43 protein-coding genes, 1 tRNA gene and 1 other annotated feature (1 of these 45 cut by a window edge) are annotated in these 43,106 nt (G+C 38.2%); of the genes, 10 read left to right on the top strand and 34 right to left on the bottom strand.

From position 1 onward, the window contains the following. The first annotated feature begins 551 nt into the window (after positions 1 to 551). Positions 552 to 1,247, top strand: coding sequence for an MgtC/SapB family protein (locus SFC47_RS09770; protein WP_411254081.1), 696 nt, complete (start codon positions 552 to 554; stop codon positions 1,245 to 1,247). A gap of 79 nt (positions 1,248 to 1,326) precedes the next feature. Next, positions 1,327 to 1,399 (top strand) — tRNA-Ala (locus SFC47_RS09765). 165 nt (positions 1,400 to 1,564) lie between these two features. On the opposite strand, the gene SFC47_RS09760 is transcribed toward SFC47_RS09765, so the two are convergent. Both SFC47_RS09760 and SFC47_RS09755 read right to left on the bottom strand, forming a co-directional pair. Continuing rightward, positions 1,565 to 2,887, bottom strand: a complete 1,323-nt coding sequence (locus SFC47_RS09760; RefSeq protein WP_411254080.1) for a DEAD/DEAH box helicase — start codon at positions 2,885 to 2,887, stop codon at positions 1,565 to 1,567. A 136-nt stretch (positions 2,888 to 3,023) separates the two neighbouring features. Further along, entirely contained in the window at positions 3,024 to 3,263 is a 240-nt protein-coding gene (locus SFC47_RS09755; RefSeq protein WP_411254079.1) for a sulfurtransferase TusA family protein, read from the bottom strand. 137 nt (positions 3,264 to 3,400) lie between these two features. Here SFC47_RS09755 and SFC47_RS09750 point away from each other — a divergent pair, with 137 nt between their 5' ends. Next, positions 3,401 to 4,297: a selenium metabolism-associated LysR family transcriptional regulator gene (locus tag SFC47_RS09750; protein WP_411254078.1), complete on the top strand. Its 897-nt coding sequence runs from the start codon at positions 3,401 to 3,403 to the stop codon at positions 4,295 to 4,297. Positions 4,298 to 4,337: 40 nt separating this feature from the next. On the opposite strand, the gene SFC47_RS09745 is transcribed toward SFC47_RS09750, so the two are convergent. The 3 genes from SFC47_RS09745 to SFC47_RS09735 are packed head-to-tail and all read right to left on the bottom strand — an operon-like array spanning position 4,338 to position 6,073. Beyond that, a complete protein-coding gene (locus SFC47_RS09745) occupies positions 4,338 to 5,474 on the bottom strand; it encodes a zinc-dependent alcohol dehydrogenase (RefSeq protein WP_411254077.1) in 1,137 nt (378 codons plus the stop codon). Between the two features lie 15 nt (positions 5,475 to 5,489). Further along, entirely contained in the window at positions 5,490 to 5,849 is a 360-nt protein-coding gene (locus tag SFC47_RS09740; RefSeq protein WP_411254076.1) for a spore coat protein, read from the bottom strand. Positions 5,850 to 5,863: 14 nt separating this feature from the next. Further along, positions 5,864 to 6,073: a spore coat protein gene (locus tag SFC47_RS09735; RefSeq protein WP_411254075.1), complete on the bottom strand. Its 210-nt coding sequence runs from the start codon at positions 6,071 to 6,073 to the stop codon at positions 5,864 to 5,866. A gap of 127 nt (positions 6,074 to 6,200) precedes the next feature. Between SFC47_RS09735 and SFC47_RS09730 the strand changes: the two genes are divergently transcribed. Further along, positions 6,201 to 6,407, top strand: coding sequence for a hypothetical protein (locus tag SFC47_RS09730; protein WP_411254074.1), 207 nt, complete (start codon positions 6,201 to 6,203; stop codon positions 6,405 to 6,407). Then, positions 6,404 to 6,703 carry a spore coat protein gene (locus SFC47_RS09725; RefSeq protein ID WP_411254073.1) on the top strand — a complete coding sequence of 100 codons (300 nt, stop codon included), beginning with the start codon at positions 6,404 to 6,406 and terminating at the stop codon, positions 6,701 to 6,703. Before SFC47_RS09730 ends, SFC47_RS09725 begins: the two co-directional genes overlap by 4 nt. A 33-nt stretch (positions 6,704 to 6,736) precedes the next feature. Here SFC47_RS09725 and SFC47_RS09720 read toward each other — a convergent pair whose 3' ends face one another. The 17 genes from SFC47_RS09720 to SFC47_RS09640 all read right to left on the bottom strand — a co-directional run bounded on the left by SFC47_RS09720 (position 6,737) and on the right by SFC47_RS09640 (position 25,701). Beyond that, a complete protein-coding gene (locus tag SFC47_RS09720) occupies positions 6,737 to 8,239 on the bottom strand; it encodes an acyl-CoA synthetase (RefSeq protein ID WP_411254072.1) in 1,503 nt (500 codons plus the stop codon). A 356-nt stretch (positions 8,240 to 8,595) separates the two neighbouring features. Continuing rightward, positions 8,596 to 9,336, bottom strand: coding sequence for a 3-oxoacyl-ACP reductase FabG (gene fabG / locus SFC47_RS09715; protein ID WP_411254071.1), 741 nt, complete (start codon positions 9,334 to 9,336; stop codon positions 8,596 to 8,598). Positions 9,337 to 9,339: 3 nt separating this feature from the next. Continuing rightward, a complete protein-coding gene (phaZ, locus tag SFC47_RS09710) occupies positions 9,340 to 10,236 on the bottom strand; it encodes an intracellular short-chain-length polyhydroxyalkanoate depolymerase (protein WP_411254070.1) in 897 nt (298 codons plus the stop codon). Further along, on the bottom strand, positions 10,237 to 11,250 hold the full coding sequence (locus SFC47_RS09705) for a 3-oxoacyl-ACP synthase (protein ID WP_411254069.1): 1,014 nt from the start codon (positions 11,248 to 11,250) through the stop codon (positions 10,237 to 10,239). It lies immediately after the preceding gene. Positions 11,251 to 11,267: 17 nt separating this feature from the next. Continuing rightward, positions 11,268 to 11,447 (bottom strand): hypothetical protein, encoded by a 180-nt coding sequence (locus SFC47_RS09700; RefSeq protein ID WP_411254068.1) that lies wholly within the window; start codon positions 11,445 to 11,447, stop codon positions 11,268 to 11,270. Positions 11,448 to 11,459: 12 nt separating this feature from the next. After that, the gene (locus SFC47_RS09695) at positions 11,460 to 12,458 is read right to left on the bottom strand and encodes a branched-chain amino acid ABC transporter permease (RefSeq protein WP_411254067.1); all 999 of its coding nucleotides are present in this window, start codon (positions 12,456 to 12,458) and stop codon (positions 11,460 to 11,462) included. A gap of 4 nt (positions 12,459 to 12,462) precedes the next feature. Further along, positions 12,463 to 13,323: a branched-chain amino acid ABC transporter permease gene (locus SFC47_RS09690; protein ID WP_411254066.1), complete on the bottom strand. Its 861-nt coding sequence runs from the start codon at positions 13,321 to 13,323 to the stop codon at positions 12,463 to 12,465. A gap of 19 nt (positions 13,324 to 13,342) precedes the next feature. After that, positions 13,343 to 14,050 carry an ABC transporter ATP-binding protein gene (locus tag SFC47_RS09685; RefSeq protein WP_411254065.1) on the bottom strand — a complete coding sequence of 236 codons (708 nt, stop codon included), beginning with the start codon at positions 14,048 to 14,050 and terminating at the stop codon, positions 13,343 to 13,345. Then, positions 14,047 to 14,802, bottom strand: a complete 756-nt coding sequence (locus SFC47_RS09680; RefSeq protein WP_411254105.1) for an ABC transporter ATP-binding protein — start codon at positions 14,800 to 14,802, stop codon at positions 14,047 to 14,049. Before SFC47_RS09680 ends, SFC47_RS09685 begins: the two co-directional genes overlap by 4 nt. A 265-nt stretch (positions 14,803 to 15,067) precedes the next feature. Continuing rightward, the gene (locus SFC47_RS09675) at positions 15,068 to 16,243 is read right to left on the bottom strand and encodes a substrate-binding domain-containing protein (protein ID WP_411254104.1); all 1,176 of its coding nucleotides are present in this window, start codon (positions 16,241 to 16,243) and stop codon (positions 15,068 to 15,070) included. A 214-nt stretch (positions 16,244 to 16,457) separates the two neighbouring features. After that, positions 16,458 to 17,117, bottom strand: a complete 660-nt coding sequence (locus SFC47_RS09670) for a 3'-5' exonuclease (RefSeq protein WP_411254064.1) — start codon at positions 17,115 to 17,117, stop codon at positions 16,458 to 16,460. A gap of 13 nt (positions 17,118 to 17,130) precedes the next feature. Further along, complete coding sequence (locus tag SFC47_RS09665) at positions 17,131 to 19,056, bottom strand: DUF294 nucleotidyltransferase-like domain-containing protein (protein ID WP_411254063.1); 1,926 nt, start codon at positions 19,054 to 19,056, stop codon at positions 17,131 to 17,133. Then, positions 19,031 to 20,701, bottom strand: a complete 1,671-nt coding sequence (locus SFC47_RS09660; protein WP_411254062.1) for a sodium:solute symporter family protein — start codon at positions 20,699 to 20,701, stop codon at positions 19,031 to 19,033. Before SFC47_RS09660 ends, SFC47_RS09665 begins: the two co-directional genes overlap by 26 nt. A gap of 84 nt (positions 20,702 to 20,785) precedes the next feature. Next, on the bottom strand, positions 20,786 to 21,088 hold the full coding sequence (locus SFC47_RS09655) for a DUF4212 domain-containing protein (protein WP_411254061.1): 303 nt from the start codon (positions 21,086 to 21,088) through the stop codon (positions 20,786 to 20,788). A 142-nt stretch (positions 21,089 to 21,230) separates the two neighbouring features. After that, positions 21,231 to 21,413, bottom strand: coding sequence for a hypothetical protein (locus SFC47_RS09650; protein WP_411254060.1), 183 nt, complete (start codon positions 21,411 to 21,413; stop codon positions 21,231 to 21,233). A 246-nt stretch (positions 21,414 to 21,659) separates the two neighbouring features. Continuing rightward, on the bottom strand, positions 21,660 to 24,902 hold the full coding sequence (locus tag SFC47_RS09645; protein ID WP_411254059.1) for a winged helix-turn-helix domain-containing protein: 3,243 nt from the start codon (positions 24,900 to 24,902) through the stop codon (positions 21,660 to 21,662). 49 nt (positions 24,903 to 24,951) lie between these two features. Beyond that, positions 24,952 to 25,701, bottom strand: coding sequence for an SDR family NAD(P)-dependent oxidoreductase (locus SFC47_RS09640; protein WP_411254058.1), 750 nt, complete (start codon positions 25,699 to 25,701; stop codon positions 24,952 to 24,954). Positions 25,702 to 25,858: 157 nt separating this feature from the next. On the opposite strand from SFC47_RS09640, the gene SFC47_RS09635 reads away from it, so the two are divergent. Beyond that, positions 25,859 to 26,002 carry a hypothetical protein gene (locus SFC47_RS09635; RefSeq protein ID WP_411254057.1) on the top strand — a complete coding sequence of 48 codons (144 nt, stop codon included), beginning with the start codon at positions 25,859 to 25,861 and terminating at the stop codon, positions 26,000 to 26,002. A gap of 54 nt (positions 26,003 to 26,056) precedes the next feature. Here the strand turns inward: SFC47_RS09635 and thrB are convergent, their stop codons facing one another. The 3 genes from thrB to SFC47_RS09620 are packed head-to-tail and all read right to left on the bottom strand — an operon-like array spanning position 26,057 to position 29,330. Further along, the gene (gene thrB / locus SFC47_RS09630) at positions 26,057 to 26,980 is read right to left on the bottom strand and encodes a homoserine kinase (RefSeq protein ID WP_411254056.1); all 924 of its coding nucleotides are present in this window, start codon (positions 26,978 to 26,980) and stop codon (positions 26,057 to 26,059) included. Further along, positions 26,977 to 28,038 carry a threonine synthase gene (thrC, locus tag SFC47_RS09625; RefSeq protein WP_411254055.1) on the bottom strand — a complete coding sequence of 354 codons (1,062 nt, stop codon included), beginning with the start codon at positions 28,036 to 28,038 and terminating at the stop codon, positions 26,977 to 26,979. Before thrC ends, thrB begins: the two co-directional genes overlap by 4 nt. Further along, entirely contained in the window at positions 28,035 to 29,330 is a 1,296-nt protein-coding gene (locus SFC47_RS09620; RefSeq protein WP_411254054.1) for a homoserine dehydrogenase, read from the bottom strand. Before SFC47_RS09620 ends, thrC begins: the two co-directional genes overlap by 4 nt. 255 nt (positions 29,331 to 29,585) lie before the next feature. Further along, positions 29,586 to 29,793: a binding site (T-box leader), on the top strand. A gap of 79 nt (positions 29,794 to 29,872) precedes the next feature. Here SFC47_RS09620 and serA point away from each other — a divergent pair. Next, on the top strand, positions 29,873 to 31,507 hold the full coding sequence (serA, locus tag SFC47_RS09615; RefSeq protein ID WP_411254053.1) for a phosphoglycerate dehydrogenase: 1,635 nt from the start codon (positions 29,873 to 29,875) through the stop codon (positions 31,505 to 31,507). 717 nt (positions 31,508 to 32,224) lie between these two features. On the opposite strand, the gene SFC47_RS09610 is transcribed toward serA, so the two are convergent. Then, positions 32,225 to 33,364 carry an HAD family hydrolase gene (locus SFC47_RS09610; RefSeq protein WP_411254052.1) on the bottom strand — a complete coding sequence of 380 codons (1,140 nt, stop codon included), beginning with the start codon at positions 33,362 to 33,364 and terminating at the stop codon, positions 32,225 to 32,227. A gap of 199 nt (positions 33,365 to 33,563) precedes the next feature. Beyond that, positions 33,564 to 34,157, bottom strand: a complete 594-nt coding sequence (locus SFC47_RS09605) for a cell wall hydrolase (RefSeq protein ID WP_411254051.1) — start codon at positions 34,155 to 34,157, stop codon at positions 33,564 to 33,566. Between the two features lie 360 nt (positions 34,158 to 34,517). On the opposite strand from SFC47_RS09605, the gene SFC47_RS09600 reads away from it, so the two are divergent. Then, positions 34,518 to 34,964 carry a Dps family protein gene (locus SFC47_RS09600; protein WP_411254050.1) on the top strand — a complete coding sequence of 149 codons (447 nt, stop codon included), beginning with the start codon at positions 34,518 to 34,520 and terminating at the stop codon, positions 34,962 to 34,964. A 43-nt stretch (positions 34,965 to 35,007) separates the two neighbouring features. On the opposite strand, the gene SFC47_RS09595 is transcribed toward SFC47_RS09600, so the two are convergent. Beyond that, positions 35,008 to 35,418 (bottom strand): disulfide oxidoreductase, encoded by a 411-nt coding sequence (locus tag SFC47_RS09595; RefSeq protein WP_411254049.1) that lies wholly within the window; start codon positions 35,416 to 35,418, stop codon positions 35,008 to 35,010. Further along, on the bottom strand, positions 35,411 to 36,136 hold the full coding sequence (locus SFC47_RS09590) for a DsbA family protein (RefSeq protein WP_411254048.1): 726 nt from the start codon (positions 36,134 to 36,136) through the stop codon (positions 35,411 to 35,413). Before SFC47_RS09590 ends, SFC47_RS09595 begins: the two co-directional genes overlap by 8 nt. 162 nt (positions 36,137 to 36,298) lie before the next feature. Between SFC47_RS09590 and SFC47_RS09585 the strand changes: the two genes are divergently transcribed. Together SFC47_RS09585 and SFC47_RS09580 are read left to right on the top strand one after the other, a co-directional pair. Continuing rightward, positions 36,299 to 37,351 (top strand): lactonase family protein, encoded by a 1,053-nt coding sequence (locus tag SFC47_RS09585; RefSeq protein ID WP_411254103.1) that lies wholly within the window; start codon positions 36,299 to 36,301, stop codon positions 37,349 to 37,351. A 41-nt stretch (positions 37,352 to 37,392) separates the two neighbouring features. Then, entirely contained in the window at positions 37,393 to 38,097 is a 705-nt protein-coding gene (locus SFC47_RS09580; RefSeq protein ID WP_411254047.1) for a DUF421 domain-containing protein, read from the top strand. 32 nt (positions 38,098 to 38,129) lie between these two features. Here SFC47_RS09580 and SFC47_RS09575 read toward each other — a convergent pair whose 3' ends face one another. The 5 genes from SFC47_RS09575 to SFC47_RS09555 form a co-directional block, all read right to left on the bottom strand. After that, entirely contained in the window at positions 38,130 to 39,173 is a 1,044-nt protein-coding gene (locus SFC47_RS09575; protein WP_411254046.1) for an acyltransferase family protein, read from the bottom strand. A 26-nt stretch (positions 39,174 to 39,199) separates the two neighbouring features. After that, complete coding sequence (locus tag SFC47_RS09570) at positions 39,200 to 39,970, bottom strand: glycosyltransferase family 2 protein (RefSeq protein ID WP_411254045.1); 771 nt, start codon at positions 39,968 to 39,970, stop codon at positions 39,200 to 39,202. Between the two features lie 60 nt (positions 39,971 to 40,030). After that, a complete protein-coding gene (locus SFC47_RS09565) occupies positions 40,031 to 41,428 on the bottom strand; it encodes a sugar transferase (RefSeq protein WP_411254044.1) in 1,398 nt (465 codons plus the stop codon). A gap of 114 nt (positions 41,429 to 41,542) precedes the next feature. Then, positions 41,543 to 42,595 carry a glycosyltransferase family 4 protein gene (locus tag SFC47_RS09560; RefSeq protein ID WP_411254043.1) on the bottom strand — a complete coding sequence of 351 codons (1,053 nt, stop codon included), beginning with the start codon at positions 42,593 to 42,595 and terminating at the stop codon, positions 41,543 to 41,545. 8 nt (positions 42,596 to 42,603) lie between these two features. Next, a protein-coding gene (locus tag SFC47_RS09555; protein ID WP_411254042.1) for an O-antigen ligase family protein crosses the window boundary here: on the bottom strand, positions 42,604 to 43,106 show its 3' portion. The gene runs 778 nt beyond the window's last position; 503 of the gene's 1,281 nt are visible here — the last part of the coding sequence; its start codon lies beyond the right edge, outside the window — the gene reads right to left on this strand; the stop codon is at positions 42,604 to 42,606.

Below are 43,106 nucleotides of genomic sequence, written 5' to 3'. Positions count from 1 at the left end.
TTTAAAAGCTAAAAAAATTGTTTGTTGACGTTCTTGTTTGTTTAGTTTTCAAAGAACAATTCCAATCGCTATTGAGTTCGTCTTACAAAGTAAGCTCGAAAGCGACCTCTTTAATTTAACATATCCATCGAGATGATGTCAACAACTTTTTTAAATTCTTTTTTCGTTGTGTGACTCACTCGTGAGGACGAGATTTAATATAACATGTTCGAAAAATGATTGCAATATAATTTATAAAGTTTTTTTGCACATTTATTTCAGCAGGTGGTTAAACACCCATTTCTCTTGCCATTGAAAGAGAATAAAGAATATTTAACTGACAAAGGATAAATCAAAAAAAAGCAGCAGATTCATAAATTTAACCATTTATGTATATGTAATTAGTAAGGCCTTAAATAATTGAATCGATAAAACAGCCGAAGCTCGAACATCCTTTTACAGATTGACTGTACTCAGTTAATATTTCTTTTTTTAATAAGGCAGGGATATCGTATAATAGAAAGAACAATCCCCGAATGACCACTAACACAAATAATAATGGACGTGAGTAAATGGAGAATATAGATTACGATATACTATTAAAGCTTGGAATATCAGCAATCTTGGGACTAATCATTGGGTTAGAACGTGAATTAAAGAGAAAACCTGTAGGCCTTAAGACGAGTCTTGTCATTTCTGTAGTAAGTTGTCTCCTTACTATTGTTTCGATAGAATCAGCTTATATGTTTCCTAATTCTGATGAAGTAAGAATAACTATGGACCCGCTGCGACTAGCTGCCCAGATTGTTTCTGGTATTGGTTTTCTAGGAGCTGGCGTAATCCTGCGACGGGGAAATGATAGTATATCTGGTTTAACAACGGCCGCGATGATTTGGGGAGCAGCTGGAATTGGTATTGCAGTTGGGGCTGGATTCTTTATTGAAGCATTTGTTGGTGTAGCCTTACTCATTATAAGTGTAGAATTAGTACCATATGTCATGAAATTCATCGGTCCAAAGCAATTGCGCGAAAAAGAAATTAGTCTTCAATTATTTATAAGAGACAAGATTCAAATTGAAGATGCCATTTCTTTTATTATGGGTAGAAAATATATTATCCGCAGGATTCGGATAAAAGATTTAGACAACGGTGATCATCTCGTGCAGATATTAATTGCGGTAGATTACCGGGAAAAAACTACCGAAGTGTATAATTCTGTTTCAAAATTAAATGGCGTCCGTAAGGTTGAAATAGAAAGTATGGGGTAATTTGGATTAACTAATTAAAAAGTGAAAAATACTCTTGCAAGATTGGTATGAGAAAGTTATAATTTTCTTGTACCACTACGGGGGCTTAGCTCAGCTGGGAGAGCGCTTGCATGGCATGCAAGAGGTCGTCGGTTCGATCCCGATAGTCTCCATATCTAAAAACCTTTGCGGTAATGCAAAGGTTTTTTTGTGTTAACATCCCCCATCCTCCTATTTTCTCTTTTTTAATTCAGTTTTTAACTAAATCCAATCTTTGAATTGGTCAATAGATAACAAAACAGGATTAAATATTCAGTCCTGTTTTGTTATCTATTTAACTAATTTGAGTTACCGCCTTTCCTATTCTTTCCCCCACCTGTTCGACTGGAATTACCTTGTTTGCTTCTTATTGATTTGGGCTTACTTCCACTTCTTAACGAAAATTTAGGTTTACTCTTTCTCTTTTGGTCACTCGTAGTTCTATGATTTTCGTCCCTTTTTCCCCGTTGCTTAGATGGTTCCTTTTTCTCTTTTTGATCTATTTCTGAGTTACCAATATTTTGTTTTTGAATAATGATATTTAACTCTTTCTCGATCATATCTAGCGTTTTTCGATCATCAGATGAGTAGAAAGTGATGGCCAAGCCCTTTGTTCCTGCTCTTCCTGTCCTTCCAATCCGATGAATAAAGCTTTCAGCCTCTTGTGGAATGTCATAATTAAAAACATGTGTCACGCCTTCAACATCAAGTCCTCTTGCTGCGACATCAGTCGCGATTAACAATTGTATCTCTCCGTCCCTAAACCGTTTCATGACTTGCTCTCTTTTGGATTGCGATAGGTCACCATGCAGCTCATCACATAAGAATTTATGAGACTTGAGAACCTCATATAGCTTCGAGACTCTGCGTTTAGTTCTACAAAATATAACAGCTAGATATGGCCTATGTGTTTCAACCAATTGAATTAATGTCGCTTGCTTTGCCCGGTCAGTTGTATGAATGGCAATTAGTTTAACATTAGCTGCAGGTCCCTGCGTTTTCTCAACTTGGATGTATTCAGGTTTACGCATATGCTTATTTGCTAGTGATCTTATTTCCTCGGGCATCGTTGCAGAAAATAGCATAGTCTGGCGAGTCTTAGGAGTTTCCCTGATTATATCCTCAACTTCATTCAGAAAACCTATATGTAACATTTGATCTGCCTCATCAAGAACTAGAAATGAAACTTCTGATAAGTGAACTGTTCCTCTTCGAATATGGTCTAACAGCCTGCCTGGTGTCCCAACTACGACTTGAACATTTTTCTTTAACTTCTTTAGTTGTTTATCAACATCCTGGCCCCCATAAACCGCTAGGACATCGACACCATCTATATTATTGGTCAACTTTACAAATTCTTCGGTAATTTGTAATGCCAATTCTCTGGTTGGGGTGACAATAAGTACTTGTACGTGTGAAGCAAGAGGATCTATTTTTTCTAAAATAGGGAGAATGAAGGCAAAGGTCTTTCCTGTTCCTGTTTGCGCCTGAGCAATTACATCTTTTCCATTCATTACAAACGGTATTGCCTTTTCTTGAATTGGTGTTGGTTTTGCTACACCGAATTCCTTTAATTTATTTACGGTCGATTCAGAAATACCTAATGATTTAAAATCAGGCAAAAATATCCCTACTTTCTTTATGACTAACAATAATTTTTGTCTCATTAATATTGAGTGTTTAACATCAAAAAGGCAAATATTCTTTTTGTAAAGAAAAAAGGTCTTATCAAATTGATAAGACCCTTTCATATGTATACTAACGTTTCTCAATATAGTAATAACTCATTTCCCCAAATTCCTTACAATCTAACAAAGAATGCTTTTGTACTCTGACCCATGTTTGCAAGTCTTTTTTTACTGCTGGTTCATTTGAAATGACCTCGATAATTTGTCCATTTATTAACGATTCCATTTTCAAGAACAATGATTTTAATAACTCACTTCCACCTTTTTGACTTGCATCATAGATTACATCCGGAACATATTGGAGTGACATTTATTTAGCTCCTATCACATTTGTATTCAAACCGCTCATAACATCTATTATAAAAAAATGTTATGATAAGATAAATTCAAGTTATCTATCTTACCGATAAATATAAATCGATTATCTGAATAAAGGGGCAGAGGTTTATGGATTTACACCAATTATTTGTGTTTACAAAGGTTGTTGAACATAAGAGCTTTTCTAAAGCAGCTGAAGATATCTTTTTAAGTCAATCAACTGTAAGTTCACATATACAAGCACTCGAAAGAACTTTAAATGTAAGACTCTTTGATCGTGTTGGCCGCGAGAATATTCTTACTCCAGCAGGAGAGCGATTGTATCAATGGGCATTGAAGCTCTTATTATTAAAGGACCAAGCTATGCTTGATTTAAAGGAAGGGGCAACAGAACTTAAGGGCATGATTCGCATTGGCGCAAGTTCAGTACCTGGACAATTTATGATACCAAAGATGGTGAAAAAATTTAGAAGTCAATATCCTAAAGCAACATTTCATATAAACCAATCTTCATCCAAAATTGTTGCTGAAAAGGTTCTTAATGGCTCTGTTGATTTTGGCTTATTAGGTGAAAAATACGAAAATGATAAACTGCGTTATATCCCTTTAATGAAAGAAAATTTAGTGCTAATAACTTCGCAGCATTCTAATATTGTTGGACCAGTAAATATTGAAAATCTTCTAAGCTATCCCTTTATTATGCGAAACTCTGATTCTGGAACTAATTCTTTAATTGAAAGATTTTTAAAGAAAAAACAAATAGCAAAGGAACAAATGGATATAGTAGCTTATACAGAAAATGGGCAGAGTTTGATTCAATTCGTACTCCAAGATATAGGTATTGCCATCATTTCTGAAATTGCTGCGAGAGAATACTATGATAAAAAGCTAATGAAAATTCATGAAATCAACGGGTTTAATGATGAAAGGTATTTCTATCTTGTTTATAACCATAATAAAACCCAATCGATGTTATCTAAATTATTTATTGAAAGTGCACATGAATTGGTCCACCCTGAAAGCTAAAATAATTAATAACGGCCTGGAAATACCAGCCCGTTATTTTTTATGGTTTCAATATAACTTTAATACAATCCTCTGTTTTTGTATCGAACACTTCATAGCCATGCTTTGCTTGCTCTAACGGCAATACATGGGTGATGATATCACTGATATCAATCTTTCTTTCATTTATCATATTATATAGGAATGACATATAGGGAATAACCGGTGCCTGTCCCATTTTAAGGTCTACGTTGCGCTGAAAGATGTCCCCAAGTGGAAAAGCATTATATCGTCCACCGTATACACCTGTAAGTTGAATGGTTCCACCTTTTCTTACTGCTTGGCTTGCAATTACAATCGCACCCATCGCACCGCCATGGAGTTTCATTCCCGTTGCCAAAAACTCCATTGGGGTCATTTTCCCATCCATCCCTACTGCATCTATTACGATGTCGGCTCCCCCTTTGGTAATCTCCAACAAATAATCTCCAACATTATCGTGGTCCTCTAAATTAACTATTTCCACTTTATTTGTCCGTTTTGCATGCTGTAAGCGGTAGTTAATATAATCTACTGCTATCACTCGTTTTGCGCCCTTTAACCAGGCAAACTTTTGTGCGAGTAAACCTACAGGACCACAACCTAAAACGATAACAGTATCGTCAGGCTTTACCCCGGCATGGTCCACACTCCAATAGGCAGTTGGTGCGGCATCAGCAAGTAATACAAGTTTCTCATCTTCCACTTCACAATTTTCCGGAATTTTGAATGGAGTGAAATTCCCAAAAGGCACCCGCATATATTCTGCCTGTCCGCCGGCGTAACCGCCAGTTGTTTCTGAATAACCGAAAAAGCCACTTCCTTGACCATGAGGATTACCATTGTCACATTGACTAGTCAGATCGTGAGTACAATACCAGCAGTGACCACAACTGACATTGAACGGAATGATTACACGGTCACCCTTTTTGAGCTTTGTAACCTCTGGACCTGCTTCTTCGACAATCCCCATTGGTTCATGACCTATTACATAATCGGTAGGTAAATTCGGAATCATCGCATGAATTAAATGTAAATCAGATCCACAGATGGCTGATGAAGTAATTTTTACAATAATATCATCTGAATTCTTTATACTTGGATCCTTTACTTCCCTAACTTCTACATTCTTAATTCCTTGATATGTAACTGCCTTCATTTCTATCCCCTCCTTTTATTGATTTGGTGTGGCGAACATCCCTTGTCGATCCGTATCGTTAGGGTAAAGGTTTAACTTTGCAATTTGTACGGCTGTTTCTGCAGCCTTCATATCAATTGGAAATTGCTCTTTAAAGTTATGAGGATGAAGCCAGCCTTTTTTTATCATTAAATCTGAGATTTCAGTATGCAAATCAATAGCTGCCTCCATTTGCTTGTGAAAAATTCTTCTTAGTTCTGGGTTATTAGTCTCCGTAATCGCAAAACCATAATTACGAATGCCATTTTTAACAGTTAATAAAAAATCCATCGCAAATGCAGAATCGGCCAAACTAGGCATCCCCTCTGCATTTCTAGGATCTAAATAATCTTCCATTGCTTCCACCTCCCTTATTGTAACAATTGACTATTTTTATAGAAGCTTACGATTTCATTAATATCTTTGATGGATTGCTGAACGTCTTTTTCCATAAGTGCTTTCAACTCATTATCGAAGCAAATACCCTGCATTAACTTTGAACGAAGTAAGCACACTGTCTTGAAATTTAGTATCTCATGTGTTTCCATTGTTTCATGTAAGGCTAAGGTTTCGTTGACCATCACACTCACCTCCAGGTTCTGCCTTTATTTTCTCCTATATGCATTTCCTTTTATGCAAAATGAATAATCGTCTTCTTACTTAGAAAATATATAGAGGATTAAGTCTGTTCGTTTTGGAGGAAAGTTAATGACAAAATACCTTGGTCTTCATGAGACGCTTGACCTTCATGAATTGTTAACCTTTAAAAACCTATGTTTAACAAAAGCTACTGCCATGAGTGTTTTAGCTCAAGATCCAGAATTGAAAGCAATTCTATCTGAAGATGCTGCAACTGGTACACAGCATATTCAGGAACTCCAAAAATTTTTAACTGAAAGGAGTGATAGAGCATGAACCAACTTATTCAAAATTTAATGGGAATGGGGGGTATGACGGATCAGGTTATTGCAACAGATTTCCTTATTTCAGCTAAAGCGGGAGTAAGAAATTATGCAGTTGCTATTACTGAAACGGGTACACCCGAATTAAAAGCTGCCTTAAGAGAACAATTAAATGATGCCATTCGAACACACGAAAGAATTACTAACTATATGGTTGCTAAAGGCTTCTATCACCCGCATGACCTTAGTGAGCAGCTGCAGGTTGACCTGACGATCACCGACACGGCCCTAAAACTTGCACAGAAATGAAAAAAGGAGAACCCATTTGATAGGGTTCTCCTTTTATGTTTGTATACTAAAATCTTTTAATTTCTTTTTGTCGATTTTTCCAACATGAGTTTTTGGAAGTTCCTGCAAAGAAATAAACTTCTTTGGAATTTTATATCTGCCTAATTTTCTCTCACAATAGCCTCTTAGTTCCTGCTCATTTAATGATTGAGGATGTTTCAGAACAATAAAGGCTGCAACAAGTTCTCCCCATTTTTCATCAGGGAGTCCGATTACTGCTACTTCATCCACTTCAGGGTGGGCTGCCAGCCAATGTTCAATTTCAAGTGGATAAACATTTTCGCCGCCTGTAATGATCATATCTTTCTTTCTGCCGACAATATAGTGAAATCCATCCTCATCCTTCCTTGCTAAGTCCCCCGTATGAATCCAGCCTTCTTTTTTCATTTCTAGCGTTGCAAGTTCGTTATTCCAATAATGCGAGAAGGAATGTTTTCCCTTGATTAAAAGCTCGCCAACCTCGTTAACAGCTGCTTCGCGGCCATCCTCCTTTTTTAGTTTAATGGAGTTGAATAACATTGGTTTTCCAACTGACCCGCGTTTCACCTGTGCTTCTTCATGATGAATATAAAAATTATTTGGACCGGCTTCTGTTAACCCATACCCTTCTTTAAAAGCTAAACCTTTTTTCTGAAAAGCTTCATAAACGTGGAAGGGACACGGGGCAGCACCTGATAAAAATACTTTCATAGATGGAAATTGACTTTCCTGGAACTCTTTTGTTTGAATGAGCAGATGATACATGGTAGGTACGAGCAGGATGATCGTACAACTGTACTTTTCAATGGAATTCACTACTTTTTGCCCAGTATACTGTTCTCCAATCACAACTGTCCCGCCGGCCATTAATATTGGCAGCGACAATGCATTTAGTCCGCCAGTATGGAACATAGGCATATAGTTAATGGTTACATCCTCTTCAGACAAATTCCAGCTAAGTATCGTATTTATGGAGTTCCATTGGATTGATTGATGGCTTAGCACCACTCCTTTTGGTTTCCCAGTTGTTCCTCCTGTGTAAATCATAGCCAGAGGATCCAGTTCATTGATTCGCCCACATTGAATACCTTTTTCTACTAAAGCCGTAATCTCATCATCATATCTGGACTCGCCCACATAATAAGAACTAGGTACCATAGCTTCCAATGACGTATACATATTTTCGAACTTCTTATGGATAAAAAGCATGAGGGGCGAACAATCCAATAGGATTTCATTTAATTCATGTTCTGATAACCGCCAGTTCAGCGGGACAAAGATGGCACCAATTTTTCCACAGGCAAACAGCAAATCAAAATAACTAATATCATTGGGCGCCAAAAGTGCCACTCGATCCCCTTTTTTTATACCTTGACCTTGCAGCCATCGGGCCACTGAGGACGAACGTTTATTTACTTCATCAAAGGTCCAGGATTTATTCGTATCTTCATCTATAATTGCCTTTTTATTTGGCGATAATCTTGCTCTATTTTCAATCCAGTCAAGTTCCCACCTCACTGATCAATCTCTCCTTCACAACTAGATGAGAACATCTTACAGGATTTTAGTTACATCGAAGTTACAAGAGTAAGGGTATAAAAAAACGGCCCCAAATGGCCGCATTTTATCAATCTAGCTCCAGCACCTAGAGGCTCGGGTCATAAGCCAATCCGTCAAGAAGGTTAAAAACCACCTTCTCGCCGGCTCGTCTTATGCCGGTCGCCTCTGGACAAGGCGCTTCCGCTTCTTATCAATCTAGCTCCAGCGCCTAGAGGCTCGGGTCTTAAGCCAATCCGTCAAGAAGGTTAAAACCCACCTTCTCGCCGGCTCGTCTTATGCCGGTCGCCTCTGGACAAGGCGCTTCCGCTTTTTATTTACATCATTATCCCGCCATCTACATGAAGAACAGTTCCGTTTATATAATTAGATTCATCAGATGCCAGGAACAAGTAGGCGTTGGCGATATCTTCTGGTTTCCCCAGTCTTGCCAGCGGGACCATCTGTCTCATTTGGTCTAATATTCTTTCAGGCACCTTTGCTGTCATTCCTGTTTCAATAAATCCAGGAGCAACTGCATTCACATTAATCCCCTTGCGCCCGAGTTCCTTTGCCCACGATTTCGTCATGCCGACCACACCAGCTTTGGTTGCAGCATAGTTCGTTTGCCCGATATTTCCATATACCCCAGAAACAGATGAAGTATTAATTATTTTTCCTTTTCCATTTGCAATCATAGATGGCAGTACAGACTGTGTACAATGAAATACTCCCGTAAGGTTAACATCCAAAACAGCTTGAAAATCCTCAGTGGTTAATTTTGAAAGCATTGCATCTTTTGTAATTCCAGCATTATTAACTAAGACACCAATATTTCCGTAAGTTTCTTGAACTTTTTCAACCATTTCATCTACACTGGAACGCTCTGCTACATTCACTTGAAAAAATGTTACTTCATAGCCCATTTCCCTTAATTCTTGTGCCCGCTTTTCACCCTGTTCTGCATTAAAATCAGCCATGGCCACCTTTGCTCCTTCTTCAGCAAACACTTCTGCAGCTTTTAGACCTATTCCATTGGCTGCACCAGTAATCAAAGCCACTCTGTCTTTTAATCTCATTTCTTACACCTCATTCTTTAAAAATTTTGTCATTTCTTTTAGTAATTGAGGTAAATCATCAACAAGGGGGGAATGCCCACAATCCTTTAACTCTACAAATTTAGCTTTTGGTCCCAAATCGTCTACCAATTCACGTGTCATTTCAGCATTCACTACGAAATCACGGTCACCTCTTAAAACTAAAACTGGCACATTAATTTGATCCACTAATCCATTTCCTTCTACCAGCCCATTATGATGGTGACTAATATTGAACGTATTGTTAGAATGATGTACCTCAGCTAAGTTTCGCTGCGTTCTCATATCCTGCACATATTCTTCATATAGCTCAGGTGAAGGCTGATTCTTTGTATAAATGACGGAATTCCAGATTAATTTCAATAATTCTATATTATTCGTGTCGTAAGCGTTTTGGACAGGTATGGTTCGAATTATGTCATCTCTAATTTCTTCATAGGAGGAGAATCTTCGAGGTTCCTCGTTCTCACTCGTTCTCCCTTCAAACGGATATCCTCTAGTAGATTCTGAAGCTAATAAAATCAGCTTATTGCAATAACCAGGATAATCAGCTGCAAATTGCATTGCAACAGCACCGCCTGTTGACCAACCCGCAATTGCAAAATCTTTTAAGCCTATTTCATCGACAAAGAGTTTTACATCATCTGAAAAGTCCTTAATGGAGGTAATACGTTTTTTGTAGCTGGATTCTCCAAAACCTCGTAAATCAAGTGCATATAACTTATATTCCTCAGACATATTGGCTAAAACAAGGTCCCAATGCTTCGAGGAAGTCATGTTGCCATGGATTAATAATACCTTTATCTCACCGCCTTCCCTTTCCCGATAGGCAATGGTTTCACCATTGGTTAACTGTACCTCTTTCATTGTTACATTAACCATTTATATCACCCTCCCCCATTTTATTGCTGAAGCTCCCCAGGCATAGCCAATTCCAGCACTAACCAAAACAACAAGTTCACCTTCTTTTACTTTACCTTCCTTTACAGCAAGCTCCAGTGATAAAATTTGATCGATTTGACCAATATGACCATAATCTTCGAGATAAATGGATTGCTCGTCAGATAATCCCAATTCACTTAATACATATTCATGAGCAGACTTTTTCATGTGGAGCATTGCAATAAATGAAATATCCTCTACTTTGTACCCACTTTTTCTAACAGCTTCCCGGACTGCCTTCAGAAAATTCGTCATCGATTTTTGTTCCAATCGCTGTTTCATTCCCTCTGGGTCAAGAACATCCAGCTTGTTTAGCCGCTGATCAATAGCTTCTTTTGTGATTGGATATTTTGTACCTCCAGCAACAACCACAACATCTTCTGAGAATGACCCATCTGTTAGCAGCTCCGTTTCCAACAAGATGTTTTCGTTATAGTCTTTTTTCAACAGAATGGCCCCGCCGCCTGCCCCAAGATTATACATAAATCGTGTCCTAGGATTCTGGTAATCGATGAAATCCCCATTTCGGTAGCCTCCTGCCAGAAGTACCGTTTGGATGTTTGAATCTGCTATCATCAGACTTTTGGCTACCTTTAGCGCCATAACTGTCGTTCCACAGCGCAAGGCTGCATCAAATGCCCAGGCATTTAGGGCTCCCACTGCTTCCTGTAATTTAATTCCTGCAGTCCAAAGTGGATATTCTTTATGCTCTTCACCAATATAAATAACAACATCAATCTCCATTGGATTAATTCCAGCTTTTTTAATTGCCTCTTTTGCTGCAATGATTCCCATTTCACACGTATGATCATTAAGGCCGGGCACATATTTCTTCCTTATCCCCATCTTTTCTTCAACCACATGTACTGGGATATTCGCCTTCTCTGCTATCTCTTTTCCCGTTATATAATCCTGAGGGAGGTAAAGACCGGTACTTAGGATTCCAATTTGCAATATATTCACCACCTAGACTAAGTATCTTCTACCATCGACATCATAAAAGCAGAAGCTTCTTCAATGGTCTCAAATAAGGTTTCCCTCTCTTCTTGAACATGGGTGACTTTTATCCTCCATTGTTTTTTTCCAGTCTCCTTTTCAACAGCTGTAAGCTGAAACCGGACGACAAAGGAAGCGATTTGTATTGATTCCATTAAAGCCTCCCCCTAACCTGCTATATTTTCTTTTTTCTCAGCAGACCGCTGCTTGTTTCGTTTCCAGGTGAATTTCTTTAGGGTCCCCACAATACCCAGCGGGAAGAAAATGACAACCAAAATATAGATAATGCCAAAGAAAATAATCCAACGTTCAAATATCCAATGTTCTTTTGCCAGTTCTGTTAATCCATCATGTGCAAATTCAATGATTCCAGCACCAATAATCGCACCGATTAATGTGCCTACTCCGCCGATAATCGTCATCAATAAAGCGTCTAAAGTAATATCCATTGTAAATACACTTGTATTCACATATCGAAGTGACATTGCATAAAAGATCCCGGCTATCCCAGCTAAAACCCCGGAAACCACACTAGCAGCAATCTTATAGTGCAAAACCTGATAACCTAAAGACTCTGTTCTTTGTTCATTTTCCCGAATAGCCTGCAGCACTCTCCCTAAAGGGGAGTTCGTAAAGCGCTTTAAAAGCATAAAAGTCCCAATCATTGCGGCCAGACAAATAATGTAAAAATTAGTCCGATCGATAAACAATTCCGGTACTCGAAAGGTAAATCCATCATTTCCAAATGTTAAGGTCCGCCACTTTTCTGCTAGAACTAAAAACAATCCCGCCAATGCCATTGTTAACATCGCGTAAAAATGGCTTTTCAAGCGCAGTGTAAGCAAACCAACAATAAAACTTACGATTGCTGTGATGAGAATGGTTGCCAATACCGCATAAATAAAATGAAGCATTGTTGGTTCAAAACGCTTCATGAATATTCCAATTGAATAGGCTCCAATACCAAAAAACATCGCATGACCAAAGGAAACTATGCCGGTGAATCCTAATAATAAATCGTAACTCATTGCAAGAATCGCAAAGACAAAAATTTGGGTTAAGAGAATTAACATATTTCTAGATTCATAGACAAAAGGCAGGAGAAGCAGAAAAGCAGCAATAATGACATAGATAGCGTTCGCTCTATTATTAATAATCCAATTCATACTCTCACCCCTTCCCCCCAAAAAGTCCTTGCGGCTTTACTATTAATACAACAGCCATTAAAAGCATATTTACTGCCAGTGATAATTCCGGTACATAATAAGCCATGAACGAACCAGATAAGCCAACTAATATTGCAGCCATTACCGACCCTTTGAAATTCCCCATTCCACCAATAACAACGACAATAAAAGCTAAAATAGCAAATTCCATCCCCATGCCGGCATGAATCACACCTGAATATGGGCCGAAAAGTACTCCTCCAAGTGCTGCCATTCCAGAACCGAGCATAAAAACAAACATAAATACTTTCTTTATGTTAATACCCAGTGCCTGAACCATTTCCTTATTCATTACCCCTGCCCGGACAACCAAGCCTATTTTCGTATTTTTAAGCAAGAATTGTACTCCAAGAAATACAAGTAATCCAACTACAATGATAAATACTCGATATTTAATGATAATGATATCGCCAATTTCCCAGCTGCCTCTTAAATTTTCAGGAGGGTTGGCTGTTAATTGATTAGGTCCCCAAACCACTTTAAGCATCTCTGATAGCACCAACATTAAGCCAAGTGTAATTAAAATTTGTTGTACATGGTTTCCATAAACTGGTTTAATAATCCATTTTTCCGTAATAATCCCCAAGATAAAACCGGTTAGAATTGCCCCAATGATACCAATTAGAAAGCTTCCAGTAGTGGAATAAATCCAAATACCGCTATAAGCACCCCAGGCAAACAAACCGCCATGAGCAAAGTTTAGTACATCCATCAATCCGAAAATAAGTGTTAATCCTGCTGCTAATAAAAAGATCAGCATCCCTGTTGCCAATCCATTTAATGTCAAATTGAATAAAAGCTCCATTCAACCCTTTCCTCCTTCCCTAAGCAATTCCCAAGTACTTTCGTTTCATTTCCTCATCGTCTTTTAACTGTTTCATAGTTCCATTACTTACCGTTCTTCCATCATCAATAATATAAAAACAATCACCGATGGAACTTGCCATCATGAAATTTTGTTCGACTAGAACGATGGTGGTTTGGTCCTTCATTTGCAGGATGGACTCCATCACTTTCTCGACAACAATAGGAGCTAAGCCTTTACTTGGCTCATCAATTAATAATAATTCGTTTTCATTTACGTAGGCTCGGGCGATGGAAAGCATTTGTTTTTGACCGCCGCTAAGTAATCCTCCAGGTTTTTTCCAGAATTTTTTTAGGTCAGGAAATAGGTTTAAAATATAATCCAAACGTTTGTGAGTTTCTTCATTCTCTTTTTGCATTGCTACTTTCATATTCTCCTCGACTGTTAATCCGGCAAAGATGCCTTGGTCTTCTGGCACATATCCAATTCCCTTTTGGGCTATGGTATAGGTAGGCAAATCTTGAATTTCTTCTCCTTTGTAGAGAACACTTCCCTTTGAGGCTGGGTTTAGTCCCATGATCGTCCGTAATGTGGTGGTTTTTCCCGCACCATTTCTTCCTAGCAGTACCGTAACCTCACCCTTTATCACTTCAACTGAAACACCCTGTAAAATATGATACTGTCCAATAAACGTTTCGATATTATTAAGCTTAAGCAGCTCACTCACACACTGATACCTCCTAAATATGCTGATTGGACTGTTTCATTTTTCATAATTTCCTCAGGTGTCCCGTCCGCCAACAGCCTGCCATTAAATAACACCATTACAGAATCTGATAAATCTAGTATCATATCCATTTTGTGCTCGATTAAAATAATCGTCCGGTTCCCTTGTTCTTTAATTCTTTTAATCACTTCTAATATGGCTGGAACATCCTCTAATGACATACCTGCCGTTGGTTCATCCAATAGAAGCACCTCGGTTTCAAGAGCCAGGAGCATAGCCATTTCAAGCTTTCGCTTTTCCCCATGTGCCAGATTACTGGCCAATGAATCCACTTTATCGTCTAATAGCACTAACCGTAACCATTCTAGAGCCTTTGTTTCAAATTCACGATATTTCTTATAATGAAACAACATCTGGTAGCGGACTCCAGCTCTTGATTGAACTGCCAGTCTTACATTTTCAAGAACCGTTAAATTAGGAAAAACATTGGTGATTTGAAAGGATCGTCCTATCCCTTCTCTTGTTCGCTTGGTTGAAGAAAGTTTTGTGATATCTTTTCCACGGTAGTAAATCTTCCCGTTTGTTGGCGATAATTGACCGCTTAAAAGATTAAAGAATGTTGTTTTTCCAGCTCCATTTGGACCAATAATGGATTTGAAATGTTTTTCGGGAACGGAAATGCTGACAGTATCAACGGCTGTATGTCCTCCAAAGGTTATGGATAAATTTTCTGTTTCTATTAAGGTTTTCATGCTTTCACCACCAATTCTTGTAGATAGAAATAAGGAAGAGGGTGACCCGCTGCAGCAGGTCAAACCCTCATATTTTGTGATTACGACAAGTCTGTTGATTTCCACTCCAGGCACTTCGCTTTCCGCAGGCGGTCCGGGAAGCCTCCTCGACGCTAAAGCGTCTGCGGGGTCTCCCCTGTCCCGTCCTCCTGCAGGAGTCTTCGTGCCTTCCGTTCCAATCAACAGAGTGCAAAACTAAAATCAGCTTTTGACACTGCTATTTTCATTAATTACGAACTGGAGGGGCTGTTTCTTCTGGTGTTAGTTCTCTTATTAGGACTGGAACTGGGTATGGGACACCGTCTTTCTTTTCTAGTTTAATAGCATATAGTGCTTGAAGGGCTTGGTGATCATCTTTGCGATAGGTCATTTTTCCTTTTGGTGAATCGAAGCTCATACCTTCCATAGTTTCTATCAACTTATCACCATCAGCGTCACCATCTGTTTTCTTTAATGCTTCAACAATTGATATCGCTGCACTCATACCACCTGGAGTGAATAAATCAGGTACTTCTCCATTGAATCGCTTCTTATGTTCTGCGACGAGCCAATCATTAATTTCATTTTTTGGAAGATCATGATAGTAAACAGTGAAGCCTTCCATTCCCACAAGCGGTTCCATAGTAGCCAAAGCAGCGATATCCGGAGCCCCTGTAGAAATTTTGATGCCCTTGTCTTGTACCTTCATATCAGATATCTGTTTCCACGGAGAGTTGGCACCCGCCCACACAACAAATAAGTAGTCTGGCTTTGCATCGATAATCTTTTGAATATTGGAGGTAAAGTCCGTTGCAGCTGGGTCTGCATACTCTTCTAGCACAATATCAGCACCAAGCTTTTCGGCCGCTTCTTTAAAAGCTGCTACCCCGTCACGTCCGAAGGAATAATCTGGAGCAAGCGTAGCGATTTTCACACCATCACCTGCAATCGCTGCAGCACCCGCGACGGCATCCTGTGAAGAATTTCGCGCGGACCGGAAGATATATTTATTAAACTCTGAGCCTGTAATACTATCAGCGGCGGCTGGTTCAACTATCATGATTTTTTGATACTCTTCAGCAAGCGGCAGCACCGCCAGTGTATCAGCAGAACTGGAAGATCCCACTAAAAAGTCAACTTTATCTTCTTCTAATAGCTTAGTCGCTTTTTGAACAGCTACTTCTGGCTTCGTTTCTGTATCTTCAACCACGAACTCTATTTTTCTGCCGGCAACCTCCATTGTTCCTTCTGTTGCATATTCAAGACCCAGCTCAAAACCTCTTATTGTTTGTTTACCATAAGATTCTAGAGCACCCGTGGTCGAGGCAAGAACACCAATTTTAATTGGCTCCTTATTCTCTGCCTTTTCACCATTTGTGTCTCCTTCCGTTTTGTCTGAGCTGCAAGCTGTTGCAAAAATCATCATGAAAATAAGAAAACCTAATAAAAAAACTCTCCCTCGAAATACCTTCACATTTTTTCCCCCTTAGAATTTGTATAAATTCTTTGCAATACCTTTGAGATAATAATAGAAAACCCGAGTTACATCCTAGTTACAAAAGCAAAAAGAGGAAGCGCATGTGTGCGCAGGTAAATAAAAAAATACAGCTCAATAAAGCTGTACTCTAAACATTTTATTACAGGGACCTTATCTGGCTCTGGGTGGCATTTAATAGTTCCCCCCATGTGCTGTATCCACGCTTTTTGAATTGGCATAACAGTTCAATAAATAAATACGCGGTTGTTAATGCATCACCCAATCCGCTATGCCGGTTATAGATTCTTGTTCCAAAATCCATTGCATATCGTTCTAAATCCCTCATATCATAGGACGGAGCTATAAAACCAATAAGATCTAGCGTATCGATTGTAAGGAATTTCTTCAAAACAATTTTTTCTCTACTAAATTCACTTTTCAATGCCAGTACATCAAAACTGACATAATGACCTACTAAACATACGGGTTCTCTTGATTCGACAAAATCAAAAAAGCTCATCATCGCCTCTAAAGCTAGTGGTGCTCCCTCCACCTGATCATCGGAAATGGAAGTCAGTCCTATCGTTTCCTGAGGAATATTCCGCCTTGGGTTAACGTAGGTTTGAAAAGTATCTAACTCACAAACTTCCAGCCCTTTTACAGAAACAGCACCAATCTCAATAATTCGGTCTATATTGGCTACCTGAAAACCTGTTGTTTCTGTATCAAAAACAATAAAATTAAGATGCTCTATCGGGGTGGATAACGGAATCTTTTCATACTTAAGAGCGCAGGAAATATTTTTTTTGCGAAAAAACATTCGGCAGCCCCCCTTAGGAGAGCAATAACGAGAAGTGGTTAAACACCTGACGCTGAAGCTCCCTTAATGTTTTTAAGCTAATGATTAATTCTTCTTTTTCCCGGCCGGACAATCTAGTGAATGAGAGATTAGAAGTCCGATCACTTCCACCCTTTTCCTCATGCCAACGATGTTTAACAAATAGTTTTAAAACATGACTGACAGCTTCCATAAGGTCTTTTGCGAACGCATCGGAAAAAACCCTTCTATTTAATAGCCATTCAATTTTATCTATCGGTGTTCCTGATGGCTTTCCATGTAAAAGTGATAATATTTGCAGGCTATGATGAAAGGGGAAAAAAACTTCCCTTTTCATATCTATGGTCTTCCGTTCAAGTTTCAATAAGGAACGAATAGGCTGATCAAGGTTAGGAATCGGATACTCTCTTTCTATTTGAGCCAGACGGAATAAAAATATTCTTGCCCTTTTTATCTGGTTAGAAATGATACTTTCAAACCTTTCATGCAATTTATTACTTCCTGCAATGAATCTGTAAGAAAAGAAGTTTTGAGCCACTAACAAATTATCATTGGTCGATTGAAGTGTCCATTTTCGAAGACGCTCTTCCCAATCAGCCAGAGAACCGCGCCATTCCTGCTCACTACACATCATTAACCCTTTACACCGGGCATATCCGGCTGATTCCATATTTTTAGTAATCTCTTTTCCTAATTCAGAAAAATAGTTATTTGCTGTCATACTATTATCCTCGTAAACTAGAAAGTGATCTTGGTCTGTCAGTATAAACTGTTCTTTACGACCGCTGCTTCCCATTTGATAAAAGGCAAAAGCACAAGGCTGCTGTCTGCCGGCCGCCTTTAGCTTTTGAATAGAAAGATCTATTATTCTTAAGATCAGGCGATCATACAAATTGGTAATAATTTCGAGGGTTTTTAATATCGGAACATGATCTTTCAATAAAGAATCGATTACATCATAAATCGCACTCTTCACTATTGGAAGGCTGACCAGTTCAGCTTGTTCAACTTTTTGAATCGTTTTCATAACGTTCTCGCTTTTTTTCCGCATTAGATCAGACAAAGTAACAATCCCAACCAACTTTGAATCTTCTATTACTGGCAAGTGTTTGATTCCTTTAAGAAGAATCATTGAAATAGCATCATAATAATAAGCAAACCTTGAAATAGCTAAGGGATCCGGAGTCATAATTTCAAGGGCTGCTGCTGTCGTAGACACACCTTGGGCAACCACTCTAGATACCATATCTCTCTCAGTAATGATTCCTTTTAACGACTCTTTTTCCATTACCAGAACTGAACTTATTCTATGTTCATGCATAAGCTGGGCAGTTTCCTTTATAGATGTTCCAGGGGTAACAGAGATGACATTTTCACTCATAATATCCTGGACACGAATCTTAATTGCTTCATTTTCACTGTATTTCTGTGCAAGGTTAACCTGTTCAGCAAAGGATGTGTAGATATCCTTTAGGCGAATTGCCGCCTGTGTCAGCAAATAGTCATGGACTGTTGGATCATCCCATCTTTTCTTAATAACTTCAAAGGGAATATATATTGCCTTGACTTCACTAACAGCTTTTACCTTCACCATGACTTCGCTTTTTACTTGCTTTGACACTCCTAGAAAATCTGCTATTCTTGAAAAACCAATCAGTTCCCCTTTTTGTATAACCTCCAAGACTTCTTCTCTATCATTGTTATGGTTGCTTACAAATACCTCGGAAAGACCTTCTAGCATAAGCAGAAGGCCTTCACTGGGATTATCATTTTTATGCATGATCTCATTTTTTTCAAAATGACGGATTTCACAATGGGAAAGAAGCGTAAGAGCCGTGTCAGGCTCCACCCCGCGAAATAAGGGGTGAAACCTTAAAGACTCTAGAATCTGCAAATTATACTGATTTTGATCCATCATCATTCATCCAAACATCGCCGTTTTTATATACCATTTGCTCAGGATAGCGAAGGTCCATAACTTCATCCTGAATCTTTTGAGAAGGGGCTGGCGTCATAAGCGAAACGATAATGTTAGCTGCAAATGCGGCTGTTGCACCGAAAACTCCTGCACCTGTATCAATTATGCCGAGAATGGTAAAGCCGCCATATTTCGCTGCAAATATATAGGCCAAAGTAACTCCTAAACCAACCAGCAACCCAGCAATAACACCTTGGGAATTTGAACGCTTCCACCAAACACCAAGTACGAGTGCCGGAAAGAACGTTCCAGTTGCAAGTGCGAATGCCCAAGCAACAATTTGTGTAATAGCTCCCGGAGGATTAAGTGCGATAAGACCAGCAAAAAGTGTTGCTAGGACGATAGACCAGCGCGCAACAGAAAGGCGTTTTTTCTCAGTTGCATTTGGTTTTAAGACACGATAGTAAATATCGTGGGCAAAAGATGAGGAAATAGCAATCATCAAACCGCCAGCCGTTGATAATGCGGCCGCCATCGCACCTGCTGCCACTAATCCGATTACAAACATCCCCAGATTTGCAATTTCCGGTGTCGCCATAACAACAATATCGTTGGAAATAATTAATTCGCTCCACTGCAGGATTCCGTCTCCATTTCCATCTGCAACTTGCAGCTTACCTGTATCAACCCAGGTCTTAGTCCATGCAGGCAGTTCTGTTATTTTGCTCCCAGCAACCTTTGTCATTAGGATAAAACGGGAAAAGGCAGAATAAGCAGGTGCGGATAAGTATAGCAGCCCAATGAATAGTAAAGCCCAGGCACCAGACCAGCGAGCAGCCTTCATTGTTGAAACTGTATAGAAACGGACAATTACATGGGGCAGCCCTGCAGTACCAGCCATTAATGTAAACATAAGTGCTAAAAATTGCCACTTTGTCCCATTAGTAAATGGTGCAAAATATTCCGAGATACCCAATTCACGATCTAGTTCACCCATTTTGCCAACAAGCTCGCCATATGAAATCCAAGGCATTGGGTTCCCTGTAAGTTGGAGTGACATGAAAACAACTGGAATTAAGTAAGCGATGATTAGAATGATATATTGGGCTACCTGTGTCCAAGTAATCCCTTTCATACCGCCAAATGCTGCATAGAATGCAATAAGAACAACACCTATCATTGTTCCCACTTTAGCATCAATTTCAAATAAACGGCCTATTACCACCCCTGAGCCAGAAAGCTGTCCAATGGAATAAGTAAAGCTGATTATGATTGTACATATAGCTGCAATGACTCGGGCTGTATGGCTGTCAAAGCGGTCACCGATAAAGTCCGGTACTGTATAGCGTCCATACTTCCGAAGCTGTGGTGCCAATAGAAATGTCAAAAGCAAATAACCGCCTGTCCACCCCATTATGTAGGCAAGACCATCATAGCCAAGCAGCATGATAGTTCCAGCCATTCCAATGAATGAAGCGGCACTCATCCAATCTGCCCCAATTGCCATCCCATTAAAAATAGGAGGAACACCCCGACCGGCTACATAGAAATCTGACGTTGCCTTTGCCTTGTTATAAATGGCAATACCAATATACAATGCAAATGTTGCTAAAATAATGGATAATGAGACCAAAAATTGTGTATCCAATGACATCCCCCTTTTTCACTTACAAAATTTTTGTGTGCTTCTTTGCAATGCACCCAGTCATCCTAAGCAGCATTTCCTTGAAGTTTAATGATCAAGCACCTTTCCCGAACTAATCTGCTTATTTTTTTCTTCGTCAATCCCGTATTTCCTATCTATTGCGTCACCTAGCTTGGCATTAATAAACAAGAGGATAATAAAGGTAATTACAGCTCCCTGAGCTCCCATAAAGTAATGAAGTGGAAACCCATTAATAGTGAATTCACTCAAAGGTTCAGCAAAAAGGACTACCCCATATGAAACTAAAAACCAAATGATGAAATAAATAACCATATTCCGAGTTTTTTCACGAAAATAACTGTCAGCCATTTTCTTATCAATTTTCTTCAAAACTCCACCCCCGGTTAAAATTGTTTGAATTAAATGAAGTCAAAATGCTGTTACCCAAGATTCTTTTCGGCACCACCCCCATTAAGAAACTGCAATTAGCTGCTATTCTCACCGAGCCTTTAAGAGGCCTCAGGGAAAATCTTTACCTTAGACTAAAAATAAATTTGATTGTTTCTAAAAACGGTGCCGGTACAAGGATGATTTGAATCAGGAGGTAAGCAAAGATGGAAAGGATGGGAACAGCTAAGAAGAATGGTCTTTTCTTTTTTAGAGCAAGAAAAAGGCAGACACCAGTAATGACCAACAACAACAATAAAGCAAGCAAATCAATTCCTCCTTAACTAGGAAAGCGCTATCATTTTAGTAATTAGCATTTATAGCTCAGAATCCAAAAACTATAAAAAAATTAAACTTAATTTTAAGAAAATTCTCACTTTATTATTATGTCCAAAATTCATCCGTAGGTCAAGTACTACTAACATAATTTTACAAAATGATATCATCTAAGATGAAAGGGAGCCACTTCGTATTGAAGCGGCTCCCTTTGCTAAATAAGTTTGAAATTCTAGGTCTAATTAATTAGATTACTATACTTTTCTGATTCAATAATCATGTCATACATTTGCTTTGTTGGTTCTAAGGGTGAGACTCCAAGCTCTTCCTCTAAGACTTTCAAACATGTTTGGTACCATTTCATTGCCTGCGGGCGATTATTTTTTCGGTAATAGCAATACATTAACAATCGATAAGCTTCTTCCCATGTCCTGTCTCGCTTTAGTATTTTTTCACACCAAGAAATGGCATGATCATACTTCTCTTGCCGGACCATTATTTGAGCTATTTTCTCTGCAGCTCTTAAAAAATATACCAACATACTCTCTCTCTTATTTATACACCAATCATCATATCTTCGTTCTGGCAAGTATTCCCCATGATAAAGCTTTAATCCCTTTTCCAAAAGGGGGATTACTTTTTCCTGAGACATTTCATTTAAGCCCGTTTCAATTAGGGTCTGGAATAGAGTAGTATCTAATTCAATATTGGCATGAGGATTTAATCCATAATAAGTCCCTTCTCTAATAATAAAAAATGGGGCAGCCCTCGCCTTACGCATTGGTTCAAGCACATGGTGCAAACTATTTAATGCAACTTTAAAATCACGGTCTGCATTTTTTGTATCCTGTTCAGGCCAAAGAATTTGGAGCAGCTCCTCTTTGGATATTAGTTCATTTACTGTAATAAAGAGTTGAAATAATTCCTTGCCTTTTTCCCGCTGCCAATCTTTTTCCCCAACTTCCTTTTCCCCCAGCCAAACTTTAAATTGCCCAAGAGTTTGAACTCTAATTGAATAACCAGGATGCGAATCCAATGTGGTGATTCCCATATCCTGAAGTATTTTTACAGCATAGGATTTTTGAATGTCATGTTTTATGCACTCGATTAACAACGGAACAACCATTTGCAAATCCCTAGGTCCGAAAACAGATATTTTATGAAAAAAGAACTCAAATTCCTTTTGTTGAACAAGAGATAAAAACTTATCCATTGTTTCACTAAACATTTCTTGTTCCTTTTCTATATAGTAAAAATACGACAGCCAGAAACTGCATAACATTTGTCCAAAGGAATCCTCACAGTGAGAAAATAATATGCTTGTTCGCTCTAAATAACTGAATCCATTATTCAATCTTTCATTATAGATACATGTGATTCCCATGCATAAACTTATGAGTGCGGAGAGCCAGTTATCCTGAACTTTTTCAGTCTCTTGTAAAGCCCTTTTTCCTGCTTCCATTGCCCGCTCATATTCTCTCCTAGCTCCATATAAGATACACAGGCCCATTAACGGTTCGGCTTTTCCCCTTTCAACATCAAGTCTGGACATAATTTCTAATGCAGTATTGTAACATTGCTCCGCTAAATCCGAATCATATTTATCAATAATTTGAACAGCATGACCCATCCGAATCCATCCACAGGCCTCCACAAAAGGCGCCTTTAAACTAATACCTTGTTGAATGCCTGCTTGTGCTAAATCCTTTGCCTTCATTCCATCTCCTGTAAAGGATTCTATTAAAGATAATAATAGATCTGTTTCTCTATGAGACTTTGGCAGCTCAGTCCTATCTTTACTTGATAGTTCTTGTTTTTGATTAAGAAGAACCTTTTTCGCTTCCTCAAATCGACCTGTTCTCAAATATAATCTTGCTTCAATATTTCCATCCAATATGGATGGGCTGTACATTTTTGCCTTTTGGAGCCATTTTTCAGCGTTAGTTGATTTTCCAGAGTTTAATAAATTCTCAGAGAGCAAATAATATAATTTTGCCTTCTCTACTTCTGAACTTATACTTTTTTCTCTCGCTTCAATAGCTTCATATAATAATTTCTCAGCTTGATGAGGCTGAATGGTGTCCAAATAAATCTTTGCTTTTCCTTCTAGCGCCTTGCTCATACTGAGAAAATCATCTTTCTTTTGTGCTTCTTTATAGGTCTTTTCATAACATTTTTCTGCCTCTTGATATTGGGAGCGATATCTGTGCACTTCTGCTTTTAGAAACCAGAGCAGATAGTAACTATCCAACTCTGACTCGGGAATTAACATTAATTGATCGGACAAGATTTTCAACTTGCCTCCCTCAAGCATTTTCACCCCAATATCCTGAAGGATAGAAGCTATCGCCTTAATGTTGTTAATTTTTTTATAGTGATAAAGTGCTTCCTCCCACATTGATTTTTTTTCATAGTACCGTGCACATTTTTCATGAAGGACAGAATAATTATCTGGATTATTATTCAGAAAAGCATCTTCCAAAAACTCTTTAAAAAGAGCATGGTAGCGATAATGATTTAATCCAATCTTTTGAATGAATAAATTTCTTTCTTTTAATTGCTCAAGCATCTTGGAAGCACCTGGAATTCCAATTATTTCATCACAAAGTTCTTCCTCAAGAATATCTAAGATGGATGTTTGTTCTAAAAATTGTTGAATCATTGGAGGCTGTTTTGAAAAGACTTCCATAACTAAGTAGTCAAATAAATCTTGTAGTGAAAAGGAGGAATGGTCTAATAGAGTTGAAATATCTCCAGTAAGTGGAATTTGCTGGGCAATCATGCACAACGCAATAATCCAGCCTTCAGTTAATTGATAAATACCTTGTAAATGTTCACGTTCAATCTCCAGCCCATATAGGTCGGATAATAATAATTCCACTTCGTCGATTGTAAGTACTAGATCTTCTCTCGTAATTTCTAATAAGTGCCCGCTCACTCTCATTTTCGTTAAATGCTTCCACCCAGGACGGCCCCGGCTGGAAATGACCAAATGTAAATTACTAGGAATATGCTGAAGTAATTTTTCAATCCAGCTATTAATCGTATACGAATGTTCAATTTGATGGTAATCATCCAAAATCAACGTGATATCAGAGTTTGTTTCAAGAATTTCATTGATGAATAAAGAACATAAATAACTTAAATCTTCTTCTCTTATGTACCGGTCCATGGTTTCAATATACTTCTCTATTTCCCGTCCAAAGCCGGGAATAAAACCTCTTATGGAATGAATGATATAGGAAAGGAAAGGAAGGATGTCGTCATCCATTGATGAGATGGAGTACCAGCAGCCTGGGATTTGTTCATCCCTCATAAATAAAGCAAGGGCCGTACTTTTTCCAAAACCTGCCCCTGAATGAATAATGGTCAAAGGAAATTCAGGAATCTTCTTCATTTTCCTCGTAAGCTTTGCTCTTCTAATAAACTCATCCTTAACAACCGGTATTCGCAGCTTTGTTTGTATGATTGGCAGCTTCATTAATTATCCCCCCTTTAAATTTTTTCAATTTTTACACTATTTTATCATATTATTCTTCATAAATCATTTTTCTCGTCATGCCGCCGTCAACAATCAAATTAATGCCTGTAACAAAGTCATTTTCCTCTGCTGTTAAGTAAAGGCAAGCTCTTGCAATGTCTTCTGGTTTGCCAACCCGCTTTGATAAATGTTGTTCATGATCACGCGTTGTTAATTCCGAATAGTCACCAGTATGTATCCAGCCAGGTGAAATCGCATTGACGGTGATTCGGTCATCACTGAGAGAGGCTGCTAGTGCATGAGTAATAGCAACGATGCCCCCTTTTGTTGCCGCATAACCCTCAGAATTCGGTTCTGACATCACTGCACGAGTTGAAGCCATATTTACAATTGCCCCGCCTTCGGTATTTTCCCGCATATACTTTGCTGCTTCCCGTGAACAAAGAAAGACACTTCTCAAGTTAGTGTGAATGATATCATCCCATTCCTCTACAGTTACATCATAAATTGATTTAAACAACCCCTTGCCCGCATTATTAATTAAAATATCGATACGGCCAAAAGTGAGCTTTACCTTTCGCATTAAGTTCGTGATTTCATCTGCATTTCTTACATCGCTCTTAACAAACAGCACTTCTCCACTTTCTTGTTTTAGGGCAGATTCTGTCTTTTTGCCTGCGATTTCATCCACGTCACAAAGTACCACTTTAGCCCCCTCTTTCGCATAAGCGGAAGCAATCCCACGTCCAATACCATTCGCTCCCCCAGTCACAATAACAACTTTATTTGTAAAACACATTCACTTACCCTCCATTTTCTCTAGCTCCATTTTAGTTTACCTCAAATGATCTGACAGCATCACCTAAGGTTTCGATTAAAGCTGGGGATTATTTCTATGCAACAAAAAGTCTTTTAAGAAAAAACTAAGTTCATCCTCATGGTAAAGGAGAAAGGGTATGCAGGAAAAATGCTTTTATTGTATAAATGAAATTGAGGAAAAAAAACACCATTATGTAACATTCAGACGTTCTAATACTGAAAGTGATGAGATACTTTGTGACGAGTGCTATCAGGAGTGGCTTCATGGATTAAAAGGATAGACCTCATGGACACTTTTAGTTAACCTCACAAAAAAAGGGCCGAATATCTCGGCCCTAATTTACGCTGCAATTATTAAGTTGATAAACGTTACTTCCTGTATTGTCAATACTAAGCTGTTTAGCTGTCATGTCAGGAAAGGCTGTTTTTAATGATTGTGCTAGTGCTTTACCCTTACCTTCTTCACAAAAACATAGAACGGTCGGGCCAGCTCCACTTAAGGCAGAACCGAATGCCCCTTTAGATTTTGCGAATTTTACAACATCATCATAAAAAGGGATCAGCGGTTTCCGATAAGGCTGGTGAAAAATATCCTTTTCCATCATCTTTCCTGCCAATTCCCAGTTACGACTAAGCAGCGCTCCAATTAGCACATTGGCTATTGAAGATGCACGGATGCTGTCTTGATAGGAAAAGTCCATTGGCAAAACTCCTCGGGAATCCTTCGTTAACAAGCTTTCATTCGGGATAAGTGCAACCAATTCAAAAGAAATATCAGAAATAGAAACAACATCGACCTCTCCTGGTTGATAACTGCCGATTACCAGTCCTCCATATAGAGAGGCACCAACATTATCTGGATGGCCTTCAATTTCTGTAGCAAGCAAAAGCTTTTCTTCTTTGGATAATCCTAGTTCTCCAATGTAATCAGCAAGTTCAATTCCTGCTATAATGGCAGATGCACTTGAACCAAGCCCGCGCGCTAATGGGATATCACTCTCGACCTTGATTTTACATGGCTGTAGTTCCCTATTATATTTGGATGCGGTTTGCAGTGCAATTTGAATGATAAAATGCTGTTCATCACTTGGGAGGTTCTTTAACTCATCAGAAGTCGAATAACATTCCCACTTCTCACTTTTTACTACTTCTAAGTTTAAAAATAGGTCTAGGGCAATGCCGATGGAATCAAAGCCTGGCCCTAGGTTAGCAGAACTTGCTGGGACTTGGATGACAAATTTCCCATCAGTTAGAGTCATCGATTGACAACTCCCTTAATATGCTTTGTTACTGCCTGTTCATCATTGGGTAATTTTACTACATCTACAAGGCTGCTTTGTATAGCAGTATCCGGGTCTTTCAATCCGTTACCTGTTAGTACTGCTACAATTTTGGCTCCCTTTTCGATTTTACCCTTTTGAATGGACTTCAGAACTCCAGCGATGGACGCACAAGAAGCTGGTTCAGCAAAGATTCCTTCGCTAGAAGCGATTTTCTTATATGCAGCTACAATTTCATCATCTGTTACTTCATCAAATAGCCCATTCGATTCTTCCACGGCAGCTACTGCTAAGTTCCAGCTTGCTGGATTTCCAATTCGAATTGCAGTTGCAATTGTTTCTGGATTCTCAAATACACGGTTATGAACAAGGGCAGCCGCACCTGCTGCTTCAAAGCCATACATTCTTGGCAGTGTTGTCCCCTTATGGTTTTGGTATTCTTTAAATCCTTTCCAATAGGCACTAATATTTCCAGCATTTCCAACTGGTATCGCTAAAATGTCAGGCGCCGCCCCTAATTGGTCACATACTTCAAAGGCAGCTGTTTTTTGCCCTTCTAGACGATATGGATTAACCGAATTCACAAGGGCAATTGGTTCCTCTTCACTAATATTGCGGACCATTTGCAATGCTTGGTCAAAATTACCCTCAATAGAGATAATTTCTGCTCCGTACATCATTGCTTGAGCAAGCTTCCCTAAGGCAATTTTCCCTTCAGGAATCACGATAATACAACGGATTCCTGCTCGAGCAGCATAAGCTGCCGCAGCCGCAGATGTATTACCTGTAGATGCACAGATAATCGTTTTACTGCCAAATTCTATTGCCTTCGCAACTGCCATAACCATCCCGCGGTCTTTAAAAGACCCCGTCGGATTGGCCCCTTCAAGTTTAACGTATAGCTCAACATCTAATTCTTTTGAAAGTCGTTCAAGCTTTACTAAAGGGGTATTTCCTTCATTTAGACTTAACATAGGTGTTTCATTATTTACTGGTAAATATTCTTTATATGCTTCAATTAATCCTGGCCATCTCATAATGATTTCCTCACCACTCTATATGCACTTTTTATTTCTTTAACCGCTGGTAAATCATTTAATTCATGAAGGATCGCATCGTAATTTGTCAGTGAAGCCCGGTGTGTAACTAAGACAATTTCAGATGTTTCATTCTTCTTTACAGGCAGCTGTAATATTTTTTCAAAGCTGACACCATACTTTGCAAAGATGGAAGTTAGCTCTGCAAAAACACCAACTTCATCCTGGACATGGATACGCAGGAAGTATTTAGAGTATTTTTCATTATCATCCTTTAAACGCTTAGGATATTGCGGTGTTACAGCACTTCGGCCATTTACCCCAAGGCGTAAATTCTTCATTACTCCAACTAAATCTGAAACAACAGCTGTTGCAGTTGGAAGGCTTCCGGCACCTGGTCCATAAAACATAGTCTCACCAACCGCTTCACCGTAAACATAAACGGCATTATATTCATTTTGAACGGAAGCGAGAGGATGATTGTCAGATAGGAAAGTCGGCTGGACACTTACCTCAACTTTCTCACCTTCACGGTGTGCATAACCTAACAGTTTCATCGTATAGCCTAATTGTTTCCCATAACGGAGGTCTTCTTCCGTAATATTAGAAATTCCGCTTACCTTCACATCATCAAGGTCAATATGCATGGAGAAACCTAAAGTAGCTAATATTGTCATTTTCCTGGCGGCATCTAACCCCTCTACGTCAGAGGTAGGGTCTGCTTCTGCGAATCCAAGCTCTTGAGCTTCTTTTAGAACTTCTTCATATGCTAGACCTTCTTGACTCATTTTTGTTAAAATATAATTAGTGGTTCCATTAACAATACCCATCATTTGAGTAATACGATCAGAAGCGAGGCCGTCCACTAATCCTCTTAAGATAGGAATACCGCCTGCAACACTTGCTTCATAGAATAAGTCACAACCATTCTCAGAAGCAACAGATAACAATTCTGATCCATGAAGGGCCATTAAATCCTTGTTGGCTGTAACCACATGCTTTCCTTGACGGAGGGCACTAAGCAAATACTCTTTCGTTTCATTCACTCCGCCCATTACCTCAATAACAACATCAATATCTGGATCATGAAGGATATCAGATGGGCTTGATGTTAACAAAGTTGGGTCCACTTCTACCGGTCTCGTTTTATGTACATCTTGGACGAGGACTTTTTGTACTACAACAGGACACCCAATCTGGTGCATTAATTTATCTTGGTGATTTTTAATGATTTTTACAACCCCTGAACCAACTGTTCCTAAACCGAGTAACCCAATTTTGATTGCTTTCATATCTATCCCTCCCAAACTGTCTACTACATGCGTACAATTGTATTTATATTGTAGACATTATATGATTCTCTCAATATATTTACAATAGACTAATTTTTTTAAAAATTCAATGTAATCGCTTACCACCGCACCAGCATTGGCCTCTATTTTTTAAAAAAATTTTTAAATTAGAATACTCAAAAAATTATTCATTTTATCCCTTTACAATACTAAAGGTATCAATGTAGAATATTCTTTAAATTCAGCTAAATATTTAACACAGTATTGATGAAGACGGCAGTAAGAAAATGCTTAAGAGAGCCGGTGGCTGCTGAGAACCGGTGCAGTTTCTTAATCTTGCCCAGCCCTTCTGAACTGGCAGACTGAAACCTAGTAGGTATGCCCGGGAAATCCCGTTAACATGTTTGAGGCTGCAGGTTCATGCAGCAAAAGAGGGTGGCACCACGTAGATCACGTCCCTCATAACAAGACACTTCTGTCTGTTATGGGGGATTTTTGCTTTTATTTACTTATTTATTTATTTAAGAGAGGATGAGGAACGAATGTTTAAGGTACTTGTAACAGATGGTATTAGTGATACTGGATTGAAAAAACTGTTTGATCACCCGAACTTTATTGTTGAGCGCCAGCCTACACTAAAACTAGAAGAACTAAAGAATATTATTGGAGATTATGAGGCTTTAATTGTACGAAGCCAAACCAAAGTTACAGCGGAACTGCTACAATATGCGGACCGTCTAAAGGTAATTGCCAGGGCCGGTGTAGGTGTAGATAACATTGATGTGAATGCTGCTACTGGAAAAGGAATTATTGTTATTAATGCTCCTGGTGCCAATACCATAGCCGCAACGGAGCATACATTAGCAATGATGCTTTCTATGGCAAGAATGATTCCTCAGGCTCATAAAAAAACGGTTGGCGGAGAATGGGACCGTAATTCTTTTAAGGGAGTAGAGTTATACAAAAAGACGCTCGGTGTTATAGGGATGGGTAAAATCGGAACCGAAGTCGCAAAGCGTGCTAAAAGCTTTGGAATGAACATATTGGGATACGACCCTTACTTAACGGAAGAAAGAGCAGAAAAACTTGGTATGAAAAAAGCTAGTCTCGATTTAATTGCACGTGAGTCAGATTTCATTACCATTCATACACCACTCACAAACGATACAAAAGGACTTGTAAATGATGAGTATCTTGCTAAGACAAAAAAAGGAGTCCGATTTGTCAACGTGGCACGAGGCGGAATTATTGATGAAAAAGCATTGGTAAGAGCCATTCAAGCAGGACATGTTGCAGGTGCTGCACTGGATGTTTTCGAAAAGGAACCTGTGGCTGATCCAGCATTATTAGATAATCCCAATATTATTGTAACACCGCATTTAGGGGCATCTACTGTAGAGGCGCAGGAAAAAGTGGCTCAAGAAGTCAGTGAAGAAATCATTGAAATTCTTGAAACACAGTCCATCCGTAACGCAGTAAATATGCCGCAGATGTCTGGCGAGGCACAGCAAAAAATGCAGCCTTACTTACTCCTTGGAGAACAAATGGGGCAGCTTGTTGTTCAATTATTAAAACATGCACCTTCTAAAATTGAAATCAATTATTTTGGTGATTTAATTGAAGAAGATACAGAACTATTAACGAGAACGATGATAAAAGGAGTCCTTTCTTATCATTTAAGTGATTCTGTTAACCTGATTAATGCACTTCATCTTCTGAAAGGACAGGGAGTTTCCTATAATGTCCAGAAAAATGCTAATAATAAAGGGTTTGCCAATTATATGGAGCTTTCCATTACAAAAGGCTCGGAAACAGCCAAAATCGGTGCCACAGTCTTAAACGGATATGGTGCTCGAATCGTGAAAATTAACGAGTATCGTATCGATGTCAGACCTGAAAGCCACCTCTTACTTGTCAAGCACCAGGACGTCCCTGGTATGATTGGTAAGGTTGGATCTCTTCTTGGTGATTACCAGATTAATATTGGAACGATGCAAGTAGGCAGAACAACCGTCGGCGGGGAAGCTATCATGGTATTAACTCTTGATAAGCAAATTACCACAGAGGTTATTCAAGCCCTCACACAAATTAACGGATTAAACGAAGCCCGCTCTTTAGAGTTAGAGAACGTTGATTCCTTTTATCCAGGAAGACTTGAATTAGAACAAGTGAAATAATTGAAAGAAGACCAAATCTGTTAAGGGATTTGGTCTTTTCTTATGTTTAAAGGAATTAGCGATAACGATGAGTGCCCGGTAACCTTTTAAAAAGGGCAGGAGCGGTCACTCATTTGGGGGATGAGAGCCTGTTAACTTCTTAAATATGCCTTTGCGGGCTCTCATATGGGGGATGAGAGCCCGGTAACTTCTTAAAAATGCCTTTGCGGGCTCCCATAAAGTCGATGAGGGCCCTGAACCTTCTTAATAATGCCTTTGCGGGCTCTCATAAGGTCGATGAGGGCCCGGTAACTTCTTAAAAATGCCTTTGCGGGCTCTCATAATGTCAATGAGAGCCCGCATCCTTCTTAAAAAAGCCTTTGCGGGCACTCATAAGGTCGATGAGTGCCCGTTAACTTCTTAACAATGCCTTTGCGGGCACTCATAAGGTCAATGAGAGCCCGCATCGTTCTTAAAAATGCCTTTGCGGGCACTCATAGGGCTGATGAGAGCCCGGTAACTTCTTAAAAAGCCTTTGCGGGCACTCATAAGGTCGATGAGGGCCCGGTAACTTCTTAACAATGCCTTTGCGGGCACTCATAAGGTCAATGAGAGCCCGCATCCTTCTTAAAAATGCCTTTGCGGGCTCTCATAATGTCAATGAGAGCCCACTAGCTTCTTAAAAAATCAGCACCGGTCACTCATAAGCTTGATGTGAACCATATATTGCAAGCTCTCTTAGTTTCTCTCGATAATTCCTCTAACATCAAGCACGGTATCAAGGATATAGTCTGCCCCGTGCTTTTCAAAGTCACTTCTGGCATCTTTTCCAGATAATCCCGTCAATACTGCAGCAAATTGACATCCCATTTTTCTCGCAGCCAAGAGGTCGGCCAAAGAGTCTCCGACAACTAGCACCTCTTCACCGTTTTCAATTGGAAGTGGTGTATTTAAACAATCCTTAGCTGAAGTCCCTCTTCCCTTAAGACCCATGATGTATGTAAATGGTTCAGGTTTTGATAACGACACTCTATCAACAAGCTCGTTTTCCGCCTTTAGTACATCATCTGCTGTGACAATATGATTGATGTTAAAGTGTTTTAACCAGTCTAAATGACGAAATGGCTGAATGGTTTCAAGCTCAGGTCTCCCGGTACCAATCCCTATCTTTACTCCCGATTCAGTAAGGAAGGTAAAAAGTGCCTCAATTTCAGCTTGATCCGCTAACGTAGTTTCATTTGCTAGAAAGCCTTTCTTTCCCACCTGCACAGAAGGTCTGCCAGTGGATTTCTCCACATTCTCATCACCCACATACCATTCCTGACAAACATGCTCACATACGGACCAGAGTGCACTGATTCCACTAAAGACATCTGTCTGAACGCCTAGCTTTTCTTTCGCTAACAGATTTAGATAATTGAATAATTCTTGTTTTGTTTCCGATGACATTTCAAAATCAGGAATAAATCGCCCGAAATCAAAATGAACGTCATAATTATGTAGTACCCTGCCTATTTCAAGCAGCACTTCTCTAGTAATGGGTTCTTGCAGCCAGCTGTTTATTCGATCCTTTTCATTTTCCTTAATCTGAGATAGAAGATGAATGAATTGGTGGCCAAAGGACAAATAAATCATATCCCAATTCGAATTAAGCCCCCTTGATTTCATTAGCTTAAGAACCTCATCATTTTCTCCGAATACAGTCTCCCGGATTACCTTTATCTCTCTTGGACTATAGTCTGTTTTGTATTTTTCTGGTGACAACGCTAAATAATTATTACTAATTAGCATTTCCCATAGTGTTAAGGCGGAGGCATCAAAGTAATGCTCCTCACTCAACAAAACTCCATCAACATCAAATAATATTGTACCAATCATCTAAAAACACCCTCTTCTCCCAGTCCGCTTTATTTCGTTATCGTAACACAGTAAAGGTCTAAATTTAAAGCACTTATATTGATAAATTAAAACAAGTATTCTCCATATATTTACCAATTGCATTAATAAGCCCTAAAAAATATGAATACAAAACAAAAAAACCAGCCACAATAGTGACTAGCTTCTTTTGTTATTCTATTTATTTTGCAAATCGATGATTTCCAATTGTTACTGTTACTTCACGCGAGAAGATCCATTGACTAGAAGCTGTTTTTGGATTGTAGAAAAATAGTGAACCATTTCCTTTACCCATTAAAGCTAGTGCTTCATTAACAGCTCTTTTAGATTCCGCGTCCGCTGGCTTATTAATCTCACCGTTAGCTACAGGTGTAAAAGCATAATGTCCATTAGCAATCTGATAGATTACTCCACGGACTGTATTTGGGAAATCCGCGCTTTTCACTCGGTTAAGAATAACTGTTGCCACAGCTACCTTCCCCGCATACGGCTCACCAACTGCTTCTGCACGAACTAGACGTGCCATTAACTCTTCATCTGCTGCTGAAATTGGAGAGTTTGGAAGAATCATATTTTGACCTGCAATAAGCGGCTTACTATTATTTGCACTCATTAAGCTATTAATAGGAATACCAAATCCTTTAGCAATTTTCCAGTATGTTTCACCATATTGAATCTTGTGCGTTGTTGCTGCCTCTGATTTAGCAACCCCTGTAAATGCAGATAACGATAAAATTAATCCTGTAGAGATTAAAAGTTTTTTTAATTTATGCATGTGTAGTTACCTCCTAATAGTCTCGTTGTGCTCTCTACTAATAAGGCTAGCAGTTGTAACACACTTATTCATTAACCAATAATTTCCACAAGGAGATTAGTAGAAATAGCGCCCATCATAGAGGCGTTTCTCTACCCTTTGGGATAATAATCCAACTCATAGAGTCTTCCAGCCTGAATCCACAAATGGATATTTAAGGTGACAATATTACATTGTATTTCACCCTTATTTCATGAAATATCATTGTAATATAGATAATTCTTCACCAAATTGACAAAATATCCCTCAATTTGGCACAGCATTCTATCTGTATCTTAGGTAATAATATAATAGAAGACATAAATGATGGAGGGTTAACACGTGGAAAATCAGTTAGTCAGCGTACTTAACAAACAAATAGCCAATTGGTCAGTATTGTATATCAAGTTACATAATTATCACTGGTATGTGAAGGGCGGTCAATTTTTTACCCTGCATGCAAAATTTGAGGAATTCTATAATGAGGCTGGACTGCATGTTGATGAGCTGGCGGAACGCTTATTAGCCATTGGGGGCAAACCTGTTGCAACGATGAGGGAGTATCTGGAACTATCATCTGTAAAAGAAGCAGATGGTAAGGAAAGTGCTGAAGAAATGGTTCAGACCATTATCAATGACTTCTCTATTATTATTGGAGAATTAAAAGAAGGAATGAGCTTAGCCGGAGAAAAGGATGATGAAACAACTGGTGATATGCTCCTCGCTATTCATTCCGGTTTAGAAAAACATGTTTGGATGTTAACAGCCTTTCTCGGTAAATCAATCTAAATCTTTTAAAAAAACAAGACTCAGCAGCTGCTGAGTCTTGTTTCTATTCTCCCTTATTACCACGAGCAATCATTCCTAAACAAATGGTAATAATCGTAAAAGCAGTAAGTGCCAAGATTGGAATGGTAATAAAGCCAAGCCAATTAATATAATCCTTTGAACAAGGAACACCGCTTGTACACATTTCAAATTGCTGCAGATATGGTATTTTTTGCAGTGCAGTATGGTAGCCTGAAATAATCATCCCTATAATGGATAAGGGTAAAGCGTACTTCACAATACCTTTGTCATTCTGATAAAAGGCGATCCCCAGCATGATAGCTAATGGGTACATAAAGATCCTTTGATACCAGCAGAGAGTACAGGGAATGTAATGAAGAACTTCACTAAAGTACAAACTCCCAATGGTTGCAATAAGCGCTGCAACCCATCCAAGTAATAAGGATTTATTCATCCTTTTTCTCCTTTGCAGCATCCTCAACCATTTTATTTAAATCGTCCAAAGTTTGACCGTCAAACCGTTTGCCATTCACAAAAATGGTCGGGGTTCCATTCACTCCTAATTTTTCACCCAACGCATTATCCGCTTCCCATGCTTTCTCAGGTTCTTTTGTATCAAAATAGTCTGCTACCTTATTAACTTCTTCTTCACTTGCTATTTCTTGAAGTGTTTCTTTTAAGAATTCTTCTGTAAAGACATCTACCGTTTCATACCTGGTATCTTCCGGCTGCTTCTTATAGATTAGGTCATGGAACTCCCAGAATTTATCATTACCTAGTTCATGGTAAACCGCTTCAGAAAATTTCGCTGTCCGTTCGGAGTCAACATTGATAAATGGATAATGGAAATAATAGAATTTTGCTTTCCCTGTATCGACGAATTCTTTTACAATCAAGGGAACTGTGGTATCAGCGAAGTTTTTACAATTCGGGCATTTGTAATCTCCAAATTCTACAATTGAAACAGGTGCAGATTCTTCTCCAAGGAAAGGCTGATTTGCATAATCAATCTCTTCTTTTACTGTCTCATCGGATTTTTGGTTATTAGCTAGAAAGATAAATCCCATAATAGCTACTGCGATTAATCCAATGATCCAAAACACAAATTTTGATGATGAGGATGAAGAAGGTTTCTTCGTTCCTTTTTTAGTACTATTTTTTCGTTTGGCCATGTTCAAACTCCTTATTATATTTTATTTGAGTTTAACATCTTTGAAAAATAAATGCATTTACCAAATTTCGTGAAAACAGCATACTTTTATAAGACAAAGCTTTTAATAATTTTCGGATAGTTTGATAAAATAAAATGATTACTTAAATAGAGGAGATAAATGATGACTGAAAACAATTATTACACAGGTTATATTGGAACGTATACAAAAGGCGAAAGTAAAGGGATTTATTCTTTCAAGTTAGATACCGCAAGAAAAACATTAGTCGATATTAAATTAGCTGCGACTCTAGAAAACCCTACATACTTAGCAATCAGTGAAAATCGGCAATATCTATATTCTGTAATGAAGAAAGATGGATTTGGCGGCGTTACTGCATTTTCAATTGAAGAAAATGGTGAGCTAGCCTTTATCAATGATCAAGCACAAGAAGGCTCATCGCCTTGCCATGTTAGTGTTGATAGCAGCAACAAATATGTTTTTAGTGCGAATTACCACAAAGGGACAGTAGAATCTCATCTTCTTGACGCAAAAACGGGATCAATTGAGCCTGTTGTTTCAAGTATTAAGCACGAGGGTTCCGGCCCTGACCCAAGACAAGAAAAAGCGCATACTCATTATGCTGGACTAACCCCTGATGAAAAATTTTTAGCAGTTGTGGAACTGGGCACAGATGCTCTTATTAGCTATAAAGTAAATGAAGATGGCACACTTGAAAAAGCGAATCTGCTGCCAGTGAAAGCGGGAAGCGGTCCACGCCACCTAGCTTTTCACCCTAATGGCAAATATGCCTACATCATGACAGAATTCAGCTCAGAGGTAATTGTTTTAAACTATCACCCTGAAAATGGCCATTTTACTGAGAAACAGTATATCTCTACCCTGCCTGAGGATTTCAAAGAAAATAATCAAGGAAGTGCAATACATATCTCAAAGGATGGCCGCTTTGTCTATGCAGGTAACCGCGGTCATAATAGTATTGCTGTGTTCAGTGTTAACGAGGAAACTGGGGAACTAAGTTTCGTGGAGCGTACTTCTACAGAAGGGGACTGGCCAAGGGATTTTTCCATCGACCCGACGGGTAAATTCGTTGTTGCTTCCAATCAAGAATCAGGCAATTTGGTATTGTTTTCACGAGATGAAAATACTGGGAAATTAACTCTGATAAAATCTGATATTCACGTGCCTTACCCTGTTTGTATTAAGTTTTTATAAGGATTATGACCAAAGCATAACGAGCTAAAGGATGTGCTTCGATGGATTTCTTTCAAGGTCAGGAAACACTTACTTCATTAGAATGGATTCTTAGAGCGATTGTCTCATATGTCTTTTTACTCGTTATTGCCAAAGTAATTGGTCAGCGGTCTATTTCTCAATTGAGATTACTTGATTTTGTTATCGCTCTAGTTATCGGTAACATTATTGCTCATCCTCTGTCAGATGAAGAACTTGGCTTAAAGGGTTCTATGATTACAACGGTAGCTTTGGTAATTCTATACCTCGGAAGCGTTTTTACTATTATCAGATGGCCGGCTGCAAGGAAACTTTTAAATGCTTCACCCATTGAGCTTATAAAGGATGGACAAATTAATAGTAAGGGCTTAAAGAAAGCAAGGATATCAATCGATGTTTTATTAGAGGAACTACGGAAAGAAAAAATCTCAGATGTACAACAGGTTGCGTTATCACTGTGGGAACCTGACGGAGAAATCTCCGTATTCCTGGATTCCAAGTATCAGCCAATTACGCCCGCAACATACAATTTAGCAACGGAACCCTTTAACCTCCCTAAGACGATAATTAAGGAAGGGAAAATTGAATTCCATGAGCTCCAACAACTAAATAAGGATGAAGGGTGGCTCATAAATACTTTAAAGGTCCACCATCATACAGAAGTAAGGAATGTATTACTGGCAACGATAGACCGTAACAATAGCCTTAAGGTTTTTTTATATCAGTAATGTTGGGGGACTCTTGTTAGAGCCCCTTTCATTTATGCAATACCCTTATACGTTTTTTCCTTAGGAAAGAAAACCACTCGTCTTAAATATTTAGACATAGGCTTTTCAATAAGGATATAGACCAGACAGGTTGAAATGACTGATAAGATAATTACAGTTATCAAAGAAAAAAAGTATCCTAATAAAACAATTAAATCTAACTTTTTCAAAATTAGAATATAGAAATGCAGAAATGGTCCATGCGCAATGTAAATTGAATAAGAAGCATCTCCTAAGAAAGAAAGTACCTTTGGGATTTTTCGATCTTTTTTATCCTTTTCCGAAATACCAAGCATCATGATTATTGAAAAAAAACAATAGAATACTGGTGTTTGTATTTCAATAAAACTGTTTATATTATTTATCCAAATAGCCAAATAACCTGACATTCCTATCAGTATCGATAAGGATGAATATTTGAATGTATAGTTGAGTGATACATGAGCTGCTAAACATCCAAATATAATTTCTAAACTACTAAAGCTGGTAAAAAATGAATTTTCTTGATATGGAATGATTTTTAGGTTTATTAAAATGGTAAACAGAATCCAGGAAAAAATAATGGGTTTAAAAGCTTGGGGCTTAAATAGAAAGGCTGTAAATAAAATATAGAAAAATACTACATTACTAAGTGACCATGTTGAAGCAAGAATAGGGTCTGTAGATAAGGTGAGCATTGACTCGATAATAAGATTCCAAGAGTATGGCCCATCAATAAAAGGAAAAATAATTGAAGCAGCAATCGTTAATAAAGTAAACATCCAATATAAAGGGTAAATTCTAATTACACGCTTTAAGATAAATTCAGTTGCCTTTCCTGGAACACCAGATTGTCTATGATAAAGGTAATAAATCATAAAACCAGTTACTACAAAAAAGAAATCCACACCACCGGTTCTTTTCCACTTTCCCATATTAAACCAGTCATATTGGAAGTTTGTATAAAATAAAGTGTTCACATGTCCTAAGAGGACAAACAAAATGGCTATTGCCCTAGATATCTGGACATATGAAAAAGTTCTTCTTGCACTTGCCATGGTTATCCCTCTATTCAAAAATCTTTCTACGTTTTTGAGTGTTTCTTTAAGGCATGAAGTGAATAATTTGCCAAATACCATAGAGAAGAAGGGATTGTAATTTTTTCAACCTTTCTATATGTGTTCCATGTTTTCTGAGCAGATTTCAATTTGTTACTTGAAAGTGAATTTTCACGCTTTCTGTATATTGCCAGCTCCTCATTCAATCCATATGCTTGGATTCCCTTAGATAAGATTGATAGCCATAAACCAAAATCTTCTGAGCAATCGCGATGTATGGGCATCTTTATCTTGCCTACCTTCCTTCTATCTAGCATGACTGTCAGTGTCCCGATTATTGTATTTTTTAGCAGTCTTTTATAATCAATCTTAACTGGTACATGGAATACAGCATCTGTTCTATCACCTTCTTCTGTCATAATTCTGTAAGCTGTACAAGAAAAAGCGAGATTCTCTTGGTCCATAAACATTAACTGCTTCTCTAATTTTTGTGGGAGCCAAAGATCATCACTATCTAGAAAGGCAAGATAGGTCCCTGAGGCGGCTTCCATTGCTCTATTTCGTGCATTGGCTGGTCCGCCATTTTTTTTAAGCTCTAGCAACTTAATTCTAGAATCCTTCTCCATTTCTTTCTTTACAATTTCAACTGTGTTATCTAAAGAGGAATCGTCTACAATAATCATTTCCCAGTTTGTAAAAGTTTGCTCTACAACAGATGATATGGTTTCAGTAATGAATCTTGAAGCGTTATAGGTTGGAGTAATAACTGAAACAATTGGTTTAGTGGAGTTATCCATATTTGCTCCCTGCCTTCCCCCTCTTAATACAGAAATTTAGGATATTAAAAATCCTAATTTCTAATGATTGATCACCTTGTTTTGATTAAGTTTTTTAAGTAATTTCTGTTTACGAACATTTCCCTCTTTTAACCCCTCTGCTTGTTCTCGTTGCAGCACAACTCTAATCGTTTGCAGCAAAATCTTAAAGTCTAGCCAGAATGAATAATTGAGAATGTACAAAATGTCAAACCGTAATTTTTCTTCTACAGGGGTGGTATAGTTAGCTAACACCTGACCTAGTCCTGTTATTCCCGGCTTTACAGTTAGTCGAAAGGAGTATTCTGGCAGCTGTTGACTAAATTGATTTATGAAATATTCTCTTTCTGGCCTTGGTCCAACTATGCTCATTTCACCTTTTAACACATTAAATAGTTGTGGAAGTTCATCTAAGCGAACAGCCCGAATCACTCTGCCAATTACTGTAATTCTTGGATCCTTGTCAGTCGCCAAAACTGGTCCTGTACTTTTTTCTGCATCTTGAATCATACTTCTAAACTTATAAATCCAATATGGATTCCCATTTATCCCCATGCGTTCTTGTCTATATAGTGCTGGTCCTTTTGAAGTAAGTGGAATTAATAAAAATAAAGTGATAAAAAGGGGACTAGAGATGATTAATAAAATTAATGATACGATAATGTCAAACAGCCGTTTAGTAATCTGTTGACTAAGATTTAAGCGCGGAGGTTTTATGGAAATAGCAAGCATATCATCGATTTGCAGTGTATTAGCCCCTAGAAGTGACAGCTCAAATAATTGTGGTATCACCATGATTTCTTTTCCCTGTCTGATACATTGCATCACAATTTCCTCTTTAACCAATTTGTTTATAGAAGGGCTAAGCAGGAAAAGGTCACCCTTATCTACATACTCATGGATTAATCCCTTTTTTGTTAGTGGAATAAACCCCGATAATTCGAACCAGCCTTTATTATGGTTTAAAAATTTATCAGCTAAATACATTCCCATATTTGAATCTTCCGCTATAATGTAGACCTTCTTTCTACCGAATACTTTCTTGTTAAAAGACCAAAAACATAAACGGATACACATTAGAAGACTGGTTTGAATAATAAAGGCTGCAACAGAAAAGCTGAACTGAAAAGATAGAAATGGGGTCCATTTTGAGATTCCCAGTACAAAACCAGAAAAGACGACCATTGATAAGATAATGGAATAGACTAAATGTTGCTTGCTTTTTCGGCGCCAATCAGTATAAAGGTCATATAAATAAAGGACAAAAATGGAGGAAGCCGAAAGTAATAATAATCTATCAGTATCCACAATTTTCCAGTCAGTCGGTATTGAAAGTTGATCCAATACCCAATATGCCAGAATAAAACCTAAATACACTAATGTAACATCAATAAATGCCAAGAAGAGTTTTACAAATCTCCCTTTATAGTCCTGCTTCATGTCAAACCTCCTTCCTTTCCATTCAATTCTTCTTAATAAACAAAAGAACGTTCTTAATAAAGAAACAGCTGATTAAAAAAATTTGAAAAGATGGTTTTTAGAATGTTGATTTTATCAACAACATTTTAAGTACTCTTTTAACGTATTACTTACCATTTGTTCTAATGAAAACTCATCTTTGACCTTTCTTCGGGCATTCTCAATGTAATGTCTCATACTATCTTCATTTGATTTAATATCCAGAATCTTATTACAGAAGTCTTCTACTGAATGGTCATTAATAAGGATACCAGTGTGATTATTGATAATGGCTTCCCCAATACCTCCTCTATTAATAGTGATAATTGGAGTTCCAACTGCCATACCTTCTAATATTGCCATTGGAAATACTTCTCGATGGGAAGTCAGTAATAATACACTCATTTCTTTAATAAACTCCTGTGGATTGTGAACCATTCCTACCATCTTTATCTTGTGATGCAGGTCATGTAATTGAATCATTTCCTTAATTTTTTCTTTCTCTGGTCCATCACCAGCGATATAAAACATTAGATTTGGATTGCTGCGAAGCTGGTTTGCAATTTTAATAAAAAAGTCATGATTCTTTTCTTCTGATAGCCTTGCTATTATCCCGACTTTAAAAATATTCCCCTTTTCTTTCTGATGAAAATCAAACTGCTGTAAATCTACACCATTATAAATAGTTGATATTTTGTTAGGCTCTACTCCCCGGTTGACAAGGTTCCTCCTTTCAAAATCACTTACAGTAATGATTCTTTCAACATATTTATTTAATAAATGAGAAAAAACAACAGGGTTTTTATCCTCCAGAAGTGTTACATTATGCTTCGTGTATACAATCTTAAATTCCCTCTTTAGGAATTTTTTTATAAATATACAGTATAAAACCATTCTTAAACTATTCGCATGAACAAGGTCGATCTTTTTATCGTTTATCAACTTTTTAAGCCTTTTTACATTCTTGAGGTGCTTTGTTCTGCTCATCACGATAAAGTTATTTTTATGCTTGATCTTTTCATACAATTCTCCAGGACCTGCAGCATAGTAAAAGGAGATGTCTGGATGCCTTAATTGATTCTCTAATTTACAAAAGTACATTTCTGCACCACCGTGAATGAGTTTATCCGTTAAAACTAGAATATTCACGTGTTGGATCACTTCCTTTCTATACTAAAATTCATTTTTACTATTTGCTTTTTGGCAGGTAAGGAGGACCGTGAAGGTGTTTTTTCATTTATTAACTCATGATTTTCTTTATTTAAATAAGTAGTTACAATCGCAATATATAGGAAAAACATGTCGTTTATAATAACAGATAGGAACCCCATTTGAAGAATCATTCCTATAAAAGCTAAAAATAAATAGGGTTTATTTTTATGGATTTTACTTTGGTATAATTGGAGTAATAATAAAAAGATAAATAGACAAAAACATGTCATTCCCACTAAACCAGACTCTGATAAGATAGCTAAAAATGTATTATGAACCTCCAGATCATCTCCATACTTGAATAAGTTATATTCTGAATAGTTAAAAGCACCAATTCCAATAATCATATGAGAAGAAAAGAAATCCAACGCTCTTCCCCATAATTCGAATCTTCCGCTTCCGTTATCCCGGGAAAAGTCTTCAATTCTCGACTGTAAGATTCCAAATA

The sequence above is a fragment of the Neobacillus niacini genome (assembly GCF_046591715.1).
Taxonomy (GTDB): Bacteria; Bacillota; Bacilli; order Bacillales; family Cytobacillaceae; genus Neobacillus; species Neobacillus niacini_L.
The sequence above is the reverse complement of the archived record's forward strand: the minus strand, read 5'-3'. Positions and strand labels throughout refer to the sequence as shown.

Bases quoted from the DNA above. Each gene is read 5' to 3' on its own strand.
- SFC47_RS09770 (WP_411254081.1), top strand. From the start codon at position 552: ATGGAGAATATAGATTACGATATACTATTAAAGCTTGGAATATCAGCA.
- SFC47_RS09755 (WP_411254079.1), bottom strand. From the start codon at position 3,263: ATGTCACTCCAATATGTTCCGGATGTAATCTATGATGCAAGTCAAAAA.
- SFC47_RS09750 (WP_411254078.1), top strand. From the start codon at position 3,401: ATGGATTTACACCAATTATTTGTGTTTACAAAGGTTGTTGAACATAAG.
- SFC47_RS09745 (WP_411254077.1), bottom strand. From the start codon at position 5,474: ATGAAGGCAGTTACATATCAAGGAATTAAGAATGTAGAAGTTAGGGAA.
- SFC47_RS09740 (WP_411254076.1), bottom strand. From the start codon at position 5,849: ATGGAAGATTATTTAGATCCTAGAAATGCAGAGGGGATGCCTAGTTTG.
- SFC47_RS09735 (WP_411254075.1), bottom strand. From the start codon at position 6,073: ATGGTCAACGAAACCTTAGCCTTACATGAAACAATGGAAACACATGAG.
- SFC47_RS09730 (WP_411254074.1), top strand. From the start codon at position 6,201: ATGACAAAATACCTTGGTCTTCATGAGACGCTTGACCTTCATGAATTG.
- SFC47_RS09725 (WP_411254073.1), top strand. From the start codon at position 6,404: ATGAACCAACTTATTCAAAATTTAATGGGAATGGGGGGTATGACGGAT.
- fabG (WP_411254071.1), bottom strand. From the start codon at position 9,336: ATGAGATTAAAAGACAGAGTGGCTTTGATTACTGGTGCAGCCAATGGA.
- phaZ (WP_411254070.1), bottom strand. From the start codon at position 10,236: ATGGTTAATGTAACAATGAAAGAGGTACAGTTAACCAATGGTGAAACC.
- SFC47_RS09700 (WP_411254068.1), bottom strand. From the start codon at position 11,447: ATGGAATCAATACAAATCGCTTCCTTTGTCGTCCGGTTTCAGCTTACA.
- SFC47_RS09695 (WP_411254067.1), bottom strand. From the start codon at position 12,458: ATGAATTGGATTATTAATAATAGAGCGAACGCTATCTATGTCATTATT.
- SFC47_RS09690 (WP_411254066.1), bottom strand. From the start codon at position 13,323: ATGGAGCTTTTATTCAATTTGACATTAAATGGATTGGCAACAGGGATG.
- SFC47_RS09680 (WP_411254105.1), bottom strand. From the start codon at position 14,802: ATGAAAACCTTAATAGAAACAGAAAATTTATCCATAACCTTTGGAGGA.
- SFC47_RS09675 (WP_411254104.1), bottom strand. From the start codon at position 16,243: ATGATTTTTGCAACAGCTTGCAGCTCAGACAAAACGGAAGGAGACACA.
- SFC47_RS09670 (WP_411254064.1), bottom strand. From the start codon at position 17,117: ATGTTTTTTCGCAAAAAAAATATTTCCTGCGCTCTTAAGTATGAAAAG.
- SFC47_RS09665 (WP_411254063.1), bottom strand. From the start codon at position 19,056: ATGATGATGGATCAAAATCAGTATAATTTGCAGATTCTAGAGTCTTTA.
- SFC47_RS09645 (WP_411254059.1), bottom strand. From the start codon at position 24,902: ATGAAGCTGCCAATCATACAAACAAAGCTGCGAATACCGGTTGTTAAG.
- SFC47_RS09640 (WP_411254058.1), bottom strand. From the start codon at position 25,701: ATGTGTTTTACAAATAAAGTTGTTATTGTGACTGGGGGAGCGAATGGT.
- SFC47_RS09635 (WP_411254057.1), top strand. From the start codon at position 25,859: ATGCAGGAAAAATGCTTTTATTGTATAAATGAAATTGAGGAAAAAAAA.
- thrB (WP_411254056.1), bottom strand. From the start codon at position 26,980: ATGACTCTAACTGATGGGAAATTTGTCATCCAAGTCCCAGCAAGTTCT.
- thrC (WP_411254055.1), bottom strand. From the start codon at position 28,038: ATGAGATGGCCAGGATTAATTGAAGCATATAAAGAATATTTACCAGTA.
- SFC47_RS09620 (WP_411254054.1), bottom strand. From the start codon at position 29,330: ATGAAAGCAATCAAAATTGGGTTACTCGGTTTAGGAACAGTTGGTTCA.
- serA (WP_411254053.1), top strand. From the start codon at position 29,873: ATGTTTAAGGTACTTGTAACAGATGGTATTAGTGATACTGGATTGAAA.
- SFC47_RS09610 (WP_411254052.1), bottom strand. From the start codon at position 33,364: ATGATTGGTACAATATTATTTGATGTTGATGGAGTTTTGTTGAGTGAG.
- SFC47_RS09605 (WP_411254051.1), bottom strand. From the start codon at position 34,157: ATGCATAAATTAAAAAAACTTTTAATCTCTACAGGATTAATTTTATCG.
- SFC47_RS09595 (WP_411254049.1), bottom strand. From the start codon at position 35,418: ATGAATAAATCCTTATTACTTGGATGGGTTGCAGCGCTTATTGCAACC.
- SFC47_RS09590 (WP_411254048.1), bottom strand. From the start codon at position 36,136: ATGGCCAAACGAAAAAATAGTACTAAAAAAGGAACGAAGAAACCTTCT.
- SFC47_RS09585 (WP_411254103.1), top strand. From the start codon at position 36,299: ATGACTGAAAACAATTATTACACAGGTTATATTGGAACGTATACAAAA.
- SFC47_RS09580 (WP_411254047.1), top strand. From the start codon at position 37,393: ATGGATTTCTTTCAAGGTCAGGAAACACTTACTTCATTAGAATGGATT.
- SFC47_RS09575 (WP_411254046.1), bottom strand. From the start codon at position 39,173: ATGGCAAGTGCAAGAAGAACTTTTTCATATGTCCAGATATCTAGGGCA.
- SFC47_RS09570 (WP_411254045.1), bottom strand. From the start codon at position 39,970: ATGGATAACTCCACTAAACCAATTGTTTCAGTTATTACTCCAACCTAT.
- SFC47_RS09565 (WP_411254044.1), bottom strand. From the start codon at position 41,428: ATGAAGCAGGACTATAAAGGGAGATTTGTAAAACTCTTCTTGGCATTT.